Genomic DNA, 57671 nt, shown 5'->3' with positions numbered 1-57671 from the left:
AGTCATTTGTCCTTTGTTAGTTACTAATGACTAAAACTATGCTTCCCTTCATCCGGTCAGATTTAGCCCAATTCACCGCGTATAAACCTCACCCCAGTAGCGATACAGCCGATTCTGTCGCCACACAGTTCGATCGCCTGGATACAAATGAAAGCCCTTATGATTTACCACCTGAGTTAAAAGAGAAGCTAGCCTGGACATATCAGCAAGTAATTGAAACAAATCGTTATCCTGATGGTGGACATGAAACACTTAAGGATGCGATCGCAGAGTATGTCAATGAATCAGCCGGACTCTCGCTATCTAATACTGCTGCCAATATTTCTGTGGGAAATGGTTCAGATGAACTAATCCGCTCTTTATTAATCGCCACTTGCCTTGGAGGAGAAGGTTCAATTCTCGTTGCCAATCCTACTTTCTCCATGTACGGAATTTTGGCAAAAACTTTGGGTATTCCTGTAATCGCGGTGGGTAGAAATGAAACAAATTTTGAAATTGACATAAGCGCCGCCCAGTTTGCGATGGAACAAACTCAAAATCCCCCTATTCGCGTAGTTTTCGTAGTGCATCCAAATTCGCCGACTGCAAATAGCTTAACGGCGGCAGAGTTGGCATGGTTAAGAAGTCTAAGCGAGCATATTTTGGTAGTAGTTGATGAAGCTTACTTTGAATTCAGTCAAACTACCTTAGTAGGTGAATTAGCACAGCGCCCAAACTGGGTAATATTACGTACTTTTTCTAAAGCCTTCCGATTGGCATCTCTCCGTATTGGTTATTGTGTCGCTCATCCTGAAGCGATCGCCATCTTAGAAAAAGTTCGCTTACCTTACAATCTTCCTAGCTTTTCTATAGCAGCAGCATTATTTGCTTTACAAAACCGCACAACGTTGCTGGACTCGATTCCCCAAACCTTGAGCGAACGAGCCAAACTCATCGAAATTTTATCTCAGCAACCAGAATTACAAATTACTGCAAGCGCTGCTAACTTTATCTACCTACGCCTTAAACCAAATGCTTTTAATTCACAAGATGCTGCGCTAAAAACTTTCCACCAGAAACTGAGAACACTCGGCACTCTTGTGCGACACATTAGCGGAGGATTGCGAATTACTGTCGGGACAATTGAGGAAAACGCCCGCACGATTAATCGAGTCCAAGCTGTTTTAGCAAATTTGGAATTTTAGTAATTCACTCAATAATTAAATCGACTGTCCATCTCACTGCCCAAACGGCGGACTACTCCCACTGTTTGTGGCAGTACACCTACCAAAAGAGCAAAAGCAACATCCGGCAAAAGAGCCACTATTTCTGGTGGAAAGTATTGCTCAAACTGATCGAGAATTTTCTGAATTCGCTGCCCAGGCACTGGGTTTTCTGTAATTTGTTTGATCAATCGAATCCACTGTCGCCTAATCAAGTAAGCCTTCTGGCGTTCTTCATTAGATTCGGGAGTTAATAAAGACAGATTACCTATGGGCAATACCCTTTGGCAATCACAATCATAATCCCCACCCACAGCAGCACCAGGGCCAGCAAACTCTGCATGATAGCGTTTAAAGAGAATTAATCCATTTCGTCTACGACTATTGACGACGAAAACTTCTCCACTGTGTAAACGTGTAAGGATATCCGAGCCTTGCGATTGCTCAGTTCCATCTAGCATAACAACAGAGTCAAGGAAACTAGTTTCAGGGTAATAGGTTGATATCATAGAGGTTTGATAGCGTCGATGCTGTTCGCTATCCATGTTTTTTAAACTTTCAATGAATTTAGTAGTAGTATGCACTTCAAAACGGAACTAGCTGTTATGTAAAATCAAGTTTTTGAATTTTTTTATTATCAAGAGTCTTTTAGTCAATTTAACTAAAGATAGTAATAAATACACATTGTTTAGTAATTGAGTAATCATATCTTATGAGATATAACCAGATTTGTCCCCAAATTCGGAGAGGGTTTTATTAAAGTTTTTATAAAGATGAATATCTTAATTACAAAGTTATTATGAGGGATCACTAATTTGATCGGGGTAATTATATCGATATGTTCTCTTGTAATTCGCTTATTTACCTCTATAAAGTACTCTAAAATAATTGTTGTTTAATGACAAGTCAAAAAAGATAAAATGTAACACTTAAATTATTAAGCGAAGTTTTCTCAAGTTATATGTTTATTAATATGAAGAACAAAAATATCCGTGAAAAATCTCAAATAAATATCTTTTCAAAAGCATCAGCAGGTATATATATCAAGCAATTTAGCTAATCTTGGCTGATTTTTGACTTAGGTCAGTTTGTGCCCTGATTATGGATATTGATGATAGATTTTCTCCCAAATAATTGAAATATTAAAATTTACACAAATTTAGATAGTTGAATCAACACTCAGATGTTTATGCAATAGCATCTGGCTTGAGCGTCCTAGTAAAAACCTATTCAAATTCGATTCGACTTTATGTACTCGATATCCCACCTTGAAATAAAGTTGCCTTGCCTGATGATTATTTTCCAAAACGTGAAGATATAAGTCTTGAAATCCCCACTCGCGCGAAACTTTTTCACAGCTAGTCAATAACCCTGAAGCCACACCATGTCTACGGTATTTCGGGTGAACCGCTAAGTTAGATAAATAAGGAAAACCTATACTAGCCTGATTCCACGAATCACTGTAACGTACACCCAGTTCCACACTTCCCACTAAATTATTAGCCGCACCACTAGTACCTTCAAAGGCGACTAAACAAACATGACGAGGTGGAGGTGATGCCGTCCTATGCCTTAAGTCCTCGTAAATACCCAGACGTAACAATGGAAAAGCCCATCCCCACAGACCCTTTTGGGAGTGAAAGCTTTCAGCAATAATTTGGGAAACATCGATCAAATCAGCAGGTGTAGCTGTACGAACTTGAAATTGGCAGCAAGCTGGATCGATTGGCTGTTCCTGGTATGGATGAAAAAACCGATATTTCAAGGCTAGTTTAGTATTGATTTTATTCAACGAAAATTTTCTCAAATATCCTCAAACACCATTTAAACTGTACCAGGGAAGAATCTGCAAGATTCATAATCCCTAACTTTTTAACCAATACCACTTGTCTTAATGATAGTTCTGATTGCTAAATTAGAAAGAGGTATTTGTCTAATAGTATACTTTGGCTTTAAATCTTATTGTTTTAATCTCGCTGACTGTACCATGACTACCATAAATAAAATTTACCCGCAAGTGTTAGTACAACGGCTGTGGAGGGAAAACTTAATATGCAGCTTAATCTGGAATTTTCAGCTAGCTATGAGTGCTGTATCTACAGACATTACTCACAGGAGGTAAAAGAAGGTTTGGCAAGCAAGTATCGACTCTATAACCCTAAAACTGACTATGAAAGCAATTACACTGCACCAAAGCAAACGTTAATGGGCATAAGCCATTGAGACGAATTACTGTGAGTAAACGCTCCTACACTCAGCAGTCATGTAGCCAAACAACCTTATTGGTCGAAATGCTCTGCTCTTACCTGAGGAAGAAAAATCCTTCCCCGATCAGATTATTCTTTATCCGACTGCCGTTGCAGCAGGAAAGCGGTGCATGAAATCCCAAGCAAACAGTAAGCCTAAAATTTTGGTTGTCGATGATGAGCCAGACAACCTTGACTTGCTTTACCGCACCTTCTATCGCGACTATAAGGTGCTAAGGGCAACCTCTGGCCCTGCGGCACTCGAGCTACTGGCTCAAGAGGGGGAAGTCGCGGTGATCATCTCCGATCAGCGAATGCCGATGATGAGCGGTACAGAATTTTTGAGCCTGACAGCAACTCAATATCCAGATATTATCCGAATTATTTTAACTGGCTACACCGATGTCGAAGACTTGGTGGAAGCAATCAACGCTGGTAAGGTCTTTAAATATGTCACTAAACCGTGGGAAGCTGAGGAACTTAAAGCAGTAGTACGCCAAGCTTTGGATACTCACAATGTCCTCAAAGCCCGCACCCGCGAACTTACCCGCACACTCCGACAAGAGTCGCTGCTGAATACCGTCACAAACACAATTCGCAGTGCTTTAGACTATCGCCAAATTTTGCAGGCAATTGTAGATACAGTGGGCCACATGTTGGAGGTGGATGTGTGCTTATTGCGTCCCTTTCAAGATGAGCAGTTGACGGATAAAGGATTCATTTATCAGAAGACTCTTTCTGAAGAAGCAGGGGAACATACATTAGCAGAGGTGCAGGCAAATAATTCTTCTGCTGTGTCCCTCTCTCCCTCTACGCCTGTGACTGTTTTGGCTCAAACTGTGTGGGAAACCCGCGAAGTTCAGGTGATTCACGATGTAACCGATGATGAGCGCATTCACGGTAATACTCCCGAATTGCGCCAACGTGGGGAAGCTTTTGTCGCTGCTAACATTTGTTCTAGTTTAGTTGTGCCATTGATCTGCCAACAAGAACTTATGGCAGTGCTGGCACTGCACCAGTGTTCTTTACCCCGTTTCTGGGGAGAGGATGAGGTGCAGCTAGTGTTGATGGTAGCGGATCAGGCAGCCTTAGCTTTGTCTCAAGCTTATGCTTACGAACAAGTCCGGGCCCTTGCGAAGCGAGAGAGTTTAATTAATACGATTACTAGCGCAATTCGTTCTAGTCTAGACCCTCAAGATATTTTTGCGGCGATCACTCAACAGCTAGGACAAGCCTTACAGGTTGATGGCTGCGTCCTGTCTTTGTGGACAGAGGAAGATGAGTTTGTCGAGTGTGTGGCTTTGTATGACAGTTTTCAACATTTGGAAAATTTACGTTCCCCAGCCCTAGACAATAACTCAAGTAGCAATCATCACTTAACAACTCCAAGATTACCCTATTCTCAAGCATCTATACAGGAGAATCCCATCCTCCAGCAAATGCTACAGACACATGAACCTGTGGTAATTGGGAATGTAAGCCATTCCCCCTCAGATGTGCAGGGTTTTGATTTGCCGTTAAAAATGCCAGCGCGATCGCTAATGTTTGTCCCATTATTGGCAGATGGTAAATGTATCGGTAGTATTACCTTGCATGAAGGTAAAAAAGTACGCCAATGGCTGCAATCTGATATCGATTTGGCGAAAGCGGTAGCGGCTCAAGCTGCGATCGCTGTGCAGCAGTCACACTTGTATGAAAAAACTCGCCAGCAAGCTGAACGCTTACTAGAATTAGATAAACAAAAAACCGAATTTTTCCAGAATATTTCCCATGAGTTTCGCACACCGATCACCTTGATCCAAGGGCCTTTAGAGTCGGCGGTGGCGGCTGGTGAAGGATTATCTTACTCCCAAAGTGCGATCGCTCTGCGTAACTCCCGCCGCCTGCTGCGACTGGTAAATCAACTCCTGGATTTACAACGCCTGAATGCGGGAAGAATGCAGCCTAGCTTCCATCCCTGCGATTTGACGGAATTTGTCAGCCAAATTGTGGAATCTTTTCGTCCCTACTGCGAGAAAAAGAAACTACATCTAATAACCCAGTTAGATGAATGTTCTCCGGTATACTTGGACATGGAAAAATTTGACAAGGTGGTTTACAACCTGCTGTCAAATGCCATGAAGTTTACTCCCGAAGGCGGGACAATCAGTGTCAGACTAAAATCTGAGCGCGATCGTTGCATATTGCAAGTACAAGATACGGGGATTGGCATTGTCAAAGAACAAATTCCCCACCTATTTGAGCGCTTCCGCCAAGCTGAAGGTTCAGCAAACCGTTCCTATGAAGGCAGTGGTTTGGGTTTAGCTTTAGTTAAAGAATTGGTAGAATTACATGGTGGTCAAGTAACTGTGGAATCAGTTTACGGTCAAGGCACTACCTTTAGTTTATGGCTTGTGACTGGAAATGCTCATCTACCGACACCACAAGTAGTAGAAACGCCTGCCGAAGTGAACACGAGCCGCGCTAGTGTAGAATTGGCCGATTTAGAACTGGTAGAGTCAACAACAGACAATATTGAAGATATTACAATCAATTCCTCCCCCAGTATTGATCCTCAAGACTCAGCACTTAAGACTCAACACTTAATTTTAGTTGTAGATGACAACCCGGATTTGCGAACCTATGTATCTGAGATTTTCCGCCGTAACGGTTATCAGGTAAAAACGGCTCGTAATGGTTATGAAGGACACAATATAGCTAAGGAAATTATGCCCAGCTTGATTGTGACTGACTTAATGATGCCCTTGGTGAGCGGACTTGAGATGATTCAAATGATCCGCAAAGAGGAGAAGTTAAAAGGAACACCAATTATTCTGTTGACAGCAAAAGTTGACGATGAAACCCGCATCGAAGGTACAGAACATGGGGCGGATGCTTATTTAGCAAAACCATTCAACGATCGGGAACTTTTAGCGGAAGTTCGGAATCTTTTAGCATTGAAAGAAAATGAACGACGAATAGTGGAGTTAAATACTTATCTAACAGAATCGGTGCTAAAACGCTTTTTGCCAGCTGTATTGGTGCAAAAAGCCGCAACCGGGGATTTAACGTTAGATTTGCGTCCAGAACCACGCTTAATTACAGTTTTGTTTAGTGACATTGTGGGTTTTACACAGCTATCAAATACTCTTAGATCCCGGCGAGTCGCAGAGTTGCTAAATGAATATTTAGAAGCCATGACCAAAGTTGTCTTTAGTAATGGCGGCACTGTAGATAAATTTATGGGAGATGCTATTTTAGCTTTATATGGAGCGCCGGAAGAACTAACCCCCAACGAACAGGTGCGTCGTGCCATTAATACAGCAAGAGCAATGCACCGTTCCCTGGCTGACTTGAATCAGCGCTGGCAAAACCAAGGTGTATTCGATGGCGACAGACTGACTAGCGTCCAGTTTCGGTGCGGTATCCACCAAGGTACTGCTGTTGTGGGGATGTTTGGTGGTGCTGAACGGGCTGATTATACTGCCATTGGCCCAAGTGTAAATATTGCTGCAAGGTTGCAAGCTGCTGCTGTTCCGGGTACAATTCTGGTCTCTGCTGCCGTAGCAGATTATTTGCAGGAAGAAGAAATTACTAAAGGTAGTCCGCTAGAACTTAAAGGAGTGGATGAAACAGTCTTGACCTTTGCTGTTACACCAGAGGTAATGGTTAATCGCTAAAATTTAGACTGGTATTGTGAACTACTCAGAATTGCCTACGGCTGAAGTCTTAGCTTCCCGATTCATTGGAAATAGCCATCAATTACTCCGTAGTTTTTTTGGTCTGACATTCCCTCCAAGGGCGGGAGTCATGGTTCCCAAGACCCAAATCTTTCTCTTCTTCCAAGGGGAGACACCAAAGGCGATGCGACATGTACCTATTAGCTTGGTTTTCGCTTGTGGCATTGATGGTCAAGACAGTACACATATTACCAGAAAATCTTGGGGATTCGTCATCCATCTAGAATAAGTTTATTGCATAAGCAAAAACAAATTCTAGATGTAATTCTCATCCCCCGCTCACAATCCCCACTTTATGAGTAGATTGTTCCCGTTAGCGTCTCAAAGAGTTGGTGGGGACTTCCGCGACTCGTTAAAGCATTAGCAATGAGTAAGAGTGCCTAATCATATCCAATTTGTATAATATGACACCATCGGTTGCAGATAAAACTCCAATTTCAACCAAAGTCTGGAGGCGACATACCGATCCACCAGCTTTGTGGATTTCTGTCGTTATAGGTTCAGTCTCTCTGCACTTGCTGGCGTTCTGGCTAATACGCTCATCTAATGGATTTAGTCTGTGGTTTCCCCAGCAAAGTCAATCAGCTGTTCCCATTGAATTGATAGACATTGCTCCTGAAACAAAATCAACAGCCAAAAGAGTTTCACCAAAGCCAGCATCCGCAACTCAAAAGTCTGTACCAGCGCGATCGCCACAAACATCACGAACTACACCCAGAAATGAAGATTTTGGGGCAATAAATTCTGCTGATAATCTCCAGCAAAAGAGTCGAATTTACGCCTCTCAACCTAATAGACAACAGAGAATTCCTGCATCTACACCCAAACCTACAGTTACACCGAAAGCGATCGCCACACCAAAACCTACAGTTACACCGAAAGCGATCGCCACACCAAAACCTACAGTTACGCCGAAAGCGATCGCTACACCAAAACCGACAGTTACACCAACACCAACACCTACGGTTCCAGTCGGTAATCTACCTTGGAACCGCCGTCAAGAAATTAAACTGGGAAAGGGAACGGCACTACCAGCAGGTATTCCATCAACTCCACCAACTCCGGGTGGGGAAACTCCACCAACTTCAACTAGAGAAACTTCACCAACTTCAACTAGGGAAACTCCACCACCTTCGACTAGGGAAACTCCATCACCTTCGACTAGGGAAACTCCACCAACTCCGACTGGGGGAGCATCGATAGCAATAGTAGCTCCTTTACGTAGAGATGAAATAATTAACTTTATACAAACAAAAGGATTTCGACAAGATGCTCTAGATGGTCTACCCGATGTTATCGCTTCATACACGGGAAGCAACCCAAAACAATTAGACTCAAGTTTTCTCCCAGGCGATTCTGAAGTGAAGCCTGCACAGATGCTTGTTAGTTTAATAATCGATCGCAATGGCAAGTTTCAACAGGCTGTAGTTCTAGAGATAGAACCGGCAACACTACAAAGTGAAAAAAGCACATACGAACGAGTTCTCTATGATGTCTTCAAAACAGAAAACTTTCTTGCTGCTCATAACAACGATGGCACAAAACCAGATTTGAGCAGTTTGTATGTACGAATCAAAATCCAGCCGGCTAATTCTAACTAAATGGTTGAATTTTTCTAAAAGCTATGTTATACTTAGTAAGTTGGAAAATGCGGGTGTAGTTTAGTGGTAAAACTATAGCCTTCCAAGCTATTAATGCGGGTTCGATTCCCGCCACCCGCTTTAAAAAAGTCTGAAGTCCAAAAGTGAAGCACGGTGTCAATACACCTACTACTTTGCTTTAGATTTTTGGATTGGGTGTGGTAAACCACCCACTTAACGCAAGTGTTATGTTAAACCGCCTTATTATTGTTTTTCTCGATCAAGAAACAGCCATAATCAATCAAGCGATGCCTGCGACGGGCTATTCGGTGTCGCTAATCTTAGCAAACAAATAAAAAACTAGAGGAATATCGCACAGCTTTAACTTCCGAGTATCCCTCATAGCTATAACATCAAGAGTGTGTAATATTTATCTACTTATCCAAATCTGCCGCTAACGTAATCTTTGGTATCTTGCTGCTGAGGATTGTTGAAAATTAGTTCTGTTGCGTCGTACTCTACCATGTAGCCGTTACGACCTCCTGCCTCTGTAGTTTTAACATTAAAAAAGGCTGTTTTATCAGAAACCCGCGCTGCTTGCTGCATATTATGGGTAACGATAACGATGGTATATTGCTCTTTAAGTTGGTGAATTAGTTCTTCAACCCGCAAGGTGGAAATAGGGTCGAGAGCGGAGCAAGGTTCATCCATTAAGATAATTTCAGGTTGCACTGCGATCGCACGAGCAATACATAACCTCTGTTGTTGTCCACCAGATAAAGATGAACCACTTTGTCGCAGTTTATCTTTTACTTCGTCCCACAAAGCCGCTTGTCGTAAACTCCGTTCAACTAATTCATCCATATTACCTTTGTAGCCGTTGATTTTGGCTCCAAAAGCAATATTGTCATAAATGGATTTGGGAAACGGGTTTGGTCTTTGAAACACCATCCCAATCCGACGACGCACCTCTACAGGATCGATGTCGGATGCATACAAGTTTTTATCGTAAAAAAGTATTTTACCTTCTGCCCGAAATGACTCAATCAGGTCATTGAGGCGGTTATAGCATCGCAACAACGTACTTTTACCACAACCAGAAGGGCCGATAAAGGCTGTCACCTGATTTTTTGGTATGTCTAGCCAGATATTCTGCAAGGCTAAAAATTTGCCGTAGTAAACGTTGAGATTTTCGGTGCGTAAAACGGTTTCAGTACCGTTGACTGTGCTAACATTGGTAGCCATATAATTAAGTGCAGTATTAGTTTTAGCGATACAAATCCGCTATGTAGATGCTATTTCACTAAGCTTTCTGACGAGTTGCCCAGCGAGCGATGATACTTGTGATTAGAACCATCAAGACTAAAATCAAAGATGCTGCCCAAGCTAGTGATTGCCAATTTTTAAACGGAGAAATAGCATATTTGTAAACCAGTACAGCAAGAGAAGCTGTGGGTTCAAATAAGCTACCAGGCCAAAAATTAGAAAACAGGGCGGTAAATAGTAAAGGTGCGGTTTCTCCAGATGCTCTGGCGATCGCTAGCGTTGCCCCAGTTACAATTGCAGGTAAAGCTGCTGGCAAAACTACTTGACTTACTGTTTGAAAGTTGGTTGCTCCTAACCCTACAGATGCTTGTCGCAAATCTTGCGATACTAACTGCAAGGCTTCATCAGTGGTTCGGACAATAATTGGCAACATCAAAATTGCCAGTGCAAACCCTCCACCAAGAGCGGAATACGATCCTAAGTTTAACTTTACCAGTGTTAAAACTACAACCCCATAAGCAAATACCCCAGCAATAATTGAGGGGACTCCACTCAGGACGTTAGCTGCAAAACGTACCGATCTCGCTACATTCGCCGAGCTAAACTCTGTAATGTAAATCGCCGCCAAAACACCAAATGGGATACTAATTACCGCAGCAATTCCTACCATTAATAGTGTACCCAAGATTGCATTACCAAAGCCTCCTCCTTGCTGTAAAGCTTTGGGTGGCAGTTCAAAAAAGATAGTAGGACTCAAACTACTAAAACCTTGAATAATGACGTAAGAAAGCACTGCTAGCAAAGGCACAAGTGCCAATACTCCACAGATAAATGCAACTACAGTCATTACAGTATTAAACAGTGTCCTTTGAGACATGGGAGCGCGAGTTAGACTCCGCTCTGGAAAACTAGAAGTCATAATTCAACCCAAAACTAAGCTATATTCGCTTGACTCTCAGAACGATAAACTCGGCCATGATATTCACTATCAGGGTTAAGAAGAATAGAACTAAAGCAGCGTACATTAAAGCCGAAACTTGCAAACCACTAGCTTCTGAAAATTGATTTGCCAGTAGCGAAGAAATCGTATTGCCTGGTGCTAACAGTGAGATACTAATGTTGTTGGAATTACCAATCAACATTGTTACAGCCATTGTTTCTCCCATTGCCCGACCGAGTGCCAACATCACAGCACTAACTATCCCCGAAAAGGCGGCTGGAATCAGAATTTGCAAAATCGTTTCCCAACGAGTTGCTCCTAATCCTACGGAGGCTTGGCGCAAACTGGGTGGTATAGAAATCAAGGCATCGCGTGATAGGGCTGTGATAATGGGCAAAGTCATAATTGCTAATATGACTCCTGCCGGCAACATTCCTGGCCCTGTAGGGGGGGTGCTAAAAAATGGTATCCAGCCAAAATAACTATTGAGCCATTTTCCCAAGTTAGTTATGATCGGCACTAAAACGAAAATACCCCACACGCCGTAGACAACGCTGGGAATAGCTGCGAGTAGTTCTACCGCAAAAACCAATACCAACTTCACTTTCGCAGGTAAAAAATCCTCGCTGAGGATTATAGCCGTACCAACTCCAATCGGTACAGCTATCAGTAGACCGATAAAAGAACTCAAGAGAGTTCCATAAATTTGAGGTAGCACCCCGTAAGTATCATTTACTGGGTTCCAAGTGGTGTTGGCTAAAAAGCTAACACCAAACTTTTGGATAGCAGGCCAAGAAGCGATCGCAACCTGTGAGCCGATCCATAGTAAAGTTGCAGCAACCCCAAAGGCAAAAATTTTAGTTACCCAGATAAAACCCCGATCTAGGGACTTTTCGACATCAGAGCGATTTTTTGTCGCTGATGAAAGACTTTGAGAATTTGTAGTCATGACTACCGACTTTCACAATTAAATCAGAGGAGGATATGGGAGGCAACCATCTCAACAAAATTGTTGCCTCATCGTCTTTTCAAACTAGTCAACTAAGCAGCCTAAAAATTGTTGTTTAGGAATGCCTTATGTCTTAACTGTGGCTACTTGCTAGCACTACTACCACTACCACCAACAGAGATTTTGTACTCTGGACTAATTTGATCGGCAGCAGCAGCTACTTTTGTAATGACGTTTTGGGGTAGAGGAACATATCCTAATTTCGTAGCATCCTTTTGACCCTCAGTTAAGGCATATTCAATAGCAGCTTCAATTGCCTTGGCTTTTGCTGCATCGGGATATTTTTTGTAAGCCAAAATCCAGGTGTAAGTGACGATGGGATAGGAATCAGCCCCTTCTGGATCGGAAATAAAGACGCGGAGATCGGGCGGTAGAGTTACTGATGCTAGAGTTTTAGAGGCCGATTCCTCACTAGGTACAATAAATTTACCCCCTTTGTTTTCCAAAGCAGCAAACTTGAGACTATTTTGTTTGGCATAGCCGTACTCGACATAACCAATAGAACCTTGTGTTTGTTGGATTTGGGCAGTAACACCCTCATTACCCTTAGCACCAATTCCTACAGGCCAGTTGACAGTTTTGCCTTCACCAACTTTAGTCTTCCACTCTGGGCTAATAGCGCTGAGGTGTTTTGTAAACACACCTGTTGTTCCGCTACCATCCGAACGATGAACAACTGTGATTGCCTCTTTAGTAAGCTTTGCACCTGGGTTAGCTTTGGCAATTTGGGGATCATCCCAAGAGGTTATTTTGCCTAGTAGAATATCAGCGTAAACTGCTCGTGGTAGTTTAAGTTCTGTAACATCTGGCAAGTTGTAAGCTAGGACGATGCTACCAGCAGTTACAGGTAGTAAGATAACGCCTTTATCCGCTGGAACTTTCTGGATTTCTTCATCCTTCATGGCAACATCGCTGGCACCAAAGTCTACAGTGCCTTTGATAAATTGCTCAACTCCAGCACCGCTACCAACTGAGGCATAGTCAACTTGCAGATTTGGATATTTTTTGTTTAGATCGGTAAACCATGTATCATATAGTGGCGCTGGAAAAGACGCACCAGCCCCACTTAACTTGAGATTTCCACCCAAATCTAATTTAGTTGTGCTGGAAGCAGTGGTATCCGTAGCAGTGCCAGAAGGTGTATCCTTGGTGGCTGTACTATCTGGGTTTTGCTGTCCGCCACATGCAGCTAAACTGATTGTCAGTGCTAACACTGAAACTGAAGCTGTGAGGCGATGAATTTTTATTACACTAAGAGGTGAGGGCATCGCTATCAATAGTTTGGGTAACTTTTCAGGTGAGCGCCTCTAAGGATACCCCTAAAGGATGAAGGTTAAGGTAAAGGATAGGTTAACAAAGTAAAATAAGCTTGTTTTTTTTTGATGAAGAACAAACACTCTTTTCTACTTTTACTTAATAAAATTTATACTTCTATTACTAGTCAGACGTTACAAATAGTACCACAGTAAGTTGGTTACATATATTTACTAAACTTGATTAGTTTAGTGTATCTTTGTTAGTCCAGTGATAAAAAATGACAAATTGTGGTAATATGTAAAACTTAAAATAAATTTGAGAACTGATAAAATTTCTTGCTGCTTAGAGGTCTAAGTAGGATAAAAGTCATAACTAAACAATCTAACATTTAGAGAAAGTAGAAGAAAACCGTCAATTGCCTATTTTATGGAGAATAGGCAGGGCGATCGCTAAAAAATCGTGAATTAAGGAACTATCTTTAACATTTTGTAGCATAAGTTGGCACTGAGTCGAAAACTTAGTTTAAATACTAAATTTTGCTAACTTTACTGCGTATTAGGTCAAATACCAGAATCAGACTACGCTTCAGTCAATAAAATTACAGCTATAGACACCTAAGCGATAATTTGCAGAACTGAAAAGTTACATACCAAAAAGGCAAAAAAAAATATGCTAATTCTTAGAGGTGTCAGCACAAATTTCATTTCAATACTAATGAACATACTAGTTGCTGTTGGTTTTCCCTTTTGCCTTTCCCTGGTTGCCTGATAAATGTTTGCTGCTTCCAATCAATTACTATGGTCTATGATTGGCTTACTCCTGACAATGGGTGGCACCTTCCTAGAAGCCTATGGCATCACCTTTCCTTGGAATTGGAGTAAGCACGGAATTCAGACTTTTTCTTTAGGTGTCACTTTTCAAATTGGCGCAGTCCTTTTGGTGGGTTGTTTAGGGGGCAAAAATGCCGGTGCGCTCTCGCAAATAGCCTATTTAGTGATGGGACTAACCTTATTACCTGTATTTGCCGATGGCGGAGGTATTGGTTATGTTAAGCTGTCTCAGTTTGGCTATCTACTAGGCTTTATTCCTGGAGCTTGGATTTGTGGCTTGTTTGCCTTTAAAGCCAGACCTCGACTAGAAACTCTCGCTTTTAGTTGCATCTGTGGCTTGTTAACTCTGCATCTATGCGGTATCACTTATTTGATTATTAGCTATATTTTTCAGTGGAAAGGCACAGAAAATCTACCTTTGATGCAAGCAATCCTTAGATACTCTTGGTTTGCACTACCAGGGCAATTAAGTGTGGTCTGTGCCGTTACTGTAATAGCATATATATTGCGTCACTTAATGTTTTATTAGTTATGAAGGAGCTAGAGGCTAGGGGCTAGAAATTTATTTAAAGTTTAAAATTCTTCTACCTAGTCCCTAGTCCCTAGTCCTTAGTCCTTAGCCCCTAGTTTCATGCGTTTAAAAAATCGCCTTTTCTGGATTGCTGCCTTCATAGCTTTTTTCTTAGACCAAATAACAAAATACTGGGTGGTACAAACCTTTAGTTTGGGGCAGACACTACCACTCTTACCTGGGATATTTCACTTCACCTATGTAACTAACACTGGTGCCGCTTTTAGTCTATTAAGTGGAAAAGTCGAGTGGTTGCGCTGGCTATCTTTAGGAGTCAGTTTAGTATTGATAGCTTTTGCCTTGTTTGGCCCAACGTTAAATCTGTGGGATCAGTTGGGCTATGGCTTGATTTTAGGTGGAGCTATGGGCAACGGTATCGATCGCTTTGTATTAGGATATGTTGTTGATTTTCTTGATTTTCGCCTGATTAACTTTGCTGTATTTAATGTGGCAGATTCATTTATTAGTATCGGTATTGTTTGCCTATTAATTGCTTCCTTGGAAAAAACACCGACTTCAACTGGTAGGTCGCAGTGAATCAGGTAAGAGGTAGAGGGTAGTATTCCTCCGGCTAAAAATGCCCTCTGCCTCAAGCCTTTCTAAACTATTAAGCCTGGGATGAATCATCCCAGGCTATTGATTAATGAAACCCTTGCTTAGTCTTATATGCGAAGACTTTATCTATAAGGTTCCAAATATTTTTATTTCATTTGTATCCTACACCAGTTTTATATAACTGGTGCAGAAAACCAAGATGCACCGGCGATCGCTGATGGCAAATTAGTATTCAGATTATGCCCCAGCTTTTAATTTAATTACCTGTGGCAGGAGTACTAGAGCCTGGAGTACTGGGAGAGTTTACACCTGGTGCGGTAGTGCTGCCAGGTGTGCCAGATTCGGGTGCTGTCATGCTTCCTGGTGCTGGAGTTAAGTTGCTAGGAGTGCCAGGTTCAGGTGGTGTCATGCTTCCTGGTGCTGGAGTTAAGTTGCTAGGAGCGCCAGGTTCAGGTGGTGTCATGCTTCCTGGTGCTGGAGTTAAGTTGCTAGGAGCGCCAGGTTCGGGTGGGGTAACGCTTCCTGGTGCTGGAGTTAAGTTGCTAGGAGCGCCAGGTTCAGGTGGTGTCATGCTTCCTGGTGCTGGGGTGCTTTCGGGGCTGCCAGATCCAGGTGGTGTCATGCTTCCTGGTGCTGGAGTGCTTTCGGGAGTTGTGCTGTTACTAGGTGTGGTTTCTGCTGGTACTGTAGTGCTACTAGGAGCGCTGGGGTTGGCTGCTGTACCGCCGGGACAGCGAGAGTTAAGTGGGAAATACTCGCACAGAATTTTCATACCTTCTGGCGACATCTTGATTTCCGTTGGTGCACTAGTAGATTCGCTACTGGATTGGGCTATGGGGGATTTACTGGATTCGGCTACAGCAATATTAGTGGTGAGAGCCAAAGATAAAGCTGTACCAATCAGGGTCAGAGATTTTCCCATCATTCTGAAATTAACCTCAACGGAACACTCGGCCCATTAAAACAGACAATAAGATTTAGAAAATCTTCCTAAATGAAGATATTTTGGATCTGTGAATATGTAAAATTTTTAAAAATTAAATTTGTTGCTTCTTGATAATTAGTGTTTAGAAATACATTGGTACAAATTCTGTTTGTAGTTACTGAACGAATAAGTGTATACAAGACATGCTCTTGAGAATAGACAAGAAATTTATGCCATTGTAAACCAGGTGACGAAAATAACAATCTAACTTTGATAGCAAAGTTAGATTAAGTATAAATTAGAGCAAAAAATTCCGTATAGCTAATTTATGCTTTGGCTTATGAGTAAAATGATGAAAGACTAACATCTAAATTGTAATTCGCCCGATTCTTCACTAAAAAGTGTGATGTGAATAGCCGATGAGTTTTCCCCAACCCCCTCAAAAGCCACAAACGTTAATTGGTCAACTGACTCAAGCAGTCCATACTATCCAAGCTAGGGTTGATTTTTCCAAACTGGCGCTCAAGCCTAATGCCAAAGTACCAGAACTCTGGGTGCAGGATGCGGGGGCGGATAAAGCAGAGGTCTATCCACTGTTGGGCGATCGCTATATTCTCGGTCGTAGCTCCAAATCCAGCGATATTGTCGTCCGTAACCCTGTTGTCAGCCAAATTCATCTGTCGCTATCGCGGAATTCTACTCAGCGCACACCAGTTTTCGTCATCAAAGACGAAAACTCCACCAATGGCATTTATCGTGGCAAGCGTCGTGTTAATTCCCTGGAACTGCGTCACGGTGATATTCTCACCCTGGGTCCCCCAGAACTCGCCGCTTCTGTGCGCTTGCAATACGTCGATCCACCAGCCTGGTATGTCAAAGCTGCAAGTGTTACAGCTTATGGTGTGGGAGGTGTCAGCGCTCTGTTAGCTTTAGTGATTGGCGTAGAATGGCTGAAATTTCCCGTTAGACCCTTACCTACAGCTACACGCGCCCCAGTAGTTGTTTACGCTCGTGATGGAGCCACCCCGCTCAGAGAGCCTCGAACAACCTCTCATGTAGATATGAAGCGTTTAGAGGAATTTGGCCCTTATTTGGCATCTGCTGTAGTAGCTTCAGAAGATAGTCGTTATTACTGGCACTTTGGGGTTGACCCTCTGGGGATTTTACGAGCCGTATTGATCAATAGCCGTAGCGGAGATGTGCAACAAGGAGCCAGCACTGTTACACAGCAAGTTGCTCGCAGTTTGTTCCGGGAATATGTAGGCAGACAGGATACCCTTGGACGCAAATTGCGAGAGGCAGTTGTCGCCCTGAAGCTCGAAACGTTTTACAGCAAAGATGATATTTTGCTGATGTACTTAAATCGGGTTTTTTTGGGGGGAGATACCTCTGGCTTTGAAGATGCAGCCCGGTATTACTTTGAGAAGCCAGCTAAAGAATTAACTTTGGCAGAAGCAGCAACGTTGGTAGGAATTTTACCTGCTCCCAATGCATTTGATTTTTGCGGGGATGGGCCGAATAAGCTAGAAGCAGCTGAATACCGGAATCGCGTAATTAAGCGGTTACTGGAGATGGGCAAAATTAAACCTGAAGATGCAAATCGAGCTAGACGCTCTACCGTCCAAGTTAGTCCTAAAGTTTGCGAACAGCAATCTAAGACGATCGCTCCTTATTTTTACAGTTATGTGTTTTCTGAACTGGAATCGATCTTAGGACAAGGAGCGGCAAACGAAGGGAATTATATCATTGAAACCCAGCTCGATCCATCTGTACAGAGCCAAGCAGAATCAGCGTTGCGGAATTCAGTCAACAACGCTGGTGGAAGTTTTAATTTTTCTCAAGGGGCTTTGGTAACTCTTGACTCCAGTACAGGTAGCATCTTGGCAATGGTAGGCGGAACTGATTACAAAAAAAGTCAGTTCAATCGTGCCGTTCAAGCCAAAAGACAACCAGGTTCCACCTTCAAAATCTTTACTTATACTGCTGCTATTCAACAAGGAATTTCCGAATCAAAAAGTTATTCTTGCGCCCCTTTAACTTGGCAAGGCTTTACTTATAAACCCTGTCGTGCTGGTGCTGACACTAGTTTAGATATTGCTACCGGGCTTGCTCTTTCAGAAAATCCCATCGCCCTACGAGTTGCCAGAGAAATCGGGCTGAATAAAGTGGTGGCAATGGCGCAGAATTTGGGAATAAAGTCAAACCTAGATCCGGTTCCTGGCTTAGTACTGGGTCAAAGTGTGGTCAATGTTTTGGAAATGACTGGTGCTTTTGGCGCTATTAGCAATCGGGGAGTGTGGAATCCTCCCCATGCGATTAACCGAATTTTAGACAGTGGTGATTGCCGCGATCGCAATGATATCAAAACCTGCCGTGTAATCTACTCTTTCGATCAAGATCCAGATGCCAACAAACGAGTCCTGACGAATGGTGTAGCCGATGAGATGACTAGTTTGATGCGTGGTGTCATTACAAGAGGTACTGGTCGTAGTGCGGCTCTGGGACTGGGGGAAGCTGGAAAAACAGGCACGACTGATAAAAACGTTGACCTATGGTTCATCGGTTTTATTCCTAGTCGGCGGCTTGTAACTGGTGTTTGGTTGGGAAACGACAATAATTCCCCCACCTCTGGTAGCAGCGCCCAAGCCGCTCAGTTATGGGGAAATTATATGCGGCGAGTTACGCGGTAAATGGGGATTGGGAATTGGTTTGGTAGACGGTCAAAATTCCGTTCTACCATTCTTTTGACACCAAGTTAATATTTCGGACAGGTCTAATTTAGTCCCCGCTTAGTAGACTTTCGCTATCAGTCCATAACTTCAGTTCTGTCCAGGATATCGTCCCCCATTCACAGCACGCATCTGCCGGACACTTCCAGCTTGACAATCGCGTAACCAAGTTTTAACCCCTTGGGCAACAGTGCCGTTACTACTATCCCGTGGAGGCGATAATGGCTGCTGTGCTGAATTGGAGCTAGTTTGAGAAAACATCATCACTAAACTCCAACCAGTTGTAGTTTTAGTCAACAACAGCCAGTGGAATTCTTGCAATTCTAACGCTTTTCTTCCTATGTACTGCCGTTCCAAAGTAGTAAAGAAAACTTGCTCAATTCCTGATGCAGAGTTTTTAGACGCATCTGCACCATATTCTTCAAGATTAAGGGGCAGAGGAGCAAACTCAGGTTTTCCTGCCACTATCACATAACTGTAAATATCGCTGCTTCTGCTGAGGCGACGGGCGCGTTGAGTAGCACGATTGGTATAACTAGGTAAATCTGCGAGTAGCTGTATACTTAATGTTTCTAAATTTTGCTCAGAACACAAAGAGTTCGCCCCGTCGTTGACTTTTTCCCTTTCTGCTAGCGCCGAGGGGTTAGGGGTGGGGTTTGTCGAGAACGCTGGATAAGCAAGGATATTCGATCCGAAAACCCAAAAGCCACAAGCTAAAAGCCAACTATAGTTTTTCTTCTTGAGCGAAAAGGCAAGATTTTTCTGCCTTAAACCCTGCACCCTATCCTCCAGTTTATCATTGACTTTTAGCTTCATGCCACTGTGGTTAACTCCTCAGCAATCCTTTTCCAGGCTAACTCCGGCTCAGTAGCAGCAGTGATGGGACGGCCAATCACTAGATAATCTGCGCCAGCAATCATTGCTTGGGCTGGGGTAAGCGATCGCTTTTGATCGCCAATATCAGCCCAACTTGGTCTAACGCCGGGACAAACTAGCAAAAAGTCATCTCCACAACTTTCTCGTAACTGTGCCACCTCTTGGGGCGAACAAACTGCCCCATCCAATCCCGCCTCTTGAGCCAGCAATGCCATTTCTAGCGCGTATTCTGGTAACTCTAGAGGAATCTTTAAATCAAACGCCAACTGTCTAGCAGAAATGCTCGTTAACAAGGTAATAGCAATTAACTTAGGCGGTTTTACACCTGCTTGGGCAGCCCCTTCTTGTGCCGCTTCTATTGCAGCTTTCAAGGCTTCCATACCAGATGTAGAATGAATTGTCAATAAATCTACCCCGTAACGAGCCGCACTACGACAAGCACCAGCCACAGTGTTAGGGATATCGTGAAACTTTAAATCTAGGAAGATGCGCTTTTCCTTAGATTTCAAAACTTCCAGAATTTTTGGGCCAGTGCTAGTAAACAACTCTAAGCCGACTTTCCAAAAACCGACTTGTGGAAGTTGATCTATAAGAGCGATCGCACTTTCTTCATCCGCCACATCCAAAGGCACTATAACTCGTTTTTGTGCCTGTTCCCCATTCCCCATTCCCTATTCCCCATTCCCAATTTAAGGCACTAAACGCACAAACTTATTTTTCCCAACTTGTAAAACCTTACCTTGTAACTGGGCAGAATCGGCAAAAGTAGTATCAACATCGGTAATGCGATCGCCATCTAAGCGCACTCCACCTTCTTGAATTTTCCGCTTACCTTCCCCTGTGCTTTTGCATAAGCCAGTGACATTGAGAATATATGCTAACTTAGCGGGAAACTGTGATACTTCAGCTAGAGAGAATTCGGGAACTGCACCTTCTTTTCCACCACTTTGGGCTGCTTCTTTTGCCTCTTGGGCTGCGGTTTCGCCGTGGTACTGCTTGACAACTTCATAAGCTAGGAGTGTTTGGCGATCGCGGGGATTTTCTGGCAGATTATCCAAAAGTAAATCTGTCAGCAGTTCAAAATATTGTTCCAGCAGATTATCTGGAACCCCTTGTAACTTTTGATATTTTTGCCCCGGATGTTCTGACAGCCCAATATAATTACCTAAAGACTTGGACATTTTTTGCACCCCATCGGTACCAATCAAAATTGGCAGTAGCATCCCAAACTGGGGCTTTTGACCAAAATGGCGCTGCAAATCTCTGCCCACAGCGATGTTAAATTTCTGATCTGTCCCTCCCAATTCCACATCTGCTTCAACAGCAACCGAATCGAAACCTTGCATTAACGGGTATAGGAACTCATGGATAAAAATCGGATTCTCTTTCTTATAGCGATCGGCAAATCCTTCCTTAGCCAGCATCTGCCCCACCGTCATCGTCGAGAGTAACTCCAAAATTTTCTCTAAGTTAAGCCCAGAGAGCCATTCGGAGTTATAACGCACCTCTAACCTTCCTGGTGTGTCAAAATCCAAGATAGGACGTACTTGATCGAGATAAGTTTGGGCATTTTGGGCTACATCTGCTTCTGTAAGCTGACGGCGCACCTCAGATTTCCCAGTCGGATCGCCAATGCGTGCTGTAAAATCGCCAATAATTAAAACTGCTATATGGCCTGCATCTTGAAACGCTCGCAGTTTCCGTACTGGTATGCTATGACCGAGATGAATATCAGTACCAGTAGGGTCAATCCCAAGTTTGATCCTCAAAGGTTGGTTTGTAGTTAGCAAAAGCTTTTCTAGACTTTCACTGTTAACATCAACTGGTTGTGGAAAAACTTCTACAACACCACGACGCAGCCAAGCAAAATCTTGCGTCATACTAGAAAATCCACTGTTAGCTATGTTTTGCACGCTAGAAGTTAAGTTGGTTATATTCACTGGCAATTTATCCACTTTCTCATCTGCCAAACTACTATAATTGCAAAAAAATAACCGCCTTGCTTCGTCCAATCAATTACAGTTAAATTTATAAGAGAGGAAGTGAAATCGCCGTGTCGTCTTCTAGGACTTTTGAAGATAAACAGCCACAACGTCGGCCTTCATCAGGTTTTGATTTTTTGAAAGGAGTTGGTCAGGTAACTGGCGGCACTCTGCTCTCAATTACCATGTTGGCAAGTTCCATTGTAGCCGGAGGACTGGTTGGTTTAGCCATTAGTTTCCGTAATTTGCCAGATGTAAGACAGCTACGTAACTTCTTTCCCTCAGAAACAACTTACATCTATGACGTTAAGGGTAAACTTTTAACGAGTATCCACGGGGAAGCCAATCGGGAAGTCGTACCCCTAGATAGAATTTCCCCGAACTTAAAACGGGCTGTATTAGCAAGTGAAGATAACCACTTCTACGATCACCACGGTATTAACCCCACTGGTGTTGGCCGGGCTATAGTAGTTAACGCGGTAGCAGGTGGAGTCAAAGAGGGTGGCTCTACTGTTACTATGCAATTGGTAAAAAACCTGTTTTTATCTCAAAAACGCGCCTTTACCCGCAAGTTAGCGGAAGCAGTGCTAGCAATCAGGTTAGAGCAAATTCTTACCAAAGACCAAATTTTAGAAATGTACCTCAATCAAGTTTACTGGGGTCATAATAATTATGGTGTACAAACGGCAGCCCGCAGTTACTTTAATAAGTCATCAGAATATTTAACCTTGGGCGAGTCAGCAATGATGGCGGGTTTGATCCAAGCACCAGAAGAATTCAGCCCCTTTGTGAGCATGAAGCTGGCAAAACAGAAACAAAAAGAAGTGCTGGGGCGGATGCTGGAATTAAACTGGATCGACCAGTCTGAGTATGACAATGCCCTGAAGCAGGAAATCAAACTTGGTAAAATCAAATCCTTTCAAGGTAGTGCCCTACCCTATGTAACCAACACTGTAGCGCAGGAATTGGCTAAAAAGTTTGGGCGTGACACACTACTCAAAGGTGGGATGCGCGTGCAAACGACAGTTGATGCCAAGTTCCAAATAATGGCAGAGGAAACCGTCACTAAGTGGCATAAAGCACTTTTAGATCAGGGATTATCTAAAAACCAAATGGCCTTGGTGTCAATTGATCCGCGCACACATTTTATCAAAGCACTGGTGGGCGGCATAGATCCTAAGACCAGTGAATTCAATCGGGCAACTCAAGCTCAACGCCAGCCCGGATCTTCTTTTAAACCGTTTGTATATTATACTGCTTTTGCCACTGGTAAGTATACGGCAGACTCAACGGTGGAAGATTCTCCAGTTAGCTATCGAGATGGTAACGGTTGGTACTCACCCAGAAATTACGATAACAGTTTTAGGGGATCGATGCCAATTCGCACAGCTTTATCTCAGTCACGCAACATTCCCGTGATCAAGATTGGTAAGGCTGTGGGGATGAATAGAGTGATCGAAACTTGTCGTACCTTGGGTATTATGAGTCCGATGGAACCTGTTACTTCCTTGCCTCTTGGTGCAATTGGTGTTACACCTCTGGAAATGGCTAGTGCTTATGCGACTTTTGCTAATTATGGTTGGCAGTCACCACCAACTGTAATTGCTCGTGTCACTGATAGTAGTGGTAACGTATTGCTAGATAATACTCCCAAGCCTCAGCTAGTTCTCGATCCTTGGGCATCGGCAGCAATTATCGATGTAATGCGAACAGTAATTTCTGAAGGTACGGGTAAAGGTGCTGCAATCGGTCGCCCAGCCGCAGGGAAAACGGGAACAACATCATCAGAAAAAGATATTTGGTTTGTTGGCACTGTACCACAGCTAACAACTGCTGTTTGGGTAGGGAGAGACGACAACAGACAATTAGCTGACCATGCAACAGGTGGAGGTATGGTAGCTCCCATTTGGAAAGATTTTATGGAGAAGGCACTCAAGAACACACCAGTAGAAAACTTCAAGTCACCTTCACAGTTTTCTCGGCCTAAATCACAGTAATTTGAGATTTGGGGTCGCACCGAAGGTACACTTGCAAAGCAATTTGGATTTTGGATTAATTGCCAATCCAAAATCTAAAATTGACTAAGCCTGTTTTTCTAGCTCGGCTTTCATCCGTTCTAAAGTGAGGTTCATTTGGTCAAACATTTGTTGCGGTGTGACACCGAATTGACCTAATTGCGTTTTCAGTTGTTCTACAGTCATTTGTGCCATGAAATCTTCTGATAGCTCGAAACGCTTCATAAAGATGCGATACCGATCCATCATGGCTTCCATTTGCTCAATAAACAGCTTTTTGCCATCGCGGTCAAATTTGCCGTAGTTGTTACCAAGCTTGATTAGGGCTTGATAATCGTCAAATAGCTGTTTTGCTTCTTGCTGAATTATCTCAGAATCGAAGAATCCCATATTGCTTATATTAAACTGAGCGCCCAGACTCAGTAGCTTAATAGTTTTACTTCTATTTATTATTTTAGTCTAGGTGAGTAATCTAGTGACGAAGCTTCGGTTTTAGTACGGTTTGTTACCCAAATTTCAACACTTGACTTGAGAACCTTTACCCTTTGTAAACCGACTTAATAAAGCCGCAATACTCATAGCTTTAGCCATTGATTTAGGATTGGTGTTTTCGCCCAGTTTAATTTTCAGTTCGGAAGCGTGTTTCAAGGCTAGTGAATTTTGCGGGTTAAGTTTTAATGCTTGACAGATATAAACCCTAGCCATCCCGATAAATTTCTGTTTGAGATGTACTAAACCTAATAAGGCATAATAGTCGCTGTTATTTGGCTCTAACTTAATGGCATCGCGCAGTTCTTGCACAGCTAGGGGCCATTTGTCCACCCTGACGTACTCAATAGCTCGCTGGTAATGACGTTGAGCGTAGTTTGTCAAAACTGGTTTAACTTCAGTTAATGTAAATTCAACTGAGTTGACTTCTATTTTCGGGATGGTGGGAACAGCTTTTTGTGGTAGGAAAAGGTGTGGTTTATGCAACCGTAAATAAACTAGATTCAGTATACTAATTTGTTGCGTCACCTGATAGAACTGATCTAGTGATTTGTATTGAGCTTCTGCATAACAGGCGATCGCTTCTTCGTAAAACAATTCTGCTTCAGGCGTAGACATTTCCGTAATTTCATGAGCGATGGCACTTTGAGAAGACAAAGACTTCTGCTCCAAAACTCTTGTATCCGATCGCAGCATAGCGATCGCAATCAAGCGCTTCTGTCGGTGTTTCAGTTGTTCATAAGCTGGATTGATTAAATGGCTAAATATTGCCGTTGCTAATTTTTGGTCTGGATTGCAGTTTTTGGCATGGCGATCGGGATGTAGGAGTTTCGCTAAAGTGTGATAGCGTTTGAAAATCTGGCGATCGTCAGCAATCACAGAGATTCCTAGCACAGCGTAAGGATCGCAAAGCTTTTCAACCCATCCCGGCGGTAGTAAGGTCTGTGACATAGTAGTAATAAAGCTGTTAAAAACTTAAAATTAGCATCAAAGCTCAATGCACAGTCATGTGAAACTTACTCAAATTTCTTCAAATACTAAATTGTGCGGGGAACTTCCCATCCAAAAGTCTGAAGGGCAAGACAAGGTAGTTGACTATCTGATTGTAGGAACTGTGTTATTGGTAGATTTATTATAAATATGTTGACTAAGCGCAAAAGTCGAAGTGTTGCTGCTGTTTTAGCTTTTTCTGGCACGCTGACAATTTCAGGATTGCATAAATTCTATCTAGGACAACCGTTGTGGGGTATTTTGTATGTGCTGCTTTCTTGGACACCTATCCCCAAGGTAGCTAGTGCTATTGAGGGAGTTTGGTATTTAGCCCAAGACGAAGAAGCTTTTGATCGTAATTTTAATCTCGGCAAGTCAGCGACAAGAAACTCACAAAAGGTAAGTAATCAGGTAGGAGCGATGGCTGACGCAATGCGAGAATTAGATGCTTTGCGCCAGGATGGACTGATTTCAGAGTATGAGTTTGAGCAAAAGCGCCGCCAATTGCTAGACCAGATTTCTTGAGGTAAGCGATAAGATGAATAACTGGCTACCTTTGAATCCCAGACTGCAAAAACTCCGCGCCAAGCTCCTCAACGATCCTTACTATCGCCTTCAATCTGGGGAAGAAATTCAGATAGCGGCAAAATTAGGTATTCGCATTGATGCTAATCAAGCGACTGTGGATGATTGGTTACGCTTACCAGGTTTGTCAATTCACCAAGCGCGATCGCTTGTAGAACTTTCTCATTCTGGTGTAAAATTTTACTGTATTGAAGATATTTCTGCGGCTTTGGCTATACCAGTGCCGCGCCTGGAACCATTAAAGCCTCTGCTAAATTTTATTTACTACGATCGCGAATCTCTAGACAATCCGACCCATCTAGTCAATCCGAATACAGCAACAGTCGAAAAGTTAGCCCAAATTCCATTTATAGATTTGTCTTTAGCAGAAGCAGTAGTTCAAAATCGGCAATCAGTAGGGCCTTACCGTAACCTAGCTGATTTTCAACGACGGTTAGAGTTAAGTGGTGATGCGATCGCTCAACTGATGTATTTTTTAAGATTTTAAGTTAAAAGTTTTAAAATAACTACTAACTCTGCCAATTTTAGATTTTCAATTTTTAATCTCAAGTGTTGCAAGAAGTACCTAAAAAAGTAGAGCTAGCCTTTGATAAATGGTTAAAGGGTGATATCAATCGCAAGAAATCGGGTAAACCTAGATTCAAAGGCAAAGGTCAATATAAGACTTTTACCTATCCCCAATTCAAAAAGGAGCATTTTCAAAAAGATAAAATAACACTGTCAAAGATTGGAACTATCATTGTAATTGTTCATCGTCAAATACCAGATGGGTTTGATATTAAAACTGTCTCAGTTACTAAAAAAGCCGATGGGTATTACGTCAACTTAAGCTTAGATGATAAAACTGTACCGACAATTAAGGCTGACTTTAACCCTGACAATATAGTAGGGATTGACGTTGGCTTAATTGATTTTTATGTTGCTTCAGACAATACCAAGATTGCCGCCCCTAAGTTTTTACGTAAATCTGAACGTAGATTAAAATCAGCACAGCGCAAAGTTTCTCGTCGAAATCCGGGAAGTAGCAGACGCAAAAAAGCTATTGTTAAATTAGGCAAGCAACATAAAAAAGTTGCTGATACTCGTAAAGACTTTCATTTCAAAGCTGCTAATGACCTACTCAAAAAGTATGACGTTGTTGCAGTAGAAAAATTAAATATCAAAGGACTGGCTAAATCAAGATTAGCGAAAAGTGTAAATGATGCCGGATGGGGTCAATTTATTTCGATACTAACAGTCAAAGCCGAAAATGCTGGACTGAAAGTCATTGCTGTAAACCCAAATGGTACTAGTCAAGAATGCTCTAATTGTGGCACTAAGGTCAAAAAACCCTTATCCCAAAGGATACATAACTGTCCTGCTTGCAAGACTTCTATTTGTCGCGATCTAAATGCCTCTCTAAACATAAAGAATCGTGGGGCGCACGATCTAAAAGCTCAGAAAATGTCTTCAATGAAGAGTCTCTGAGAAGCCCAAACTCAATCGGTACTCCGATGAGTGTGGGTACGTCACTTGAAGGAAAAATCTCAAATCCAAAATTGAATGACTCTTAACTATTTAAAGAAATCCAATGCGATCGATAGGCCAAAAACGAAATGTTGCCCGACCGATAACATTTTTTTGGGGTAAAAAGCCCCAATAGCGAGAGTCATTACTATCGTTGCGGTTATCTCCCATAACAAAAAATTCGTCTTCTGGGACTTTCACTGGTTGATATGGCTGATTTGGGGGTTCAGCGATGTAGTCTTCTGCCAAGGGTTGACCGTTGAGATAGACTTTGCCAGAATCAACACTAATTACCTCACCAGGCTGACCAATAACCCGCTTGATAAAAGCTTGGTCTTTGGGATATCCCCGACGTTGTAGTTCTGTGGGTGGCTGAAAAACAATAATATCCCCAGTTATGGGAGGGTGAAAATGGTAGGATACTTTTTCAACTACCAAGCGATCGCCAGTATGTAAGGTTGGCAACATCGAATCAGAAGGGATATAGCGGGGTTCAGCGATAAAAGTCCTGATCAAGAGTGCTAAAAATAATGCGATCGCAACTAAAATCAGATTTTCTTGCCAACTACGCAATACTTTCAACGACGCAGTATCTTCTTTTGCATCACTTTCGCGAGGAATCATAAAAGTTTTTAGCCAGTTTCAGAAGTGGGACAAATACCTTGATTATTTTGACTCAAAAGGTATATTGATAAGCAAATTGGGTTCTACATAAACCTATACAAATATTAAATAATGCAGTTACCGCATCTACCAAAGATAAGCAAAATACTGGAAATAAGCTGCGATCTGTCTAAGGCAATATAAACTAAGGATTGGGATTCCTAGATAGATAATTAAAAATCTTAATTCTAATTGTTGCAATTATAAGGCAAGTTATTAGATAATTTTCAGTTTTGCTTCCTCCTGTTAAAAAATCTAGTTACCTATTGGTAGAGTGATACAGCCACTCGCTTTTTTCTTTGAGCAAAAAGAAAATTGGTTATTGAGTGGTAATGAATTTTACTGCATATCTGACAATATAGTGGTTGTATTTTACATGAAGTACGAAGTTACAGGTTCTGAGGCAAGATAGCGCAGCGTAAAGCCTGCGGCATAGTAACTCTTAGAGACGCTACGCCTAGCTTGCTTCTCCGCAAGAGTACGCTTAGAGCGAGTCTGCGAGCGTCGGTAGAAGATAGGAACTTTATGTCTGTATATTTTATACCTCACTTGCTTATAAACTGCTGCATCTGCTTCACTTTAGCAAAAAAAGGCAACTAGCAGTCTTGCTGAAAACTTAGGTTAAAAAAATATTAAGTGATATTACATAAAATTAACCCCTATGTAAATGTTTTTTAAAATACAGAAAGCCATAGCAATAGGTGATAGTAGTAAAAAACATTACATTTTAATTTTATAATTCAATGATTCAATAGATGGCATACTACTCCAATTTTAACTTGCCTATATACATGGGATTATTTTCGGTAATTACACGGTGACAGTATATATTAAAGTGTACTATGAATAATATATGAACCTATTTTGCGAGCTAGCAGAAAATTAAAAAAAAAGCTACTAGCAATTTAGGCTTAAGTATCAGCATCAAAAATAGAGTTAAACTGCCGATAAAATTATTTTTGCTGAATGAGTCAAAAGTGTATAGATTAATGAATAAATGCCCCTTGGCAATGAGAAACTATATTTAATCAATTTTCGTCTCTCTATTTCATAGAAAGTACAAGGCAACATTCTGTAAGTTGAAAATTTAACTTTTTCTTAAAAAAGAAGAAATAACAACAGGCAGTAGAATATATCTTAATTAACTAATAGTTTACTAAACTATTTTTTGGAAGATACTCTCCTTGTCAGTAGTTTTGTATTTTAATCAAAGAATGAACTAAGTTGTAAATTATACAACTTTACTGTCAGACAGTCTGACGATTAAAACTTCAGCCTGTAAAAATTGTAAATTAGTAGGTAAGACAGTTTAGTTCATCTTATTTGTAAAGCTATAAAACTTGAAAGTATAATGCTGCCTTAGCTGTTAAGTGAAAGATAGTAACTAATTCAAAACTTCTATTAAGAGGATTTTGGGATGTGGTTAATTATCTAATTATGCTTCTTCTTAGAACTAGAGATAATGATCTAAAAGTACAGACATTGCCTTTTCTGAATGGGTTCTCATTAAACAGTACTAACTATTGTATAAGTGCTTATCTAAATATAGGGTATCTAGATTTCAGTTAAAACTGTGTAGTCTGTATTCTCGATTGTAAATTTAGTTAGTTGCAATTCCAGTTTTCAGAATTACTAAAAAGTAAGTGGTATCTTAATATATACCTAAAAAAATGTGCTGTAACGTACCGTCATAACCGTGGTTTATAGTTCGATCTTTGAAGGAGCTATCAGGTGGAAAACAATAAGTCGTTTCTGTGGCCAGAAGGAATATTAATTGCACTACTTGCCTTAGGTGGTGTTTTTAGCCTTGCTTTCATGATGCTTCTAAGACCAAACGCTTCAGAGGCTCAGAGTAGACAAAATATAGATATCAAAGATGTAGCTGCAAATGTAGGAACTCAGCAGCGCATTGAGAAATTAAAGGCAGCGATGCTTACAACTTGGCAGCAAGAAGCACAAACAAAGGGTTTAGCCTACGCTTTACCGTCACGTTTCCAAGGGGCTATAATTGAAGAGGCAAAACTCACTCAGGGTCAAAAAGTGATTGCTCTAACTTTTGATGATGGCCCTTGGCCTGACACTACAGAGCAAGTACTAGATATTCTAAAATCAAATAATATCAAAGGAACGTTTTTTGTTGTCGGGCAGAACCTAAAAAATTTTCCAGAAATAGGAAAGAAAATTGTAACTGAAGGTCACGTTATTGCTAACCATACTTGGCATCACTGGTATCACTTCTTTAATCAACAAGCAGCAGCTTATGAAATTGACCGCACAACTGACCTAATTTATCAAGTTACAGGTGCTAAAACAAATCTTTTCCGACCACCAGGTGGTATGCTGCACAATGGATTATCTGCTTATGCGAAAGGACAGAAGTATGCTGTGATCATGTGGTCGGCTGACTCCACAGACTACAAATTACCACCTGTACCAAAGTTGATCGATAACGTAATTAAAGATTCCAAACCTGGTGGTATTGTGCTTATGCATGATGGTGGTGGGAACCGTTCTAGAACTGTACAAGCTTTGCCAGAAATTATTAGCAATTTTAGAAAACAAGGCTATCGCTTTGTGACTATTCCAGAACTTTTAGAAATGGAAGATGCAGATAAAAAGCTGCTTGCTAAGAAAAAGCAATAATTATTAATTATGGTTAATTGGTTAATACTAATTGGCTAAAAACTAAAATTCATTATCGTGAATAATTGAGGTTATGTGGGAACCAGGCGAGCTAACATTATCAACAATTCCCACAATATTTTTTGGATCGCCTTTTCCTAAACCACCAAGCAGTCGAGAGTCATTAATACTTCTCGCAATAATATTTGGGCTACCTTTTTTTGGAGGAGCATTTGCTGGAATAGCGACTCTACTTATCACAAGTAAAACCAATTTTTTCATTGAAATATTTAGACTATTAATTGGTGCTATTGGAGGGTATGAAGGTCTATTAATAGGGTTTATTATTCTTAATCAAGATTCATTTAAAAATCCAAACGAAATACTTAAATTAATTATTGATTTTCATTATGCAATACTTAAAGTAATTATTAATTTTCCTCAAATCGATTTGAGATTACTAATTCTGGGTATGTTAGGGGCAATAGGTGCAAGTGTAGCTATATTTATCATGAGAAAGGTATTTCGCCGGGTTTCATAAAGTCCTCAAGTATAAATGTAGCCTTTTCTATCTCTAACTTAAAGCAATAGATATTTCCAGAAACTAATTATGCGTTGCGGTAAATCCTTGGTAGGCACAATTCATGAATTGTGCCTACGTCCTTTTCACTCCGATTCTAATGGCTAGTCACTAAACTGAACTCAGTTGTTTTTTCAGGATTAGCTTCTGGACTATCAGCTTCAGAAGGTGGAACTAATTGCCAGAATTTCGGTAAAAATTCTTGCCAGTTTTGCAGAATTTTCTTCGCCTTTGGTGAACCAGTGCGTTCTGCATGAGTTTGGATTAACTCTTGCAGTTGTTTTGCACCTACTTCCGAAATTACCCGTTGAATTGTGACAATTTCCGGGTTAACTAAATCACGAAATGAGTCATCTTCATCTAAGAAGTATGCCAGTCCACCAGTCATTCCAGCAGCAACGTTGCGTCCTACTTTGCCGAGGACGACGATCGCACCACCAGTCATGTATTCGCAGCAGTGATCCCCAGCGCCTTCAATGACTGCTATCCCTTTGGAGTTTCTTACAGCAAAGCGCTCTCCAGCTAAACCGTTGGCAAATAAAACGCCACCAGTCGCACCATAGAGGCAGGTATTGCCAACTATGACATTTTGTGATGGGTTATAGGTAGCATCAGATGGAGGTTTGATGATGATTTCACCACCATGCATCCCTTTACCTACGTAGTCGTTTGCCTCTCCTTCCAGAGTCAGAATTATGCCGGGGAGGTTGAACGCGCCAAAGCTTTGCCCTACGCTACCTGTGAAGTTGAGATTAATTTGCCCTTCAAAGTCACTGTCACCGTATTGAGAAGCGATCGCTCCTGCTAATCTTGTACCCACTGTTCTGTCAGTATTGACAATGGGGTAACTCTTGGTGACGGTAGACTGATCCCTAATGGCAGTCTGAATATCAGGATCGGCAAGGAACTTATCATCCAAAACCACGCCGTTGCTATGGACTTCTTCATGCACTAACCAGCTACGATTGTCTCTGGTATCTGGCAGATTAAGTAAGCAGTCTAGGTTTAGCGATCGCGTTTTGGTAAGTTTTGCCTCTTCCCGCAGTTTCAACAAATCTGCACGTCCAATGATTTCTGACAAAGAACGGTAGCCAAGTCGTGCTAACAAACTCCGCACTTCTTCGGCGATAAAGTAGAAGAAGTTAACAACCTTTTCCGGTATTCCGGTAAACCGTTTGCGGAGTTCTTCTTGCTGAGTAGCAACACCTACAGGGCAGGTATTCTTGTGGCAAACTCGCGCCATAATACAGCCTTCAGCAATCATGGCGATGGAACCGAAACCGAATTCTTCAGCACCCATCAATGCACCTATTACCACGTCCCAGCCACTCTTGAGTCCGCCATCTACACGTAAAATCACGCGATCGCGCAAACTATTTTCCATTAAGACGCGATGCACTTCACTTAAACCCAATTCCCACGGCGAACCAGCGTGTTTAATTGAACTTAGTGGCGATGCACCTGTACCACCATCATGTCCAGAAATTTGGATAATATCAGCGTTTGCCTTAGCCACACCAGCCGCGATCGTGCCAATGCCAACTTCTGAAACTAGCTTCACCGACACCTTTGCTTTGGGATTAATTTGGTGCAAATCAAAAATCAGTTGCGCTAGGTCTTCAATTGAATAGATATCGTGATGTGGTGGTGGTGAAATCAGCGTTACACCTGGCTTCGAGCGCCTTAGCATCGCAATATATTGGCTCACCTTTGGCCCTGGGAGTTGTCCACCTTCCCCAGGTTTAGCACCTTGGGCAATTTTGATTTCAATTTGTTTGGCGTTCACTAGGTACGCTGGCGTGACACCAAAGCGTCCTGATGCAACTTGTTTAATGGCACTATAGGCTTTATCCCCATTCCGCAATCCTTTTAGATGGGGTAGGGTTGGCGAGTGACCAGACTCATCTACATCATCTAAAACTTTATAGCGCACTGGGTCTTCGCCGCCTTCCCCAGAGTTAGATTTACCGCCGATGCGATTCATGGCGATCGCTAAAGTTTCATGGGCTTCTCTTGATAAAGCGCCTAAAGACATGCCGCCGGTGCAGAAGCGCTTGACAATTTCAGCTACCGACTCTACTTCTTCTAGAGAAATTGGGGTACGTTCGCTTTGGAAATCTAGCAAGTCTCGCAATGCTGTTATTGGTCTACCTTGGAGGTGCTTTTTGTAAACTTCGTAGTGGTCGTAGTTTTTGCCATCTAGAGCCTTATGCAGCGCCTTAACCATTTCGGGGCTATTCATGTGGTACTCGCCGTTAGGACGGTATTGCACAAAGCCCAGGTTTTCTAACTTATTGGTCGTCAGTTCGGGGAAAGCCTTGACGTGGAAGGAAAGCACTTCATCAGCAAGTTCGCCAATACTCAAACCACCAATGCGAGAAGTCGTACCACGAAATCCTAGTTCGATTAAATCTCCACCGATGCCAATAGCTTCAAAGATTTGGGCTGCTTGATAGCTAGAAAGCAGAGAAATTCCCATTTTAGAGAGAATTTTGAGCAAACCTGACTCTACCGCTTTGCGATAGTTTCCTAAAGCTTGTTCTGCGGTAAGAGTAGGAAGTTTTTTCACCTCCATTAACCTTTGGGTTTTGGGATCAACGCACCAATCACGCACCGTATCTAAAGCCATATACGGGCAAACTGCGCCAGCCCCGTAGCCAATCAGACAAGCAAAGTGATGAGTACTCCAGCATTGGGCAGTATTGACAATCAGGGATGTTTTCATTCGCAACCCTTCACGAATTAGGTGATGATGTACAGCACCCACTGCTAATAGGGGAGGAATGTATGTATTTGATGGTCTGATACCGTCATTTCCTCTATCGCTTAAAATTAAAATCTTTGCACCCGCCCGGACTGATTCAGCTGCTTGTATTTGTAAAGATTGGACTGCGGCTTTCAATCCTTCAGGGCCAGTAGTGATCGCAAATAGAGTTGACAACTCAGCCGTGGCAAATCCCGACAGCTTAATCGCTTCTAATTCAGCATCTGTTAATACTGGCGATTCAAGTTTTAATCTCCGAGCATATTCTGGCTTGGGTTCTAATAAGTTACCGCGTTCACCCAGTTCAACTTTCAAAGACATCACTAGCTTTTCCCGCAAGGGATCAATCGCCGGGTTTGTCACCTGAGCAAAGCGCTGTTTGAAATAGTCATAAAGCAGGTGGGGTTTTGTTGACAGCACCGCTAAAGGAATATCATCCCCCATACAGAAAGTCGGCTCTGAACCTGCCTTAGCCATTTCATGAATCACCATTTCTACATCTTCTGTGGTGTAGCCAAAGGCAGTTTGCAGTTGAAGTAAGATTTGCTTGTCAATTTTGTCAGTTGTAATATGGCCGTTACCATTTTCAGCAACCAGATGTCCATTTCCATTACCATCTGACGAATTAACACTGACAATTTCTTTGAGTTCTTGACGGTACTGTTGCAGCCATTCTCCATAAGGGTGCTGCTTGGCGATGCGCTGCTTAATCTCCCAATTCTTTAGTACTTCATGGTTGACTAAATCCACGGCAATCATTTGCCCAGGGCCGAGTCTACCTTTCTCGACAATATCGGCTTCTGGAAATTCCACCACACCAGCTTCGGAAGCTACAACAATGTAGTCATCTTTGGTAATTACATAACGAGCCGGTCTTAAGCCATTACGATCTAGTGTTGCACCAACTTTTTTGCCATCGCTGAATACTAAAAGGGCTGGCCCATCCCACGCTTCTTGCAAACCACTGTAATACTCGTAGAAATCGGTAATTTCTGGAAATTCACCCAAAGAAGGCTGATTTTGGTAAGCCTCTGGAACCATAATCATTAAAGCTTCCAAGGGGCTGCGTCCAGAACTCACCAGTAATTCCAGTACGTTGTCTAGGGTGGCTGAGTCACTATTATCAATATGAACTAATGGCTTGAGTTCTTTGATGCGATCGCCCCATACAGGATGATTTAAACTAGCTTCTCGGGCCATCATCCAGTTGATGTTACCCAATAAGGTATTGATTTCGCCGTTGTGACCCAAAAGCCGCATTGGTTGGGCTAGTTGCCACTTGGGCATCGTGTTGGTACTAAAGCGGCGGTGATACACAGCAAAGGCGCTTTTGTAAGCTGGATTTTTTAAATCTTGATAAAATTCTCCTAATACGGCGGAACGCACCATACCTTTGTAAACTATTGTGCGATTTGACAAAGAGCAGATATAAAATTCTTCTGAGATATTGGTTGCAACTTTACTAATTCGGCGGCGGGTAATATACAACTGTCGCTCTAAATCATCACCACTTTTGTCAACAGAAGCTAACAAAACTTGTTCAATCTGGGGTTGATTTTCTTTTGCTTGTACTCCCAGCAAATCAGATTGCACTGGCACGACTCGCCAACCCAGTACAACCAATTTTTCTTCGGTAGCTACTTGCTCAACTGCTACCCTGGCTTTTTGTGCTGCTTCCTGGTCTTGTGGGAGGAATATCATCCCCACAGCTATATTATTGATGGATGGAAATTCCTCCCACCTTTGGGCAAAATATTGTTGGAACAAATCCCAAGGGATAGCTGTCAAGACTCCAGCACCATCACCAGAGTCTCGATCGGCGCTACAACCTCCCCGGTGTTCTAAACAGGTTAAAGCAGCCAAGGCTTTTTCTAAAATTTCGTGGCTGGTATGATTCTGACGATGAGCAATGAAACCGACACCACAGGCATCTCGTTCTTCTACTAACCATTTTTGCCCCTGATAGGTATCTCTTGAGTTGATATTTGCTGTGATTTTCTGGTCTTGATTCATCGGTTGATTATTCATACCCTGTTCCTGAAGTATTGAGTTACCAATTTTGCCACTACTTACGGAAAAAAATTTATAAATTCCGCGATGGAGAAATAATATATAGGCATATAAGCACCGAAATTTAGGGAAAAAAAATTTTAACTTCGGTTTTACTTTCTTAAGTTGACCCGTGTTAAAATCGTTGCGTATTTCTTATGTATTTATGCGGTATTTAGACAACTTACCTCCGCCAAGACATGATTTTTGCCCTGGCAGTTTCTTTTTTATATTGTGAAGCTAAGTATTTTCTCAATTCCCTTTTTCCCGATACACGGTAGCTACTCACAGAGCTTGTTTCGGCTCAACTGAAATAAAACTTAACGCTATCCTATGTTTTAAAGCCAAACTCATCCCGATCTGGCAATAAAATCAGCGTATTACAATATATACCCATTTGACAATTCCCAAATATTTTTGTTGTTGTCTGGAGTTTCCCTGATTACCAGTTGCCACATATTACTATTAAGCAGACCTTACTGAAGTAGCAACATTCAGTCAGGATTGAATATCTTAATCCAGTTTTGACAACCAAGACTACCGTGTATAGTGTGGTTATAGTTAGTGCCAGTTAAAACACTTGACTGCGGTGGCTTTAGCGTCTAAATTTCTTTATGTCCAGAAGAGATAGTTAGCCAATATACACAATACCATATTTTTAATAAATAAAGTCATGTTTTTTATATTTTCAAATAATTAGGTAGTTTATACCTTGGGGTGATAGTTTTCAAAAGTACCTAGTCAATTATGGTAAAAATGCCGAGTTGTTGCCAATCAGGGATTAGCGATCGCAGATTTTTGCGGGCTACTGTCTCACCAATACTTTTAACAGTACTGTGCTTAACGACTACTGATGCTACCAACGCCCAGGAATCGCCGAAAAACACCAAACCACCGATCTCCCAGTCAACTGCACCTCCTTTAACGGGTGTAGCATCCTCTGGTAATCAAATTTCTCTCAATGGTCGTACTTTACCAGGAACTTGGTTACAGCGAACTGGAAAATCTGGTCAGGTGACGACTCATCTCAGTGATGGGCCATTCAGGCAATTAATCGGAGTAAATTTCTTAACCAGTAGTAATTCAGCGAAGCAACCAGTACAGTGGTTTTCGTCGGTGACAACACCACTGGTTTTAACCACCAGGTTAGTAGGAGCATATCGCTATGTGGATATTACTAATTTTGCTCAAACATCTGGATGGCAAATCCAAGCCAATGGCAACATTTTGGTGATTGCTACCCCAAAAGCACAAATCACAAATATTGTTCAGAGTCAGGAAGCTCCATCCACCACTACCCCTTTGCAACAGACTCGGATTCTTGTCAATTTAGATCGTCCAACTCCTTGGCAAGTTGCACAAGGATCGGCGATCGCAAAATCCCAAACTCCATCTTCTGATCCAGATACGCCAACTATCAAACCCACTACACCGCCAAATCGAGAGTGGAAAATTACCCTAGATGGAATAGCCGATCCCGTTTTAATAGAACGCTATACCCCTCAGCCACCAGCAGCACCACCAACATTGCTGCCAAATTTACTCAAACAATTATTACCACTTACACCAACACAACCAATACCACCAGCCCCCGATCCACTGATTCAAAAAGTAGAGGTGGTGAAAAACCAAACGATTATTAGTCTGAGCGTTCCCTTTGGTTTATCGCCTCAAGTTAATACTGTCGCTAACCCCAATCGCCTCATTATCGATATTCGACCCGATCCTTTAGAAGAGCGAGATATTACTTGGGCCCCAGGACTGCGCTGGCGACAGCATTATGTCGACTTAGGCACAGAACGTTTTCCGGTGGTTTGGTTAGAAGTTAATCCTCGTAAATTTGGGCTAACGTTGAAACCTATGTGGGCTAGTCCTGATGGGCTTGCTGGTACTGCTCCCTTAATTCAAACAGCCCAACGTTACTTAGCAGTAGCTGGAATTAACGGTGGTTATTTTAACCGCAATAACAAATTACCATTGGGTGCGATTCGTCGGGATAATCAGTGGTTATCAGGCCCTATTCTTAACCGAGGTGCGATCGCTTGGAATGATTCAGGCCAATTTTACTTCGGTCGTCTCACCTTAGAAGAAACTTTAATCACAGCAAATAACCAGCGCCTACCAATTCTGTTTCTTAATAGTGGCTACATCCAGAGTGGCATTGCCCGTTACACACCAGCTTGGGGAGCAACTTACACGCCCTTGACGGATAACGAAATCATTTTAGTGATACAGAAAGACCAAATTACTCAACAGCTACCAGGTGGCAAAGTTGGTGAGACGGCCGTTCCCATTCCCCAAGATGGCTACCTACTAACTTTACGCGCTAACGCTGTTAGTACTGCCTCACAGTTGCCTATTGGAAGTGCAGTAAGTATTTCCAGCACCACTGCTCCCACTGATTTTAGTCGTTATCCCCACATTATTGGAGCCGGGCCGCTATTAGTCCAAAATCGTCAAATTGTTCTCGATGCCAAAGGCGAAAAATTCAGCAATGCCTTTATTGCCGAAAAGGCTATTCGTAGCGGTATTTGCACAACGGCAACAGGCACATTAATTATTACTGCCACACATAATCGTGTCGGCGGTTATGGCCCTACGTTGGCAGAACATGCCCAATTGATGCAACAGATGGGTTGTGTAGATGCCCTAAATTTGGATGGCGGAAGTTCTACCAGCCTTTACTTAGGAGGGCAACTACTCGACCGATCGCCTAGTACTGCTGCTCGTGTCCATAATGGAATTGGTGTTTTCCTGAAACCACGATGATTAGGGAATGGGGAAGTGAAGTCTCTTAATCACCAATTCCCAATTCCCAATCTTTTTTTAAAGTTTAGAACAAGCTGTTATTTTGCTTGATGAAGACTTGGTGTAGATACAAGAGTTTTAGTAGTGATGATTTACACCATAACGTTTGATTTTGCTATGTTTATCAAGGTGCGACAAAATTTGCTGATTTCCAACGTTGCAACATAGCGCCAAATTTTTTATCAATAGTTAAGAGTACAGACGGTTTGTTATGTCTTCAAATGAGGTAATTATGGCTCGATATCAAGAAACTACACAGACTGACACTCTACACCTACCTTCAACTATCACTTCCAGAGGCATTGCTGCAACTGAGTTACGTCCTTGGGGTGCTTTTACAGTCTTAGAAGAAGGGCGCGGATACAAAATCAAGCGCATTGAAGTTAAGCCCGGACACCGCCTCAGTTTACAAATGCACCACCACCGCAGCGAACATTGGATTGTCGTCTCTGGTACAGCTAGGGTGACTTGTGGTGAGCAAGAAGTACTACTGAGCAATAATGAGTCAACTTATGTACCCCAATGTACATCTCACCGTTTAGAGAATCCTGGCGTGATTCCCTTAATATTAATTGAAGTGCAAAATGGCGAATACTTAGGGGAAGATGATATTATCCGCTACCAAGATGACTATGCCCGTACTAAGGATTAAAGCTCTAATCTAAAAACTGAATACATTTTTGTGCAAACACTCTTTGCGAACCACTGCACCCCAGAAGTCCCTACCTAGTTAAGGTAAGGACTTCTGCTTGTTGTGCTATAAATGTAGTAATAGCGATCGCGCTCATAACTTTGGTAATTTGGAATTTTCGAGAAGTAAGAGTTAACCCATCTGTCTGTAAAATAGAAGATGGGGTATTCAATTGCAAAAACCGAGTTCCATGATTCATTTGAGTCAAGCAGCCGCAAGTGAAATTGGGCGGATAAAGTCCAAGCAGCAGCCAAATGTTTTGTTTCGATTAGCAGTAAAACCAGGTGGTTGTTCTGGATTCTTTTATGATATGTCCTTCGATGAAGCAATAAAAGTTGGCGACCAGGTTTTCGACTTGGATGAGATTAAAGTAGTCATAGATGCTACAAGTTTAAATTACCTCAACGGTTTGAGGGTGGATTATTCAGAAGACTTAATGGGTGGTGGTTTTCGCTTCCACAATCCCCAAGCGATCGCAACCTGTGGCTGTGGTAATTCCTTTTCCACAACTAATCACTAATTAGCCATATTTTGCTAATAATAAAGGAAAAGTTACAATTGACATAAAACCCTAAAAAACGATATAATCAGGATTTGTTAAAACTTAGACATATAAGCAGCTTTACGCGCTGTAACTCATGCCAACAATACAGCAGCTAATACGTACCGAGCGCGAACAAGCGCGTCAGAAAACCAAGTCCCCGGCTCTGAAACAATGCCCTCAACGTCGGGGAGTTTGTACCAGAGTATACACGACTACACCAAAGAAGCCTAACTCAGCTTTACGGAAAGTAGCAAGAGTCAGACTTACATCTGGATTTGAAGTTACAGCTTACATTCCAGGAATTGGTCACAACTTACAAGAACACTCAGTTGTGATGATTCGTGGCGGTCGGGTTAAGGATTTACCAGGTGTGAGATATCACATTATCCGTGGCACCCTAGATACAGCCGGAGTCAAAGACCGTAAACAAGGGCGTTCCAAGTATGGAACCAAGCGTCCAAAAGCAGCAGCGAAAAAATAGGATTAGGCGATTAATCGCACCCAACACGATTAATCGTTTACCTTAAAAACGCTCAAGGACAAAAACTATCAGGGTCTGTGTTCTAAGAGCAGTTATGAAAGCTGCTCATGTCTGTTTAAAAAAATCAAGCAAGCTACACCTACACTAAGCGAGCAAGTGTAGAAGTTCTGAGGAGAAGGCTGTAACCCACAGCATAATTCTTATCTGAACATTAAGGTTTAGAATCTTGTCACCGTGAGTATTTAGTTGCAGGTAGCAAGTCAATGAATTTTAGATTTTAGATTTGCAATTTTGGATTGGTCGAACCCACAAGGGGATGAGACTTACAGACTTTTGATTTTTTCCAATCCTTGTGGTCGGAACGTCTACCAAAAACTCTAATCCAAAATTGGCAGTCAATAGGTCAGCCTTGCTGCAACAGTCGAAAACAAAATTGAAAAAGTCTGAGGGTTGGGTTCCACAGCTTTTGGTTTCCGGTGTCTGATAGCATATAATTTCGTTGCCAAATTCCGAATTAAAGGTGAAGTATGTCTCGTCGTGGTGTTATTCAAAGGCGCCCAGTTCCGTCTGACTCTGTATATAACAGTCGCCTTGTGAGCATGATTATCAGGCGGATCATGCGTCATGGCAAGAAATCACTTGCCGCCAGAATTGTTTATGAAGCATTGAAAACCATTGAGGAACGCACTGGTAACGGTGCTTTAGAAACCTTTGAAAGAGCAGTGCGAAATGCAACGCCTTTAGTAGAAGTAAAAGCTCGGCGAGTAGGTGGAGCAACCTACCAAGTACCAATGGAAGTGCGTACAGAACGGGGTACTACCCTAGCACTGCGTTGGTTAGTGCAATATTCCCGGTCTAGACCAGGCCGGACAATGGCAAGTAAATTGGCAAATGAGTTAATGGATGCTGCCAACGAAACTGGCAATGCGATTCGGAAACGCGAAGAAACGCACCGGATGGCAGAAGCTAACAAAGCATTTGCTCACTATCGTTATTAAGTAAAAAAGCGATATATCGCCTTGCCGAAGCGGTATATCGTGGATTTACAAAAACAAAGACGGTTTTCCGTAAAAGTATAGAATCTTAACAAAGAGTAATATACAAGATATCATGAGGCAAAAACTATAGGAGGTAGCTGTGGCACGCACGATCCCGCTAGACAAAGTACGCAACATTGGTATTGCGGCGCATATAGATGCGGGCAAGACAACAACAACAGAGAGAATATTATTTTACTCTGGGATAATTCATAAAATTGGCGAAGTTCATGAAGGAACTGCCGTCACAGACTGGATGGAGCAAGAGCGGGAGCGGGGAATTACCATTACTGCGGCTGCTATCAGTACCAGCTGGAAAGATCATCAAATTAACATTATCGATACTCCGGGTCACGTAGACTTCACAATTGAAGTTGAGCGTTCCATGCGCGTGTTGGATGGCGTAATCGCAGTATTTTGTTCTGTGGGCGGCGTGCAACCGCAGTCTGAGACAGTGTGGCGGCAAGCAGAACGCTACAAAGTTCCTCGGATCGCCTTTATCAACAAAATGGATCGCACCGGAGCGAACTTTTATAAAGTTCACGAGCAAATTCGCGATCGCCTGCGGGCAAATGCGATCGCCATTCAACTACCAATTGGTAGTGAAAACGACTTCCAAGGGATCGTTGACCTAGTAGGTCAACGGGCGTACATTTACGCCAACGACCAAGGAACCGATATCCAGGAAACCGATATCCCGGAAGAATTGCAAGCGCAGGTAGACGAATTCCGCGCCAAGCTCATAGAAGCCGCAGCAGAAACCGACGATGCTCTAATGACTAAGTACTTCGAGGGCGAAGAACTTACAGAACAGGAAATTCGGACTGCCCTGCGTAAAGGCACAATTGCGGGGACAATTGTACCAGTACTTTGCGGTTCAGCATTCAAAAACAAAGGCGTGCAGTTGATGCTGGATGCCGTTATCGATTACCTGCCAGCGCCAAGTGAAGTACCACCCATTCAAGGCTTACTGCCCAATGGCGATACTGTTGAGCGCCGGGCTGATGACAACGAACCCTTAGCGGCTCTGGCATTCAAGATTATGGCTGACCCTTACGGTCGCCTAACATTTGTTCGCGTTTATTCTGGTGTCCTGAAAAAGGGCAGCTACGTTCTCAACGCTAGTAAGAATAAAAAAGAACGGATTTCCCGCTTAGTTCTCATGAAGGCAGACGATCGGCAAGATGTCGATGAACTGAGAGCGGGAGATTTGGGAGCAGCTCTGGGATTGAAAGACACCTTGACAGGTGACACTCTTTGTGATGATGCATCGCCAGTAATTCTGGAATCCCTATTCATTCCTGAGCCTGTGATCTCGGTGGCGGTTGAACCCAAAACCAAGAACGACATGGACAAGTTGTCCAAGGCTCTGCAATCTCTCTCAGAAGAAGACCCCACCTTCCGTGTCCGCGTCGATCCCGAAACAAACCAAACCGTGATCGCGGGGATGGGAGAGCTACACCTAGAAATTCTAGTAGACCGGATGTTACGAGAATTCAAGGTGGAAGCGAATGTAGGTGCACCGCAAGTAGCTTACCGAGAAACAATTCGGAAAGCTGTGAATAAAGTTGACGGCAAATTCATCCGCCAGAGTGGTGGTAAAGGTCAATACGGTCACGTTGTGATCAATTTGGAGCCTGGAGAACCCGGTACTGGCTTTGAATTCGTCTCCAAAATTGCTGGCGGTACAGTACCTAAAGAGTACGTTGGCCCAGCAGAACAAGGAATGAAAGAAAGCTGCGAATCCGGTGTTCTAGCTGGATATCCGTTGATTGACGTTAAAGTGACGCTAATTGATGGGTCATACCACGATGTAGACTCTTCAGAAATGGCTTTCAAAATCGCTGGTTCAATGGCGATGAAAGAGGCTGTGCTGAAAGCTTCACCTGTCATCTTAGAACCTATGATGAAAGTTGAAGTTGAAGTTCCTGAAGACTATATGGGTAACGTCATTGGCGACCTAAACACCCGCCGAGGGCAGATTGAAAGCCAAAGCACCGAAAAGGGACTTGCTAAGGTAACATCTAAAGTTCCACTGGCGAGTATGTTTGGCTACGCCACTGATATCCGGTCAAAAACGCAAGGTCGGGGTACCTTCACAATGGAGTTCAGCCACTACGAAGAGGTGCCTCGGAGCGTAGCTGAAACTATCATTGCAAAAAGCAAAGGGAACGCTTAGTTAAAATAAGGAAATGAGTATTCATGGCACGCGCAAAGTTTGAAAGAAATAAACCCCACCTCAATATCGGTACTATTGGCCACGTTGACCACGGTAAAACCACGTTAACAGCAGCCATCACTATGACCTTGGCGGCTCTTGGTCAAGCTACAGCTAAAGGCTACGACCAAATCGATAACGCGCCAGAAGAAAAAGCACGGGGTATTACAATCAATACCGCTCACGTTGAGTATGAAACCGCAAATCGGCACTATGCTCACGTAGACTGTCCAGGCCACGCTGACTATGTGAAGAACATGATCACCGGTGCTGCTCAGATGGATGGAGGCATTCTTGTAGTGGCTGCAACCGATGGCCCTATGCCCCAAACTCGCGAACACATTCTGTTAGCAAAACAGGTGGGCGTTCCCAGTCTGGTTGTATTCTTGAACAAAGAAGACTTGATGGATGACCCAGAACTCTTGGAACTAGTAGAATTAGAACTGAGAGAACTATTAAGCAGCTATGACTTCCCTGGCGATGATATCCCCATTGTCAAAGGCTCTGGTCTACAAGCTCTCGAAGCAATGACCAAGAATCCTAAGACCAAAAAAGGTGAAAATCCTTGGGTAGATAAAATCTACGACTTGATGGATGCTGTGGATTCCTTTATCCCCACTCCTGAGCGGGATATTGATAAGCCCTTCTTGATGGCAGTAGAAGATGTGTTCACCATCACAGGTCGGGGTACTGTAGCTACTGGACGGATTGAACGCGGGAAAGTTAAGGTTGGCGATACTGTCGAGCTAATTGGTCTCAAAGACACTCGGACTACCGCCGTTACCGGGATTGAGATGTTCAAGAAGAGCCTCGACGAAGGTCTGGCTGGAGATAACGCGGGTGTACTACTGCGTGGTCTCAAGAAAGAAGATATCGAGCGCGGTATGGTGATAGCCAAACCAGGTTCAATTACACCTCACACTCAATTTGAAGGTGAAGTGTACGTCCTAACAGAAAAAGAAGGTGGTCGTAAGACTCCATTTTTCGCTGGCTACCGTCCCCAGTTCTATGTACGGACAACCGATGTAACTGGTACTATCAAAGCCTATATCTCCGATGAAGGCAAAGAAGTAGAAATGGTGATGCCAGGCGATCGCATCAAGATGACAGTAGAATTGATCAACGCGATCGCTATTGAACAAGGAATGCGCTTCGCTATCCGTGAAGGTGGACGTACCATCGGTGCTGGTGTCGTCTCCAAAATTATCAAATAGCACCTTTTCGCTCATAACAAAGGAGCAGAGATGGTATAATTCATCTCTGCTCCTTTCTATTCCCTCTATAAATAAGGTAATAGGTTACAGGGGACAAATAATAGTTTTCTGTAACCTTTACCCTGTAACCTTTAACCTGTAAATAATCCCCTAATTACGCAGAACCTGGAAAATTAAAGATGGCAACTCTACAGCAGCAAAAGATTAGAATTCGCTTACAAGCTTTTGACCGACGCTTATTAGATACATCTTGCGAGAAGATTGTAGACACAGCTAACCGCACTAACGCTACAGCCATAGGCCCAATTCCTTTACCTACAAAACGCCGGATCTATTGTGTGCTGCGATCGCCTCACGTAGATAAAGATTCACGGGAACACTTTGAAACCCGTACTCATCGCCGGATTATTGACATTTACCAGCCTTCTTCTAAGACTATAGATGCCCTGATGAAATTGGATCTACCATCGGGTGTAGATATTGAAGTCAAGCTTTAATTAGTTATTAGTTATTGGTCATTTGTAAATAAACACAGGATAACTGACAAAGGACATTAGTATAACTATTTAGATAGCCCTGAGAAATATGTCTCAGGGCTTTTATTTCGCTAGGAAACAAATGATAGAATGTAGAGAAAGTACGGGAAAAGCAGATAAAAACATATTTTTAAGATTAAGTTTATACCAAGGTAACAATGACATCATCTTCTAAAATTGCAGTTCGTGAACTACCTCTGTTCCCGTTACCCGAAGTAGTTCTGTTTCCTACTAGACCATTGCCTCTACACATCTTTGAATTTCGCTACCGAATCATGATGAACACGATTTTGGAGAGCGATCGCAGGTTCGGTGTTTTGATGTTCGATCCAGTCAAAGGTACAATTGCAAACACTGGTTGCTGTGCAGAAATCGTTCATCACCAACGGTTGCCAGATGATCGAATCAAGGTGTTGACTTTAGGGCAGCAAAGATTTCGTGTATTAGAGTATGTTCGTGAAAAGCCATACCGTGTTGGCTTAGTTGAGTGGATTGAAGATCAAGCACCAACTAAAGATTTGCATCCTTTGTCTTCTGAGGTAGAACAACTACTGCGAGATGTTGTGCGTCTATCAGGTAAATTAACCGAACAAAATATCGAACTACCAGAAGATTTGCCCGATCTACCAACAGAACTATCTTATTGGGTAGCCAGTAATCTTTACGGTGTTGCCGCAGAGCAACAGTTATTGCTAGAAATGCAAGATACTGCAACTCGTCTAGAGCGGGAAGCAGAAATTTTAACCTCTACTCGTAATCATTTAGCAGCTCGCTCTGTTCTCAAAGACACGTTTAATGAAAAATGAGGAGTTAGGAGTTTGGGAATTAGGAAAAATAACAAATAATACAAGATTGATAACTTATAATTTATATTCCCTAACTGATAACTTCTAAGCTTCTCAGGAAAAAGCACCGATCGGCAGAACATTGTAAGCGCCAATAATTTTTAAAATCTCTGTGTGGGTAGTTAATTCTGCTAAAGCAGATTGCATTTGTGCTTCATTGACATCTGCTTCTAAATCCATAAAAAACAAATATTCGCCTAGCGATCGCTTCGTCGGACGAGATTCGATTCGGCTAAGGTTAATTCCTAGTTGAGCAAAAATTTGTAAAGGTTTGACTAATCCTCCGGGTGTGTTGGCTGGCATACTAAAAGCCAGCGATGTGTGACTGGTAGATGTAGTTGATGTTTGGTATCCAGCGATCGCCTCACCCTGACTTACGACCCAAAAACGAGTACAGTTTTCTGGATAGTCGTTAATACCAGTGGCAAGTATGGGTAGGTTGTAGAGTTGAGCGGCTCTACTAGAAGCGATCGCAGCTGTTGTTGTCTCTTGCTCTAATCTCTGTAGTGCTTCGGTTGTAGAATTGCTGGGAATAATCTGTACAGTCGGGAGAAACCGCTCTAACCATCCCTGACATTGTGCCAAAGCTTGTGGGTGAGAGTAAACACTTTTAATCTTATCCAAGCTAGACGCACAAGAAATTAAGGTATGAACAATCGGTAATACTAAAGCTAACTGAATTTGCAAACTGTCTAACTGCCAGAGTGTATCCAGTGTTGTGGTAACACTCCCTTCAATAGAATTTTCTACTGGCACAACAGCCAAGTGAGCTTTACCATCAGCAACAGCACGCAGTGATTGCGGGATGGTGGGATAGGGACATAACGTAGCTTCAACTCCCGTACTTTTAGTCAACCAGTTGACATAAAGAACAGCTGCCTGTTCTGCGTAAGTGCCAGGAGGCCCTAAATGTGCGATCGATAGAGTCATGCCTTTAGCCTTGAGTTGCGAGTTTAATTGTGTAAATAAAGATTATGATATTTTGGGTTGGGCAAATATATCCAACATTTACTCTTAGTAAAAACTGTTATCTCTAAAATTAGTAATGAGCGTACCAAATTTTTGCTAATGCTGTACAGCTGATAAGCAACGATAATTTTGTAGTTTTCTAATAATCAGATTTAAGTTGTTAAAAAATATTAAAATTAAGAGACAAATATTTTATCCCGCTCATGGCTACCCGGTTTACTGCCTCCCAATCGGTTGAAATCGCTGTTCCAGAGCAGCCTATTCCCATTCAGCAATACTTACGTCAGCCTCAACGTCTAGTTAGGGCTTTGGCTGACAACAGCCGGATTCAGCAGCTTTCTGAGGAAGTATTTCGCTTGAAAATGCGTCCGCTTACTTTTATGTCATTGAGCATTCAACCGACTGTAGACATGAGAGTTTGGGCCGAATCAAATGGAATAATTTATTTGCGATCGCTAGGCTGTGAAATTCTGGGTTTCGAGTATATTAACCAGCGTTTTACCCTTAATTTAAAAGGGCATTTGTCTCCCAAAGAGTTTAGTAGTGGCACTCGTCTGGAAGGAAGGGCTGATTTAGAAGTGCTGGTGGATTTACCACCACCATTTTCCTTTACTCCGAAGCCGATTTTAGAAGCTACTGGTAATGGTTTGCTCAAAAGCGTGCTGTTGTCGGTTAAACAACGGTTATTAAATCAACTTTTGGCGGATTATCGCTACTGGGTGATATCACAAACTAAAGATAGAAAACTTGACAGTGAGAGTACTGAATTGCCAATCCTGAATGCTGAGTAATCATTTAATCACTCAGCGTTCGGTAATTTGATTTGGCAAGGACGAAAAGATTGACGATGTAGGGGCGATGGCCCGTATTGTTGCAGAGCCAGCAAATGCCGTTGGCTACCATAACCCTTGTTACGCTCTAGGTTGTACATAGGATATTTCAATGCTAGACGCATTACCAAATCGTCACGCCAAACCTTGGCAACAATACTAGCAGAGGCAATAACGAGCGATCGCTCGTCTCCCTTAACTATTGTTTGTTGTGGCAATAGCAAGTCTTTGACTAACTGATTACCATCAACCAAGCAGAGTACAGGCTGTACCTTTAACTTCAGTACAGCCCGCTTCATTGCTAATAGTGTCGCTTGCAAAATATTTATCTTGTCAATTTCGGCAGTAGAAGCAAACCCAATTTTCCAATCTATAGCCAGCCCACAAATTTGCTGTGCTAGCTGAGTTCTTCGAGAACTAGACAACTTTTTACTGTCTTTAATTTTAGCTGCCATCAGTATTGGCAAAGCATGATCTGGTAGGATCACTGCTGCCGCCACCACCGGGCCAAATAGAGCGCCTCGCCCTACTTCATCCACACCTGCAACCAATCCTGGAATCCCTAACAAGGTAGAAAACTCCAGCCAATTGGATTGTTCCAAGAGCGTTGGTGATGTTTCTACCATAAAGCAAATTAATTATCCTCGATCGCTGAGGAACGACGGCGGCGACGGCGGCTAGCAGTGGCGGCGCTGTTTGCATCGCTTTCATCTGCGATCGCACTAGCGGCGCTGTTTGCATCACTTTCATCTGCGATCGCCTTGACGGCGTTGTTGGCATCACTTTCATCTGCGATCGGGGAAGCTTTCACAGACAAGATTTCCGAAGGATTGGCAGTCAACTCAGGTTGTTCAGTTGTTTCTTCTATTAAAGATTTTTGTTCTGGCTCAATAACTTTTGGTATTGGTAACTTGGTTACAACTACTTCAGGTATTGCTCTTTGGGCAATGGGTGATTCTGAGATGGATTCAGTTGGAGTCGTTCGCACTTGACCGGGCTGAATCACGTTAATAATCACAGACTTGGTATTTTTAACCTCTTGATCTAGCTTCACCAAGGGAGATATTCCCATCAAGGCAAACATATCCTGTTCTTGGAGACTCATTTCTACAGTTCTAATTTCCGGTGGTTCTACCACTGGTTTAACTGGGTCTGCCTTGATAACTCTAGTGCGCTCTACAGTGCGCTCTCCTCTTTCACTCCAACCTGGTTTACCAAGGGTGGGGGAGGGAATTTCTGGTGCAACTCCTAGTTCTGGTTCTATATCAAGGTCTAAATCTGGCTCGTTGGCAAAAGCTAGTGGATTGGCAATAACCCGCGATTCATCTTTCCCGTTTAACCCATTGATGCCAATTTTACTGCGGCGAGTGCGGGTACGACGCTTATTATCATTAAGTTCTTGATAACTAGGATGATTGAGCAGATTTAAATTACTTGATTCTGAGTCGCCGTCAAATGCTTCCCCAAATCCATCATAAGTTTCTCGTGGTTCCGGGATGCGGGCAGATGGCTGACGTGGTTCTCGGTGAGGTAGGGATACAAGACGCTCACGCTCTGGTGTTTCTGCGGGTATTGGTAATCGGTTTTCGAGTTCTCCAGGCAGACGCACTGTATGTCCTAAACCGCCACAGGTGGGACAAGTTTCCCCAAACAGTTCGTAAATATTTTGCCCCTGACGTTTGCGGGTCAGTTCTACTAAACCCAGTTCGGTGAGTTGAGCAATCTGGGGACGAGCTTTGTCTGCTTTGAGTCCTTTATTAAAGTGTTCGAGAACTTGCAGTTGATCGCGCCGTGATTCCATATCAATAAAATCAACAACGATGACTCCGGCGATATTCCGCAGACGCAACTGGCGTGCAATTTCTGTTGCAGCTTCGCAATTTGTCCACAAAACTGTTTCTCTGGCTGTTGCCGATCGCGTGAAGGAACCTGAGTTAACATCGATTACGGTTAATGCCTCCGTTGGCTCGATGATGATGTAACCCCCAGAAGGTAGGTCTACTCTGGGTTTCAGGGCTTCTCTAATCGCAGCACTGATGCGGAAATACTCTAAGATTGGGGAGCGATCGCGGTGATGGTCAATCAACAACCCCTGCGGTGTTTGACCTCCACTCCAATTCTGCAAGTACTGCTTGACGCGCTTTAAGCCAGTACTAGAATCTACGACAATCCGATTTACATCCGCGCCGTACATATCTCGCAATACGCGCTGGATAAAGTCATCATCTCGGTTGAGCAGTGCTGGGGCACGGGTAGAATGCGCTTCCTGCTGGATCGCCTCCCATTGTTTTTGCAGCAACTCCAAATCTTCCATAATCGCTTCTTCTGGTTTGCCTTCGGCTTCTGTACGCACGAGCAAACCCATTCCCGCCGGTTTGACCAAAATTGCTAGCGCCCGCAAGCGGTTGCGTTCACTTTCACTTTTAATTCGTCGGGATAAATTTACACCCCTACCATAAGGCATCAGTACTACATAGCGTCCGGGTAAGGTGATATTACCCGTGAGCCTGGGGCCTTTTGTCCCCGTTGGCTCTTTCATTACTTGCACCAAAACCTTCTGTTGTGGTGCTAATAGTTCTGTAATGGCTGCGGCGGTACGCTTTAGCTTCAATGGCCCCAAGTCGGTGACGTGAATAAAACCGTTGCGCTCTGGGTCGCCAATATTCACAAAAGCCGCATCTATCCCAGGTAATACGTTTTCTACTACTCCTAAGTAGATATCACCTATTTGGTGATGACCTGTAGCAACAACGAGTTCCTGTATTTGATCTTCAGAAAATACAGCAGCAATCTGGTGCTGTTCCGCGATAATAATTTGTTTTGGCATTCAATTTCCTCAAAAATTGGCAGCACCAATAGGTCTGGAGGTTTTTTATACCTTTGTTGCCCTTGCAACCCTCAAAAGGCGCTACTGATGATAAAAATCGCAAACCTGATGTTCTAAGTTAAATAGCTATTGGCGCTCTTAAGAGCGTTTCCACGGCGGATTATTCCAGAACGGCTGCATATTTAAGCTATTAAATCAACCGTCTGTGGTTGATTTGTGATGCAATACTCTCAATAAAGAGAGTTCTGAGTTGAAAGTTCTGAATCCTGAGTGAGTTTTAACTCAGGAAGCTTTTTTTGAGAGTAACCTACTGAAGTCGTTAAGAAAAAGAAACTATTTCTATTTTCCATTCCTGGATTTATTCTTAGGGTTATACTCAGCAACGCCAGCTGCTACCCTACTTTTAAGCCGCGCTTTGCGCGTCTGGTGAACGTCTGCAAATCAGCTTAACCTACAGTAGTTGTTTCCCTACGGTAACACCAAGGGCGAACAACTCTAGAAGAGTAACGCGCTAGCTCTTGGGCAATACTGTGGATTAGACATTCAGCAGTTGTTGAAAAAGTATGGATTTAGAGAAGCTAACCGAGCCTGCTGTTAGTTACTGATTCACAAGGTAGCTATAGAGAGAGTGTGTCTTCTTTAATCTGCCTCAGTTTGTCTGGGATAAAATCCTAGAATTTGCACTTCTTCTATCTTTGCTTTCGCCCCCTGAACACCAGGGTAGTGAACCAGCTAATTTCAATGCAGCGCCAGAAAAATTCTCTTCACCCCATTCTAACGCAACCTTGCTAAAAATCAATTCCGACGATGTGCCATGTTAAGACAACTACTTAGCAAGCTGCCCTACAGGGATTATACCGCTAAAATTAGCCGATTGCGGTGGATGTGTAAGAGTTGAAATTCTCTACTAGCCACTATCCCTAGCATAAACAGGATTTGTTCAGGACGCAAGAGAAAACCATCTTGGCGATAGCTACCTACATAACGAATAACAGATATAGATTCTGCAACGCTTTTGTGGGTTTCTACTAATTCCAGTTCAAATAAGCGATCGCGCAGATTTATCAACTGGCTCTTGCCTGACTTTGCTGTATGCTCGTACCAAAGCTCATCTTTGGCTTTGATGGTATCAGTCCATTTTTGCCATTGTATAGGTGTTGTTTCTTCAAGTGCTGCTACAGTAATTAAATATTCTGCGGTTTCTAGCAGTTGAGTAGCTGCCGGAGTTTTTAAATCTATCTGCTCCACATTATATACAGGTATGTCTGTGGGCATTTCTCGAACCAATTTTTCTCGAAAAGTATCGATGTCCACTGGTACGGTTAACTCAAAATCCGCAATTTCACCACTACTAGTAGCCCCTAGAGCCAAAGCAGTTGCTACAGAAATTCGCGGCATTGGATGAAATCCACCAGTAAAGGCAATTGGTAAACCTGCTCGCCGCACAACTCGGTCAAACAAACGGATTAAATCTAGGTGGCTTACCAAAGCCATGTTACCTTGTTTTCCAAACCAAACTCGCAGTCTTTGCGCCTTAGTTGTGTTGGGTACAAACTCGCCAGCAAATTGAGGGATAGCAGGTGATTCAATCACGACGTTATGGCCAAAGTCGGTTCCACATACGCCACAGTGCGAACAACCTTCAAAAGAGCAGTCGGGTACAATTGCAGCTTCTAAGGCGCGTTGCAAGTCTTCTTTGAGCCACTTTTTATCAATCCCGGTATCAATATGATCCCAAGGTAGAGGAATATCTAGCGAGTGAGCAGCGAGGAATTGGGTATTTTCCGCATCTGACGATTTGTTCTGTTCTTGTGCGTGAAACAAATTCCATTCGCCATTTTCTACTTGGCGGTATTTCCAATCTAGATCGGCCCCCGCGATCGCATCTTCCCAAGCGCTAAAAGCTTGATCTAAATTTTCATACCAGGAATCCATCCCTGCACCCAATTCCCAGGCTCGGCGGACTACTTTGCTCAAATTGCGATCGCCTCGTCCCACAAAATCTTCCATTGCCGAAATACGGACATCGGTAAAATTTACCTTTACTCCCTTTATCCGACGGAATTCTTGCCGCAACAGGTTCTGTTTGCGCTTAAATTCTGTGGTAGAAACTGAGTGCCACTGGAATGGTGTATGGGGCTTGGGCGTGAAGTTAGAAATCGTCAGGTTAAAGTTCAGAGGTCTTCTGCCTTTGCCCCGACATTCTCGCTGTAGCCAACTGACTGTTTCCGCAATACCTAAAACATCAACATCCGTTTCACCCGGCAAGCCAATCATAAAATACAACTTGATTTTATCCCAGCCTTGCTCCCAAGCGGTTTTTACTCCCCGCAATAATTCTTCATTGGTCAAACCTTTATTTACGATGTCTCGCATTCGCTGAGTTCCAGCTTCTGGAGCAAAAGTCAGTCCACCTTGCCGCGTACCTCCAAGGATATTGGCAATATTCTCATCAAATCTGTCTACCCGTTGGCTTGGTAGAGTCAGAGAAATATTTTCATTTTTTAAGCGATTTTTGATTTCCATCCCCACTGCTGGTAGGGATAAATAATCAGAACAACTCAGAGATAGGAGGGAAAACTCATTGTAACCAGTTGCCCGCATTCCCTGTTCAATTGCTTCTACAACCTTATCGGGTTCTACATCCCGTGCTGGCCGAGTCAGCATTCCTGGTTGACAGAAGCGACAGCCACGAGTGCAACCACGCCGAATCTCAATGGTCAAACGGTCGTGTACCGTTTCTACATAGGGAACTAAGCCAATGGAATATGCTGGTATGGGAGTTGCAACCCGGCGCAGAATTCGTTTTGGTACGTCAGGGCGACAAGGATGAACTGAACCATCCTTTGCCATGTCATAAAACTGGGGAACATATACGCCTGGTATTTGTGCCAAATCCAGTAATATATCTTGCCGACTCAATCCTGCTTGTTTGCCTTCTTCCAACACCAAACCAATTTCTGGTAGCAGTTCCTCTCCATCTCCAAGGGCGATAAAGTCGAAAAAGTCAGCATAAGGCTCAGGATTCGATGTTGCTGTTTGCCCGCCAGCAAAAATCAATGGAAACTGGGATTGGAGATTCGTAAATTCTCCCCATGCTTGTTGGCGTTCTCTCCACGTCAAGGGAATTCCAGCTAAATCCAACATTTCTAGGATATTAGTTGCACCCAGTTCGTAACTGAGGCTAAAACCTAAAATGTCGAATTCTGTGAGTGATCGCTTTGACTCTACCGCAAACAATGGCGTATTAGTTTCGCGTAGTTTGGCCGCCAGGTCTTTTCCTGGGAGGTAGGCGCGATCGCACAATTGACGCGGTTGAGCATTCAAGATGTTGTATAGGATAATGTGCCCTAAATTGGATGCACCGACTTCATATACTTCTGGGTAGGTTAAGACCCAGCGTATTGCTGCCTTATCCCAAGCTTTATGTACTGCTAAACGCTCATTACCAAGGTAACGCCCTGGTTTTAAAATATCCGATGTTATTAATTTCTCAACTGCAACAGCCACTCTGCTATCTTCTAGCTACCTTAATTACAGCTACCAAAGCCAACATTAGCATTGAATTTGGTCTTCTAACATAATTTATCGTTGTAACTTATAACTCCTTTACATAAAGTCCACTTTTAACTGACCTTTGTGCTTTTACATAAAGTTTATGTTGTAGCTAAGTCAACTTCACCATCCAATATTTCAAACACTCCATCTAGTTGCGTTAGTTCAAAAATAATTCTAATTGACGGAGCAACAGCGCAAAGTCGGAAACCCCTTCCTAAACTAAGAGCTAGCTTGTGTATAGATAACAATGCCATCAACCCCGCGCTGTCTAACGATTCTACTGCTGCGAGGTCTACTACCAAGATGGAAATATCATTTTGTGCCAACGCTGTAGTCATATCTCGTTCAAATTCCAAGGCGTTTGTAGCATTCAAACACCCTTGGGGGCGAATGACTGCAATCTTGGGATAGTTAAGCACTGCTTGCATAGTTACATCCTATTGAGAATTATTGAAGCGTCAAGCTAAGGATTATTTGAACATAAACTCTATTCTGTTGCATCGACCTTATGTATTAGCTCTCTTTGCTGAATCTTTATTTCTTTGGTATCTCTGTTTAAAGATTGTTATAATTCCAGGCTAAAATGTGTTCATATATACTTTTTTTTTATCTCAGTTCAAAAACAATCAACATAGACAGCCATAGAGCAAACACATCATCAGTAACTATGCTGATAAAACTTGCTTAGTCTATAACTCAAGCTAATTTAGCGAAGTCTTAACAGTAAGTTAAATCTGCCACTTGAGCGTTGCTGATGGCATACGCCAGGGTCATAGCGAATTATCTACTTAACTAGTTAAATGTGATATATGTCACAACAAATTTAGTGTTTGGATCGCTCTTTATACTGAGAATCATCTGGGATAACTAGTATCATATTACAGTTGGATGTATTGCTTATGAGAACTAAGTACGCTATTCGTAAGTTGGTAGAAAAAGCTCTTGACATTAAAAAACTAACTCCTGAGATCGAAAATGAAATCAACTCAGAGTTGACAGAATTGGGTTACATTTCTGATGTTGACTACGAAGCTCTAGAATTATTAATGTCAGAGATGGATGCTGGTAGAATTAAGTTGGTTCCTAGCTTTGGATATTCCTAACTGCTTATGCATAGAGGTATGTCAACTGAATTTGATGAATACTGAAGTAATCAAAATTCCGAGTTAGTAAAACAAGTTTTGGTAACTTCCAGTCATATCCTTTGCCCCATGTCTATTGAGATGCTTGCCACATTTGGTGAATAAATTGATTGAGTTGCTGCTTGGCGGCTGAGTCAGTTTCGGTTTTTGGTTCTTTTGCTAAAACTTGGCTCAAGAAGGTAATTACCTCTGTGTCTAATGCTGGTCGAAATAAATTTGCAGGCCAAAGCAAGTCAGACGCATCACGCAAATCGGTAATTAGCGGCGATTCTGGAATCAAAGTAACCATTAATAAAGGACGCACCCAGCACAACTGGCGGGAAACTACAAATTGAATGACTTCTGCATACAGATTTTTGTCGCCATGCTCTAAAGACACAATTTGTCCTGGTTGAAGAAAATCTAGGCTAATGTCCATCATTATGGAGTTTGGGCAGGGGCAAGGATTATTTGACAACTTCCTTAATCTTAAAGATGAAAATGGGTACGTTTAAGGAAGCTTCTGTAAGATTAGGGTAGCACTCTCATGGCAACGATGTGTAAGATATCTGCCTCACAAGTGGCTATGCAAAACTAAGTAGAGCGGTTTTTCTAGCATAGTATCTGAACAGAAATACTATAGAATAGGTAAATAACTGTTAAGCGATCGCAAAACAGAGACTTTGTTGTAGTGAAGTAACGAGAAAAGAGCAAAGAGCCGTGTCAGTTGAAACTATTCAAAAGCCTTCCACAACCCGTAAGCTCGCGCCTCGGTATCGCGTTTTGCTCCATAACGACGACTACAACTCGATGGAGCATGTTGTGCAGTCACTAATAGCCACTGTACCAAGCCTTACCCAACCCCAAGCTGTGAGTATCATGATGGAAGCCCATAGTAACGGGCTAGCTTTAGTCATTACTTGCGCTCTGGAACACGCTGAGTTTTATTGCGAAACATTGATAAGTCATGGTTTAAGTAGCACGATTGAACCTGATGAATAGTCATTTGTCATTGGTCATTAGGAGAAATTTAGAGTATTGACTGGTGATTGGTGGCTTATTTGGTATGAAAAAAAACCTTGTCCGTTTAGCTGAACGCCCTGCCCCTATTAGGCTGGGTGCTTTTATTTTGAATTTAGCGCTGCTATGGTTGCCATTGGCTACACCAATATACTTACTAGTGGATGATTCAAATTTAGAAAGTATATTGACATTGGTGTTGTTATATGTAATATTTATTTTTCTCCTGAGACTATGGGGTAAATATGTTTACCAACAGCCCCAAATTCTGCGGCGTTATGGTTTAGAATTCACGCGGCAAAACGGTGTAGATTTATTGCGTGGCTTGGCTATAGGGATAATTAATATTCTGATCCTTTTTGGGGTAGAAGGTTTGTTGGGTTGGTTGGTGTGGCAACAACCGAAAGTTTTTTTGCTGAAAGTAATTTTAGAGGGTTTACTTGTTGGCTTAGGTGTTGGATTTGCTGAGGAATTGTTATTCCGAGGCTGGTTGCTAGATGAATTACAACGAGATTACAGCCCGCGTGTGGCACTGTGGACAGATGCAACTGCCTTTGCTGCATTGCACTTTATTAAACCCTTGGAAGCAATTATTCATACACTGCCGCAATTTCCAGCTTTAGTACTGCTGGGGTTAACGCAGGTATGGGGAAAGCGTTGGCGGAGGGGACGCTTGGGTTTTCCAATTGGTTTACATGGTGGTTTAGTTTGGGGCTACTACATTATTAATGTGGGTAAATTAGTGAAATATTCTGGTGAAGTTCCTGATTGGGTAACTGGTGTGAATAATAATCCTCTGCAAGGAGTGATGGGGGTGTTGTTAATGAGTGTACTAGCTTTGTGGATACGAGGAAGGACTGAGCGATCGCGTCATATATGAAAATAGGACTTACGCACTGTACAAAAGAAGTATCTTGTGTATTAACTTAAATAGGTCATTTCAGGCTTTTGAAGGGCGCTTTTGATTGCTAGCGATCGCCAAAATATGATTGAAAAACCTAGCCAGAAGCGTTGAAAACTAT

The 57671-nt window shown here is 42.6% G+C and carries 47 protein-coding genes and 1 tRNA gene; 28 read left to right on the top strand and 20 right to left on the bottom strand.

The features are described from left to right. Positions 1-38 precede the first annotated feature (38 nt). Positions 39-1184 carry a histidinol-phosphate transaminase gene (locus V7K55_RS04850; protein WP_334828788.1) on the top strand — a complete coding sequence of 382 codons (1146 nt, stop codon included), beginning with the start codon at positions 39-41 and terminating at the stop codon, positions 1182-1184. 8 nt (positions 1185-1192) lie between these two features. On the opposite strand, the gene V7K55_RS04845 is transcribed toward V7K55_RS04850, so the two are convergent. Together V7K55_RS04845 and V7K55_RS04840 are read right to left on the bottom strand one after the other, a co-directional pair. Beyond that, on the bottom strand, positions 1193-1747 hold the full coding sequence (locus V7K55_RS04845) for a hypothetical protein (RefSeq protein WP_334828753.1): 555 nt from the start codon (positions 1745-1747) through the stop codon (positions 1193-1195). Between the two features lie 614 nt (positions 1748-2361). Continuing rightward, positions 2362-2994 carry a GNAT family N-acetyltransferase gene (locus tag V7K55_RS04840; protein WP_334828751.1) on the bottom strand — a complete coding sequence of 211 codons (633 nt, stop codon included), beginning with the start codon at positions 2992-2994 and terminating at the stop codon, positions 2362-2364. Positions 2995-3579: 585 nt separating this feature from the next. On the opposite strand from V7K55_RS04840, the gene V7K55_RS04835 reads away from it, so the two are divergent. From V7K55_RS04835 to V7K55_RS04820, 4 genes are all read left to right on the top strand, one after another. Continuing rightward, positions 3580-7107 (top strand): response regulator, encoded by a 3528-nt coding sequence (locus tag V7K55_RS04835; RefSeq protein ID WP_334828749.1) that lies wholly within the window; start codon positions 3580-3582, stop codon positions 7105-7107. Between the two features lie 16 nt (positions 7108-7123). Then, positions 7124-7396: a hypothetical protein gene (locus V7K55_RS04830; RefSeq protein WP_334828747.1), complete on the top strand. Its 273-nt coding sequence runs from the start codon at positions 7124-7126 to the stop codon at positions 7394-7396. A gap of 175 nt (positions 7397-7571) precedes the next feature. Beyond that, entirely contained in the window at positions 7572-8768 is a 1197-nt protein-coding gene (locus V7K55_RS04825) for a hypothetical protein (protein WP_334828745.1), read from the top strand. A gap of 49 nt (positions 8769-8817) precedes the next feature. Beyond that, positions 8818-8888: transfer RNA gene (locus tag V7K55_RS04820), tRNA-Gly, on the top strand. A gap of 297 nt (positions 8889-9185) precedes the next feature. Here the strand turns inward: V7K55_RS04820 and pstB are convergent. The 4 genes from pstB to pstS form a co-directional block, all read right to left on the bottom strand. After that, positions 9186-9992, bottom strand: a complete 807-nt coding sequence (gene pstB / locus V7K55_RS04815) for a phosphate ABC transporter ATP-binding protein PstB (protein WP_334828743.1) — start codon at positions 9990-9992, stop codon at positions 9186-9188. Between the two features lie 58 nt (positions 9993-10050). Further along, positions 10051-10932 (bottom strand): phosphate ABC transporter permease PstA, encoded by an 882-nt coding sequence (gene pstA, locus V7K55_RS04810; protein WP_334828741.1) that lies wholly within the window; start codon positions 10930-10932, stop codon positions 10051-10053. Positions 10933-10951: 19 nt separating this feature from the next. Next, entirely contained in the window at positions 10952-11902 is a 951-nt protein-coding gene (gene pstC, locus V7K55_RS04805; protein WP_334828739.1) for a phosphate ABC transporter permease subunit PstC, read from the bottom strand. A 143-nt stretch (positions 11903-12045) separates the two neighbouring features. Continuing rightward, positions 12046-13230: a phosphate ABC transporter substrate-binding protein PstS gene (gene pstS, locus V7K55_RS04800; RefSeq protein ID WP_334828737.1), complete on the bottom strand. Its 1185-nt coding sequence runs from the start codon at positions 13228-13230 to the stop codon at positions 12046-12048. Between the two features lie 760 nt (positions 13231-13990). On the opposite strand from pstS, the gene V7K55_RS04795 reads away from it, so the two are divergent. From V7K55_RS04795 to V7K55_RS04780, 4 genes are all read left to right on the top strand, one after another. Further along, complete coding sequence (locus V7K55_RS04795; protein WP_094331530.1) at positions 13991-14578, top strand: biotin transporter BioY; 588 nt, start codon at positions 13991-13993, stop codon at positions 14576-14578. 102 nt (positions 14579-14680) lie between these two features. Then, positions 14681-15157, top strand: a complete 477-nt coding sequence (gene lspA / locus V7K55_RS04790) for a signal peptidase II (RefSeq protein ID WP_334828735.1) — start codon at positions 14681-14683, stop codon at positions 15155-15157. A gap of 284 nt (positions 15158-15441) precedes the next feature. Next, positions 15442-16137, top strand: a complete 696-nt coding sequence (locus V7K55_RS04785) for a hypothetical protein (RefSeq protein WP_334828733.1) — start codon at positions 15442-15444, stop codon at positions 16135-16137. Positions 16138-16519: 382 nt separating this feature from the next. Further along, positions 16520-18790 carry a transglycosylase domain-containing protein gene (locus tag V7K55_RS04780; protein ID WP_334828731.1) on the top strand — a complete coding sequence of 757 codons (2271 nt, stop codon included), beginning with the start codon at positions 16520-16522 and terminating at the stop codon, positions 18788-18790. Positions 18791-18919: 129 nt separating this feature from the next. Here V7K55_RS04780 and V7K55_RS04775 read toward each other — a convergent pair whose 3' ends face one another. From V7K55_RS04775 to tyrS, 3 genes are read right to left on the bottom strand one after another with little or no spacing between them, the layout of a single operon-like run. Beyond that, on the bottom strand, positions 18920-19645 hold the full coding sequence (locus V7K55_RS04775; protein ID WP_334828729.1) for a hypothetical protein: 726 nt from the start codon (positions 19643-19645) through the stop codon (positions 18920-18922). After that, complete coding sequence (gene pyrF / locus V7K55_RS04770; protein ID WP_334828727.1) at positions 19642-20373, bottom strand: orotidine-5'-phosphate decarboxylase; 732 nt, start codon at positions 20371-20373, stop codon at positions 19642-19644. Before pyrF ends, V7K55_RS04775 begins: the two co-directional genes overlap by 4 nt. Positions 20374-20394: 21 nt before the next feature. After that, positions 20395-21585, bottom strand: coding sequence for a tyrosine--tRNA ligase (gene tyrS, locus V7K55_RS04765; protein WP_334828786.1), 1191 nt, complete (start codon positions 21583-21585; stop codon positions 20395-20397). Between the two features lie 173 nt (positions 21586-21758). Here tyrS and V7K55_RS04760 point away from each other — a divergent pair, with 173 nt between their 5' ends. After that, positions 21759-23684, top strand: coding sequence for a transglycosylase domain-containing protein (locus V7K55_RS04760; RefSeq protein WP_334828725.1), 1926 nt, complete (start codon positions 21759-21761; stop codon positions 23682-23684). Between the two features lie 84 nt (positions 23685-23768). On the opposite strand, the gene V7K55_RS04755 is transcribed toward V7K55_RS04760, so the two are convergent. Both V7K55_RS04755 and V7K55_RS04750 read right to left on the bottom strand, forming a co-directional pair. Beyond that, entirely contained in the window at positions 23769-24092 is a 324-nt protein-coding gene (locus V7K55_RS04755) for a DUF1825 family protein (RefSeq protein WP_334828723.1), read from the bottom strand. Between the two features lie 126 nt (positions 24093-24218). After that, positions 24219-25142, bottom strand: a complete 924-nt coding sequence (locus V7K55_RS04750) for a J domain-containing protein (RefSeq protein WP_334828721.1) — start codon at positions 25140-25142, stop codon at positions 24219-24221. A gap of 189 nt (positions 25143-25331) precedes the next feature. Here V7K55_RS04750 and V7K55_RS04745 point away from each other — a divergent pair, with 189 nt between their 5' ends. The 3 genes from V7K55_RS04745 (at position 25332) to V7K55_RS04735 (ending at position 27233) form a co-directional block, all read left to right on the top strand. Then, positions 25332-25706: an NINE protein gene (locus tag V7K55_RS04745; RefSeq protein WP_334828719.1), complete on the top strand. Its 375-nt coding sequence runs from the start codon at positions 25332-25334 to the stop codon at positions 25704-25706. Between the two features lie 13 nt (positions 25707-25719). Beyond that, positions 25720-26253, top strand: a complete 534-nt coding sequence (locus tag V7K55_RS04740) for a ComEA family DNA-binding protein (RefSeq protein WP_334828717.1) — start codon at positions 25720-25722, stop codon at positions 26251-26253. Positions 26254-26315: 62 nt separating this feature from the next. Continuing rightward, positions 26316-27233, top strand: a complete 918-nt coding sequence (locus V7K55_RS04735) for an RNA-guided endonuclease InsQ/TnpB family protein (protein WP_442949062.1) — start codon at positions 26316-26318, stop codon at positions 27231-27233. A 90-nt stretch (positions 27234-27323) separates the two neighbouring features. Here V7K55_RS04735 and lepB read toward each other — a convergent pair whose 3' ends face one another. Beyond that, entirely contained in the window at positions 27324-27896 is a 573-nt protein-coding gene (gene lepB / locus V7K55_RS04730; protein WP_334828715.1) for a signal peptidase I, read from the bottom strand. Positions 27897-29666: 1770 nt separating this feature from the next. On the opposite strand from lepB, the gene V7K55_RS04725 reads away from it, so the two are divergent. Then, positions 29667-30578 (top strand): polysaccharide deacetylase family protein, encoded by a 912-nt coding sequence (locus tag V7K55_RS04725; RefSeq protein ID WP_334828713.1) that lies wholly within the window; start codon positions 29667-29669, stop codon positions 30576-30578. A 73-nt stretch (positions 30579-30651) separates the two neighbouring features. Further along, the gene (locus V7K55_RS04720; protein WP_334828711.1) at positions 30652-31098 is read left to right on the top strand and encodes a hypothetical protein; all 447 of its coding nucleotides are present in this window, start codon (positions 30652-30654) and stop codon (positions 31096-31098) included. Positions 31099-31234: 136 nt separating this feature from the next. Here V7K55_RS04720 and gltB read toward each other — a convergent pair whose 3' ends face one another. Beyond that, the gene (gltB, locus tag V7K55_RS04715; protein WP_334828709.1) at positions 31235-35929 is read right to left on the bottom strand and encodes a glutamate synthase large subunit; all 4695 of its coding nucleotides are present in this window, start codon (positions 35927-35929) and stop codon (positions 31235-31237) included. A 777-nt stretch (positions 35930-36706) separates the two neighbouring features. Between gltB and V7K55_RS04710 the strand changes: the two genes are divergently transcribed. Both V7K55_RS04710 and V7K55_RS04705 read left to right on the top strand, forming a co-directional pair. Further along, positions 36707-38719 (top strand): phosphodiester glycosidase family protein, encoded by a 2013-nt coding sequence (locus V7K55_RS04710; RefSeq protein WP_334828707.1) that lies wholly within the window; start codon positions 36707-36709, stop codon positions 38717-38719. Positions 38720-38990: 271 nt separating this feature from the next. Next, complete coding sequence (locus V7K55_RS04705; protein WP_334828785.1) at positions 38991-39410, top strand: cupin domain-containing protein; 420 nt, start codon at positions 38991-38993, stop codon at positions 39408-39410. A 70-nt stretch (positions 39411-39480) separates the two neighbouring features. Here V7K55_RS04705 and V7K55_RS04700 read toward each other — a convergent pair whose 3' ends face one another. Continuing rightward, positions 39481-39648 carry a hypothetical protein gene (locus V7K55_RS04700; RefSeq protein WP_334828705.1) on the bottom strand — a complete coding sequence of 56 codons (168 nt, stop codon included), beginning with the start codon at positions 39646-39648 and terminating at the stop codon, positions 39481-39483. On the opposite strand from V7K55_RS04700, the gene V7K55_RS04695 reads away from it, so the two are divergent. From V7K55_RS04695 to V7K55_RS04665, 7 genes are all read left to right on the top strand, one after another. Continuing rightward, the gene (locus V7K55_RS04695; RefSeq protein ID WP_334828703.1) at positions 39640-39969 is read left to right on the top strand and encodes a HesB/IscA family protein; all 330 of its coding nucleotides are present in this window, start codon (positions 39640-39642) and stop codon (positions 39967-39969) included. The two genes, V7K55_RS04700 and V7K55_RS04695, sit on opposite strands and share 9 nt — an antisense overlap. Positions 39970-40087: 118 nt before the next feature. After that, positions 40088-40474: a 30S ribosomal protein S12 gene (rpsL, locus tag V7K55_RS04690; protein WP_094331155.1), complete on the top strand. Its 387-nt coding sequence runs from the start codon at positions 40088-40090 to the stop codon at positions 40472-40474. 527 nt (positions 40475-41001) lie between these two features. Further along, positions 41002-41472, top strand: coding sequence for a 30S ribosomal protein S7 (rpsG, locus tag V7K55_RS04685; RefSeq protein WP_094331156.1), 471 nt, complete (start codon positions 41002-41004; stop codon positions 41470-41472). Between the two features lie 139 nt (positions 41473-41611). Next, positions 41612-43690 carry an elongation factor G gene (fusA, locus tag V7K55_RS04680; RefSeq protein WP_334828700.1) on the top strand — a complete coding sequence of 693 codons (2079 nt, stop codon included), beginning with the start codon at positions 41612-41614 and terminating at the stop codon, positions 43688-43690. 23 nt (positions 43691-43713) lie between these two features. Then, positions 43714-44943: an elongation factor Tu gene (gene tuf / locus V7K55_RS04675; RefSeq protein WP_334828698.1), complete on the top strand. Its 1230-nt coding sequence runs from the start codon at positions 43714-43716 to the stop codon at positions 44941-44943. 179 nt (positions 44944-45122) lie between these two features. Next, positions 45123-45440 carry a 30S ribosomal protein S10 gene (gene rpsJ / locus V7K55_RS04670; protein WP_008232935.1) on the top strand — a complete coding sequence of 106 codons (318 nt, stop codon included), beginning with the start codon at positions 45123-45125 and terminating at the stop codon, positions 45438-45440. Between the two features lie 197 nt (positions 45441-45637). Further along, positions 45638-46285, top strand: a complete 648-nt coding sequence (locus V7K55_RS04665; RefSeq protein WP_334828696.1) for an LON peptidase substrate-binding domain-containing protein — start codon at positions 45638-45640, stop codon at positions 46283-46285. A 93-nt stretch (positions 46286-46378) separates the two neighbouring features. On the opposite strand, the gene pheA is transcribed toward V7K55_RS04665, so the two are convergent. Then, complete coding sequence (gene pheA, locus V7K55_RS04660) at positions 46379-47254, bottom strand: prephenate dehydratase (protein ID WP_334828694.1); 876 nt, start codon at positions 47252-47254, stop codon at positions 46379-46381. Positions 47255-47496: 242 nt separating this feature from the next. Between pheA and V7K55_RS04655 the strand changes: the two genes are divergently transcribed. Then, a complete protein-coding gene (locus V7K55_RS04655; protein ID WP_334828692.1) occupies positions 47497-48084 on the top strand; it encodes a DUF1997 domain-containing protein in 588 nt (195 codons plus the stop codon). An 8-nt stretch (positions 48085-48092) separates the two neighbouring features. On the opposite strand, the gene V7K55_RS04650 is transcribed toward V7K55_RS04655, so the two are convergent. From V7K55_RS04650 to V7K55_RS04635, 4 genes are all read right to left on the bottom strand, one after another. Then, positions 48093-48749, bottom strand: coding sequence for a ribonuclease HII (locus V7K55_RS04650; RefSeq protein WP_334828690.1), 657 nt, complete (start codon positions 48747-48749; stop codon positions 48093-48095). 8 nt (positions 48750-48757) lie between these two features. Then, complete coding sequence (locus V7K55_RS04645) at positions 48758-50950, bottom strand: Rne/Rng family ribonuclease (protein WP_334828688.1); 2193 nt, start codon at positions 50948-50950, stop codon at positions 48758-48760. Positions 50951-51802: 852 nt separating this feature from the next. Then, on the bottom strand, positions 51803-54460 hold the full coding sequence (locus V7K55_RS04640) for a TIGR03960 family B12-binding radical SAM protein (protein ID WP_334828686.1): 2658 nt from the start codon (positions 54458-54460) through the stop codon (positions 51803-51805). 146 nt (positions 54461-54606) lie between these two features. Continuing rightward, positions 54607-54936: an STAS domain-containing protein gene (locus V7K55_RS04635; protein ID WP_334828684.1), complete on the bottom strand. Its 330-nt coding sequence runs from the start codon at positions 54934-54936 to the stop codon at positions 54607-54609. A gap of 471 nt (positions 54937-55407) precedes the next feature. On the opposite strand from V7K55_RS04635, the gene V7K55_RS04630 reads away from it, so the two are divergent. Continuing rightward, positions 55408-55611, top strand: a complete 204-nt coding sequence (locus V7K55_RS04630) for a hypothetical protein (RefSeq protein ID WP_094331166.1) — start codon at positions 55408-55410, stop codon at positions 55609-55611. Positions 55612-55723: 112 nt separating this feature from the next. Here the strand turns inward: V7K55_RS04630 and V7K55_RS04625 are convergent, their stop codons facing one another. Next, on the bottom strand, positions 55724-56068 hold the full coding sequence (locus V7K55_RS04625; RefSeq protein ID WP_334828783.1) for a hypothetical protein: 345 nt from the start codon (positions 56066-56068) through the stop codon (positions 55724-55726). A gap of 281 nt (positions 56069-56349) precedes the next feature. Here V7K55_RS04625 and clpS point away from each other — a divergent pair, with 281 nt between their 5' ends. Together clpS and V7K55_RS04615 are read left to right on the top strand one after the other, a co-directional pair. Then, positions 56350-56631 (top strand): ATP-dependent Clp protease adapter ClpS, encoded by a 282-nt coding sequence (clpS, locus tag V7K55_RS04620; protein WP_334828682.1) that lies wholly within the window; start codon positions 56350-56352, stop codon positions 56629-56631. 64 nt (positions 56632-56695) lie between these two features. Then, positions 56696-57529: a CPBP family intramembrane glutamic endopeptidase gene (locus V7K55_RS04615; RefSeq protein WP_334828680.1), complete on the top strand. Its 834-nt coding sequence runs from the start codon at positions 56696-56698 to the stop codon at positions 57527-57529. Positions 57530-57671 lie beyond the last annotated feature (142 nt).

The sequence above is a fragment of the Nostoc sp. genome (assembly GCF_036919895.1).
Lineage (GTDB): Bacteria > Cyanobacteriota > Cyanobacteriia > Cyanobacteriales > Nostocaceae > Nostoc.
The sequence above is the reverse complement of the archived record's forward strand: the minus strand, read 5'-3'. Positions and strand labels throughout refer to the sequence as shown.

Bases quoted from the DNA above. Each gene is read 5' to 3' on its own strand.
- V7K55_RS04850 (WP_334828788.1), top strand. From the start codon at position 39: ATGCTTCCCTTCATCCGGTCAGATTTAGCCCAATTCACCGCGTATAAA.
- V7K55_RS04845 (WP_334828753.1), bottom strand. From the start codon at position 1,747: ATGGATAGCGAACAGCATCGACGCTATCAAACCTCTATGATATCAACC.
- V7K55_RS04835 (WP_334828749.1), top strand. From the start codon at position 3,580: ATGAAATCCCAAGCAAACAGTAAGCCTAAAATTTTGGTTGTCGATGAT.
- V7K55_RS04825 (WP_334828745.1), top strand. From the start codon at position 7,572: ATGACACCATCGGTTGCAGATAAAACTCCAATTTCAACCAAAGTCTGG.
- pstB (WP_334828743.1), bottom strand. From the start codon at position 9,992: ATGGCTACCAATGTTAGCACAGTCAACGGTACTGAAACCGTTTTACGC.
- pstA (WP_334828741.1), bottom strand. From the start codon at position 10,932: ATGACTTCTAGTTTTCCAGAGCGGAGTCTAACTCGCGCTCCCATGTCT.
- pstC (WP_334828739.1), bottom strand. From the start codon at position 11,902: ATGACTACAAATTCTCAAAGTCTTTCATCAGCGACAAAAAATCGCTCT.
- pstS (WP_334828737.1), bottom strand. From the start codon at position 13,230: ATGCCCTCACCTCTTAGTGTAATAAAAATTCATCGCCTCACAGCTTCA.
- V7K55_RS04795 (WP_094331530.1), top strand. From the start codon at position 13,991: ATGTTTGCTGCTTCCAATCAATTACTATGGTCTATGATTGGCTTACTC.
- lspA (WP_334828735.1), top strand. From the start codon at position 14,681: ATGCGTTTAAAAAATCGCCTTTTCTGGATTGCTGCCTTCATAGCTTTT.
- V7K55_RS04780 (WP_334828731.1), top strand. From the start codon at position 16,520: ATGAGTTTTCCCCAACCCCCTCAAAAGCCACAAACGTTAATTGGTCAA.
- V7K55_RS04775 (WP_334828729.1), bottom strand. From the start codon at position 19,645: ATGAAGCTAAAAGTCAATGATAAACTGGAGGATAGGGTGCAGGGTTTA.
- pyrF (WP_334828727.1), bottom strand. From the start codon at position 20,373: ATGGGGAATGGGGAACAGGCACAAAAACGAGTTATAGTGCCTTTGGAT.
- tyrS (WP_334828786.1), bottom strand. From the start codon at position 21,585: ATGACGCAAGATTTTGCTTGGCTGCGTCGTGGTGTTGTAGAAGTTTTT.
- V7K55_RS04755 (WP_334828723.1), bottom strand. From the start codon at position 24,092: ATGGGATTCTTCGATTCTGAGATAATTCAGCAAGAAGCAAAACAGCTA.
- V7K55_RS04750 (WP_334828721.1), bottom strand. From the start codon at position 25,142: ATGTCACAGACCTTACTACCGCCGGGATGGGTTGAAAAGCTTTGCGAT.
- V7K55_RS04745 (WP_334828719.1), top strand. From the start codon at position 25,332: ATGTTGACTAAGCGCAAAAGTCGAAGTGTTGCTGCTGTTTTAGCTTTT.
- V7K55_RS04740 (WP_334828717.1), top strand. From the start codon at position 25,720: ATGAATAACTGGCTACCTTTGAATCCCAGACTGCAAAAACTCCGCGCC.
- lepB (WP_334828715.1), bottom strand. From the start codon at position 27,896: ATGATTCCTCGCGAAAGTGATGCAAAAGAAGATACTGCGTCGTTGAAA.
- V7K55_RS04720 (WP_334828711.1), top strand. From the start codon at position 30,652: ATGTGGGAACCAGGCGAGCTAACATTATCAACAATTCCCACAATATTT.
- gltB (WP_334828709.1), bottom strand. From the start codon at position 35,929: ATGAATAATCAACCGATGAATCAAGACCAGAAAATCACAGCAAATATC.
- V7K55_RS04710 (WP_334828707.1), top strand. From the start codon at position 36,707: ATGCCGAGTTGTTGCCAATCAGGGATTAGCGATCGCAGATTTTTGCGG.
- V7K55_RS04705 (WP_334828785.1), top strand. From the start codon at position 38,991: ATGGCTCGATATCAAGAAACTACACAGACTGACACTCTACACCTACCT.
- V7K55_RS04695 (WP_334828703.1), top strand. From the start codon at position 39,640: ATGATTCATTTGAGTCAAGCAGCCGCAAGTGAAATTGGGCGGATAAAG.
- V7K55_RS04700 (WP_334828705.1), bottom strand. From the start codon at position 39,648: ATGAATCATGGAACTCGGTTTTTGCAATTGAATACCCCATCTTCTATT.
- rpsL (WP_094331155.1), top strand. From the start codon at position 40,088: ATGCCAACAATACAGCAGCTAATACGTACCGAGCGCGAACAAGCGCGT.
- rpsG (WP_094331156.1), top strand. From the start codon at position 41,002: ATGTCTCGTCGTGGTGTTATTCAAAGGCGCCCAGTTCCGTCTGACTCT.
- tuf (WP_334828698.1), top strand. From the start codon at position 43,714: ATGGCACGCGCAAAGTTTGAAAGAAATAAACCCCACCTCAATATCGGT.
- rpsJ (WP_008232935.1), top strand. From the start codon at position 45,123: ATGGCAACTCTACAGCAGCAAAAGATTAGAATTCGCTTACAAGCTTTT.
- V7K55_RS04665 (WP_334828696.1), top strand. From the start codon at position 45,638: ATGACATCATCTTCTAAAATTGCAGTTCGTGAACTACCTCTGTTCCCG.
- pheA (WP_334828694.1), bottom strand. From the start codon at position 47,254: ATGACTCTATCGATCGCACATTTAGGGCCTCCTGGCACTTACGCAGAA.
- V7K55_RS04655 (WP_334828692.1), top strand. From the start codon at position 47,497: ATGGCTACCCGGTTTACTGCCTCCCAATCGGTTGAAATCGCTGTTCCA.
- V7K55_RS04650 (WP_334828690.1), bottom strand. From the start codon at position 48,749: ATGGTAGAAACATCACCAACGCTCTTGGAACAATCCAATTGGCTGGAG.
- V7K55_RS04645 (WP_334828688.1), bottom strand. From the start codon at position 50,950: ATGCCAAAACAAATTATTATCGCGGAACAGCACCAGATTGCTGCTGTA.
- V7K55_RS04635 (WP_334828684.1), bottom strand. From the start codon at position 54,936: ATGCAAGCAGTGCTTAACTATCCCAAGATTGCAGTCATTCGCCCCCAA.
- V7K55_RS04630 (WP_094331166.1), top strand. From the start codon at position 55,408: ATGAGAACTAAGTACGCTATTCGTAAGTTGGTAGAAAAAGCTCTTGAC.
- V7K55_RS04625 (WP_334828783.1), bottom strand. From the start codon at position 56,068: ATGGACATTAGCCTAGATTTTCTTCAACCAGGACAAATTGTGTCTTTA.
- V7K55_RS04615 (WP_334828680.1), top strand. From the start codon at position 56,696: ATGAAAAAAAACCTTGTCCGTTTAGCTGAACGCCCTGCCCCTATTAGG.